Below are 57,671 nucleotides of genomic sequence, written 5' to 3'. Positions count from 1 at the left end.
TAAACTGCCAGCAAGATAAGAAACGGCATCACACCCAAGAACACTCTTCCCTGTCGAGAAGGGCGACGATTAATGAGCTTGGTCATAAAAACTCCATAGACAATGACCTAAAGGGAGATTACAGCTTCTGGTCAGCGGCCATTTGCATGTACTCAGAGGTAAATCTCAACTTGATATTGCTCTCGTCACCGTATACGCCAGCAGGGGTCTCTATACCAATGAATCCAGCATCAGGAGCGCCCTCACCAAGCAAGCCATGCTCAAACGAGAACTCACTCACTTTCTGCATGGTGGTGGCCAGTGCAGGGCTTTGAGTAAAGCTCACCGCATCACTGGCCGAATAAAACATATTGGTCGATGCAAGCTGCGCCTTATACCCGTCGAGATCCGTGCCAGAAGCTTGCGCCATAAAGGTTTTCGCTTCGTCGCCCTGAGACTGTGACTCCATGATGGCCATGATTTCATACCAAGCACCGGTAAGCGCTTTACCCAATGCAGGGTTGTCGTTTAGTGTCTCGGTATTCACCACCAAAAGGTCGATGATTTCGCCAGGGATATTTGAAGAGTCAAAGACAAAAGAGGTGTCTGGCTGAGCAGTAATTTCGCTAAGAAGAGGGTTCCAAGTAACAACAGAAGAAACGTCGTCTGTGCTAAATGCTGCGACTAAGTCAGCATCAGAGGTGTTGACCACGCGGACATCTCGCTCACTCAGTCCTACGCTCTCTAGCGCACGCGCCATAAGGTAGTGAGAAACACTAAGTTCCACTAAGTTAATCGACTGCCCTTTAAGGTCTTCGAGTGCATTGTCACCTTTGAGGACAATGCCGTCGTTACCGTTAGAGAAGTCGCCCACAACCAGTGCTGTAGAGTCAATACCACTGGCCGCAGGGATGGTTAATGCGTCCATATTGGTCATTACCGTGGCATCAAACTGGCCGGTGGTAAATTGGTTGATGGACTCGATATAGTCATTAACCTGAACGACGTCGATTTCAATACCGTATTTTTCCGCCCACTTATCGAGAATACCGGAGTGATCAGCGTAATCCCAAGGCATCCATCCAACGTAGATAGACCAAGCCAATGTGAATTTCTCTTTTTCTTGAGCGAGGGCAGAAGTAGAAAAGGTAGACGTAAGTAACGCCGCACCGACAAGTGATGTGATTAGACTTTTCTTAAATAGAGCTTTCATTGGAATCTCCTCCTGGAGTCACTGGGATATCGGAACAAGAGACATAACCAAGTGGCTTGGTTTAATCTCCCGGGCTTCTATCCCTCCGTGTGACCCCTTGCGAGGTTGACAACTCTCGACCCAGACACTGCGCAGCAGCCGGAACCCTAGATGTCTATTTCCAAATTGTGGTTAACCGTTCCTATACAGGACCACTTAACATTATGCTCTTGCGAATACATTGTGAATAATCCAAAGATTGTGCCATGATTACTAATCCTTAATTATCAATACCTTAGATAGGTTAAATAGCAGAGTTCACAATGCTATTGCGATCCTATTGGTGCAAACTCCCCAAAATGGTGCGCCATTTGGGCAACAAACCTCAAGGAAACATGAAGGCATAATTTGGCTGCTCGACTCGCCAACATTTGTACTACACAACAGCAAAACCTTGCGTATCGCACAACCAAATTTAGCTTAGGAAACACAGGATAGTTTTGCCTCAATTTACTAATGTGCCTAGCTTGATATAACACCCAAACCTACCTATAAATAGGTAGGTAGTCCTTTATCACGACACGGAGGGGATGAGTATGAGCATTCAAATAGCGTTCTTGCTGGTGTTCATTGCAGGTGGTTTGTCTGTGTGGATATTGATGCGAATGTCCAATCGGGTTGAAAAGGATCGAATGGCGGTGATCAAACACAAAATCAGCGCCATGAATGGGAAAGTAAAGAGAATTGATCAAATTGACAGAACTTACTGTCCATTCAGTTCGGAATACCAAGATCCCGACTTAACCTATAAGTTTTACAAGGTTAGCTACGATAAGCACAACCAATCGAAAGTGTGCTGGGTGACGCTATTGATGAGCCAGCGAAGCTATGGACCAAGTAGCGCAATTCAGACTGACTGGGTTTGGCGTGATTTAGCCTAATTTAGTGTCTGATTGTTGCCAAGCCTGTGGTTCAACACACAGTAAGCCCTTAATAGTTAAAGCCCACGTTCTCCCTTGTCATTTCAACAGGGTTACGTGGGCTTCATTGTTCTTATGAGTGAACTGTTCTTATTTGGGACCTGTTATTATTTGTGAACGGTTAAGGCATCAATAATTGGATCTTCAGAAGCACTCATCACATCAGGGTTCACACCGTAGTGGCGACTGGTAAATGTAAAATCATGACCTTTGGTGTCTATGTTGTTGATCGCGCTTTCACCGCAGTTAAACGAAACCGTGACCGTGCCATCGGTGTTTTTATCCCAAGAATGAGAGCTAATATGCCTAACTCCATCGATTAAATATTTATCTCCATCGTAGGCGGTAATCGAAGTGAAAAACTTATTCTCTGGATCATTGAACGTCGTTGTATAACAAACGTCTGACTTCAATTTTGGGCTGTTAGAGTATTTATTACCAACAAATGCTTCTGGGCTTGCACCACCCCAACCTGCCGCGTTTTCCAGATTCCACTGGTGCAGATCGGTGACCTGATCCGACGTTCTTGGGAAGGTATAGGTAAACTTCTCCATACCATTCACTTCTTGGGTGTATTTTTTCACCCAAGCTTCGACATCATCATAGTCGTAAGGTTGAACCTCGTAGTCCACCGCAAAATTAAACTCTTGAACGTTAACCAAATCCAACTGACTAGCCGCGTTATCAATGCCATTTTCGGTCCCAGAACGATAGATGATGAACGCATAATCAGATTCAACTGGAAGGTTATAGCGACCATCTTCAACCACATAATGTTGGCCATGACCTCGCTCAGTAACCACTTGCACCGCCATATAGTTATTGGTTTCAGGTATTGAAAATGTTATCTGTCCATCAACGGCTTTTACTATGGCTACGCCATACAGCGTGTCATCGTTCATTTGAACGGTTGGCGCTGCCTTTCCACGAGGAGGTAACCCCTGCATTTTTACAAATTGCTCAGTCGCACCATTTTTTGCCCAGTTGCGATAGTTACGAGCCGTTTCCGCATGAGTAAAATTCTCAGCCGTTACGTCAAGCGTGTCACTAGAAGTGTTTGCGAATACTGGAGCGGTAAATGCAGTACAAAGGATAAGGGATAACGTCGTCAGTTTGAAATTGGTCATACTATGTAGCCTCTATAATTTATAGTCTGTTACACGTTCCAATGTGTGTCGTTGTTGATGACGCTCGTTCAATGTCGCGAAGCTTTAGCGGCGTCTTTCAATATCTTCACTATAGAGAGAGTATATGCCATCATCCAGTGATAAAAGTAGATGAATGATATTCATCTAACGCATAACATAGACGAAACAGTTTAACCCTGGGCACGCAATATCTTAAAGAAAGGCCTATCCAATTCTTAACAATAAGCCTTTGCCAAAACTCGGACTGTACTTAAAAGAAGTATCTGATCCCCATGTATACATCGGAGTGCGACTGATTGGCGAGTGTATTACCCGCCACCTTTAAGTGTGAGTTGTCCAGTTCAATACGCGTGTTTATCCACCACTTTTTGTTATTGGTTAGCGGTGCGTTCAGGATCACTTTTGTCGTAATGGTCTCGGTGTCGATCGTTGTCCCGCTTAACTTGCGGTACTCTGGCCAAAGCATCAAAAATGCGCCATTTCCACCTACAGGAATAGATGCTGCGATAGATACGCTAAGACCATCCACATCGTCTTTGACGCCGCTAACATCCATTTGCCCATACACATAACTCGCAAGCGGGAACAGCATAAATCCGGGTGTGTATTGTTGGCTAACCGCGGCTACCCCACCTAGCGCGAGTAAGTCAGAATCGACCTGGTTGCTGCGAACGTTTATGTAATCAGCAGAGAGTCCAGCTCGTGGCATAAAACTGCTTCCGGTGTCTGCAACTTGGAAGTATTGGAAACGAGAAGAACCGTATTCCAACCCAAATTCATTATCTGCGTTGTCCCCTGTACTACCAAACTTTGCTTCTGCGAGAAGAGCAAATTGATGACCATTGTTATAGCCTCCCGACACCATAGCTACAGGCATAACATTACTGTTACCACTCACCATGAGCGCAGCTTGTGTATAGACCTTAGTAAGATCAGATGGATCGATGTCGTTGTCGGTTGCGTCAGCCAAACAAGGAAGTGACATAAGTGAAAGTGATACCAGTGGTATCAGGCGTTTAGAAATCATTGTACTGTCCGAGGTAAGAGGCATAGGGCCTCTTGAGGGTTATTTCATAGGATCGTTTGATGGAATACAAAGTGACAACACAGCAAGTGCTGTGTTGTCGATGTATCAAACACTTTGAGAGGTCTTTCGTGGGCTAGCCCGCGTGGTGGCGAGTTACATAGTTGGCCATGACACCCGTGCTTTGAGTAAATTGCTCAGTCACATCACCAAACAGCTCTGGGTTATCTGCATCAATGGCGTAATTTTTGCCATCGTTGAGCGCGTTAAAATCAACAAAGAAATGGGTGTAAGCATCGCCAAATTGATAGCGCACTTGCATCACTTTCTGATCCAGGTTGTAACCTACAGAGTAGATGGTTGCATAGCCACGCATGACACCTGCAGCATCCGCACGGTTTGCCGCATCCAGTGGGATTTTATAAGTAACACTGTCTATTTTTGCCAATCCGTTTGTATAACTAGATGGCTCGGTCAGTTGCGATTTCATGTATTTGTTCCACACAAATCTCTGCGCAGAGTTGATATTTCCCGGAACTGGGAATACACCATCAACCACATCGTCAGCGGTTGGCTGCGCTTGATCCCAATTGGTAAGGTGCTCTTGGAACGTCGGGCTGTTGGTCATGACATCGTATTGCTTACCATGGTAGATAGTCCAACCGTCATCGAGAAACTCAAGAATTGCAGAATCTCCGCTTTGATCTTGAATCGAGTAGTGACCGCGCATAAAGTGTCCATTATGCGAAAATTGTTGGATTTCAATGTCATGTATGTTCTCTAGCGCTTCTTCCACGCTAGCGAAATTATCAAGTAGGTAGGCCACGAATATCGCGTTTGACACTTGCGCTAGATCGCCACTTAAATCACCCGTCGACTCTTCATCTAAAAACAGACCATTAGCAGAAAAACCAACTTCATTAAACCCGTCAACGAGGCCCATGCCATAGAGTGTCATACCGATCGATGCGTATTTAGACGTCCAAGTTTTACCTAGTTCGCTACTGTGCCCTTTGTATTGTTGTCCAGCATGACGGACTTCGATGGTAGGTTGGTTTGCTTCCATCCAGTCCATCGTGCGACTCACAAAAACGCCGTGATTGTCGGTTTCCCACAGGATCCTAGAGCATGCTTCTGCCGTTGTTGCGAATGTCGCGGCGCTGGTTACAGCCATCAGCGCTACCATTAATTTACTTTTGCTGCTTTTCATTATGTCGCCTTATAAAGGTTTTAATTCTGAAAAGACTTTAAACAGTTATCTCCAACAACAAAAACCACATCTGTTGTATAATCTGCAACATACTTAGTCGAGTTTTGGAGTCTAGTACTATGCCAAGAGCCTCATTTGACCAATTAAGCGCATTCGTGTCGGTGGCCGAACACGGCTCGTTCAGTAAGGCTGCAAGGAAACTCAACAAAGACCGTTCAACCCTGCATCGGCAAGTCACCGATCTCGAAATAGATTGGGGTATTGAGTTATTTGAGAGAAATAAAAAAGCACCAAAATTAACTGAGCAAGGAGAGAGTTTGGTGCGCGCGGCCAAACTAATCATCTATCAAATGAACGCCCTTGAATCAGCAACCGACAGCTTGCATTTGGGCGATAAGACGCAAATCACAATCTGCCATGATTCGTCCATTTCAAGCTTAGCAATACAAAAAATGGACGCCGCGATCCGCTCCAACCATCCAATGACAGTCATTAACTGGCTATCACGTTCACGCAAAACGGCGTTAGAGTTGTTGGTAAAAGGACAAGCCGATTTTTGCATTACGCTCAACCAAGGGGCGCTCCATCCAGATAGCGGTGTCAGCTTTATTAACTTGGGTTATCCCGAGTTCAAGTACTACGCACACCAAAGCTCGCCGCTTGCCAGCGAGAAACAACTTTCGCTGCCAGAGCTACAGCTTCATAGGCAATTTTTGCTCGAAGATTTAGAACAAAGCCTGTTTGGTCAGCAAACTCTCATTTCATCTCAAACAAGCTCAGTGAGTGACCCTATGGCACTGATTAAGCTTCTAGAGTTAGAAGGGTTTAGCCTGTTGCCTACGTACCTGGTAGAACAAGATCACAAGCAGCTGGTGCCTCTGGACCTCGACTTTGCTTTGCAATCAGGCCGGTTAGGTTACGTGCTGCTTTACCCTTCAAGCGCTGTGAAAAAGACGTTGCAGCAGGACATCATTGATGTCGTGGGAGATTGGTTTCGTGAATCGTGCGCATAAAAGTGACGATCAATTTTGGTCCTATTTACTCTTATCGGTCTTGCTCCTAATCACCAGTAAATGAACATCGCACTAAGAGTAGTTAATCAATTAACAGCTTATTTTGAAAGAACAGTTGTCCTCGACATTTCTACGATATGTGGAACATCCCCAGAAAGCACCATATTTTCCATGACGCAGTTTCATTTCACTCCCACAGTTTTGACATACTGGTCGTTCATAAGCGCAATTAGAATCAATACAAACTTGAAAGCCCTCTTTAATCGAACGACTCATAGGACTCCCACACTTATCACACTGTGTCTCTTTGTTTTTGCACCTAGGAAACAAAGAACAAGACATAAAACGTCCATATTTTCCGCTTCGTGGTTGTAACGTTCCTACTTTACAGGAGCCGCAAATTATCTTCTCTGCCTCCAACTGAACCAATGACACATCAAACTCATCAACTTCTACCAGATATGAGTTGTTCATTAGCTCTAATATGAAATCGCTTGGATCAGTCATATCTACAAGTAGATAAGCTTTATGCCTCGCTCTAGTGATTGCCACATAAAACAACCTTCGCTCTTCTGCATGTTTAAATTCATCTCCTTGAGGTAACAAGGCTTCTATAAGAGGAGGGATTTGCTTCTCTGAAGGAAAACCATGTTTTCCAGACCCTAGGCCTAAAATTACTACGTAATCTGCTTCTTTACCCTTCGAAGCATGAAATGAAAGGTTTTCTAAATTTAGTGTTGGATAGCGTTGTCGTAACCACTTCAAATAATTGGCATCTGGCAGCTTATGCCAATACCTAGATAAAAGGTAGACCTTATTTTCACTAGTTTTTTTAGACGCTGCAACCAAGTTCGATATAGAGGTGAGCGCTTTATCCAGGGACGATATACCTTGTTCTTCATCACCTTGGCGAATAATACTTATAGCAGGATGAATTAGTTCTACTAACGAGCTAATCTCTTTTCTAAGTTGTACTGGATTTTGAGTAACAAACTTAGTTGCAACACTACCAATTGCACTATTGAAGCGAAAGGTCTTGTCCAACGTAGTTTTAGAAGTCGTACCAAAGTACTGTTCAAAATCAGTTGTTAAACGAACATCAGCTCCGCTAAAGCGATAGATCGCTTGCCAGTCATCACCCACACAGAATAAGGAGCTATTTTCAGCATTATCGCGTAAAGCTTTAACTAATCTTGCCCTTGGCTCAGATATATCCTGGAACTCATCAACAAGAATATATTTCCATGGTGACTTAAACTTACCAGACTGAACATAGTCTAACGATTTTGAAATCATATCGTTGAAGTCTATATAACCATGCTCTGCGAGATATTCTTGATAACGTTGATAAAGAGGCATTACAAGCTCTAAAGCTTTAGACGTCTGCTTAGGATCACTAGAATACTTGATAACATTTTTCACCCCAGCGTCATTCAAGTGGGCTGCTTTATACATATCCACCAAAGAGCCAAACAAACGAGCTAACTCTATTACCTGCCCCATTTGTTCAAGTTCATTTAGGACTATATCATCTGACTGTTGTGCTGCGTTTACCTGCCGTATCTGCAGCTCTTCCTCCAAGGCTAGCTCCATCACTCCTTTTCTATGTTGGTGGTAGAAGACTTCCACATAGCCTGTTCCATACTTTCTATGAGTATTTCTTTTCCATTCAATTCCACTGCGATATTTCTCACTGTCTATGTAAGGCGGCGCATTTCCATTTTCATCAATGCCATAGTGCTCAATGTAAATATCGTACTCTGGCAAGTAGAAATCTGGCTCGTATTGGCGATACTCATGCGTAGCTACATCTATTCGATATTTGGCTTCGTATTCATAGTTGATTCCTTTTCTGTAGAGCCAATTAGCAACAACCATTTCCCCAAAGCTTTTAACCTGCTCACCCTTCAACGTTCTAATGTCATTATCGTGCAAGTACTTAATGTACTCTCCTTGAGACTTAAATTTGAAAGGATCTTTTTCGACAAAATAGTACGAACTGAAATAGTCGAGTAACGCTTTTCTATAGCGCCTCTTATGCATTAGATTTGCAATTTCATTGTTCATCCATTGGGTCTTTGCCTTTAAGTCACCTTCGAGAGGTGAGAGTTGAGGAGCAGTACCTTCAACTTCCGTAATAATTTGCATACCTAAACTATGAAAAGTGCTGGCTTTGACGTTCTCAACATGGAGCTTGCTTTTGATACGCTCGTCCATCTCCAAAGCAGCAATGCGGCCGTATGCCAGCAAAAGAATGTCATCAGGTTTTGCTTGTCTACTTTTTAATAGATATCCTGTACGGCCAACCATAACACTGGTTTTTCCTGTACCAGCGCCTGCCAACAAAAGATTGTTATCGTTATCTGTAACGCACGCGATTCTTTGCTTATCGGTAAGCGGGTTTGACTCTACATTGTCAAAATACATCTGATACTTTTCTAGCTGAACGGAAATATACTCATCTCGAATTCGCTTAAGTTCAGGTTGATCCCATCGATTGATACTGCAGAGAGTTTCGGCTGTTTCGCGAGCCTTAGTTGAGAGGCCGTTAGCTTCCTCCCATCCGTGCCAGCGTTTAAATTCCTTACTTACAAAATCTGTAATCCTAACAATTGAAGAGTCTCTTAAATATCGAGTCGTACATTGGATCTCTATAGCTGACAAAAACGCATCAAGACGGCCAGCATTTTTATTTGCCCACAAAGGAAAAAGTTGATGTTTACGTTTGAATGAGTCGGTAAAACCAAGCATCGAGTAATGATGATGGTCACCTCCAATTTTGAATGCCAGATAACTTCCAGTAAGAGATACGCCCAGGGATGGTGGCGATTCAATTTGTTCCCACTTAAATAAGCTTTTTCCTGTAGAGCTCTCTACTTCAATACCTAACTCACTAATAACCAAATAATGATTACTTTTAAAAAAACGGGCTAAGAAATTTGTAGTGAGCGTCCACTTAGTCATGATGTGTAATCGCTAGATTGAGAAGTAATGTTGTACCTTAGTTTAGCTCAAGATGCTTGCCGGATTAATTGAGCAAGGATAACAATCAGTATTAGCGCAAAACTCAAATGAACAAAAACTGATTTATCAAGATATGCCTTTCTACCTACGATGCCATACTAGAGCACATAGGTTTGCTAAAAAAAGCAATGTTAGGCCAATCAAAGCCCAACATTGCGCGTCATTCTTAGCAGCTGCTTACACCACACTACTGGTCTTAGACAACTTAGCGTATATTGTGCCTCCTTCAAATCGCGCGCTTTCGCCTAGTTGCTGCGCAATGCGAACTACCTCATTCCACTTCACCATGCGCTCGCTACGAGTAAATGAGCCCACTTTTAGTTGCCCTGCGTCGGTTGCGACCGCAAGGTGAGATATAAAGGCATCTTCCGTTTCGCCTGAGCGAGCAGAAACAACTGGCAACCATCCTGCTTGCTGCGTAATTGCAATCGCCTCTAGTGTTTCAGTGACCGTGCCAATCTGGTTAAGTTTAATCAGCACACTATTAGCTAAGTTTTGGTCTATGCCCTGTTTAATACGAGCAATATTGGTGGTAAAGAGATCGTCACCGATGACTTGAATTCGGTCCCCTACTTGCTCAGTAAATCGTCGCCACATGTCAAAGTCTGTGTCGGCAAACGGATCTTCTATCGATAGCACTGGATAGGTCTCGCACCAATCCAACATCAATTGCAAAAACTGCTCAGAAGTGTAGCTTTTACCATCCAGAGGTAAATGATAGAGGCCGTCTCGATAGAGGTCACTGGCAGCAATATCCAGTGAAATTGAGACCTCTTTGCCAGGTTCATAACCCGCTGTGGTAATGGCTTCAACCACAAACTCAAAGATAGCTTGATGATTGTCAAACGTTGGCCAAAAGCCCCCTTCGTCAGCGGCGCCAGCCAACAGACCCCGCTCTTTAAGAAGAGCTTCGGCAGTGCGATAGATATTAAACGTCACTTCTAGGGTGTCTTGATAAGTTGTTGCGCCATTCACAATGATCAAGAAGTCTTGAATATCGGTGCGCCACTGCGCGTGTGCACCACCACCTACTAACTGAATCTCGGGTAACGGCAACAAAGTCCCTGAGCCTTGTGGTGCGAGCGACTTGTAAAGTGGTAGCTTGAGTGCCTTTGCTCGTGCATCAGCAACGGCAAGCGACACAGATAAAATAGCATTGGCACCTAATCTCGATTTATTGTCAGTGCCATCTAACGCGCACATTTGACTGTCGATGTCAGATTGCTTTTGTACAGATTTGCCAATAAGCGCTTGTTGCAGCTCGCCTTTTACGTGCTCAATCGCTTTAAATACCGATTGTCCCTTAAAGCGAGACAGGTCACCATCACGCATTTCTAAAGCTTCAAACTGGCCTGTAGAGGCGCCCGAAGGCACCATGCCCACACCATGCGTTCCATCGTCTAAGGTAACAACGGTTTCTAGTGTAGGCTGACCACGAGAGTCAAAAATTTGGTAGGCGTCTATCTGTTTAATGTACATCGTTTTTTACTCCTAAAATTAGCTGTTCCACAGAAGAGGCCGGATGGGCCAATTGCGATAATATCCATTGTCTAATCTGGGCCTTTTTATCTGCATTAAGGTATTCAACTGGCGATTTTCCATCGAGCCTTGCTAACAACATGTAAAGTGACAGGGTAACTATGTGTTGTGGTTCAAGTTGGGAATAATGGGATGATCCCAGTGCGTTTTGATAGGCATCGAAGAAGTGTTGCGCCAATGCGCAATAGTCTGACTGACCAAAATGGTGCGCTTTGAGCAGAAGATGATGGAGCATAAAGGCCACATCAAAAGCAGGATCGCCAAACCAAGCAACTTCGCAGTCCACTATTTTGATTGCCTTAGCGGACACCAAAATATTTTTGGGACTAAAGTCACCGTGTACTAGGCAGCGTTTATTGGTTGCTACTCGCTCTATCAATGCAGTGATCTGTGGAGCTAAACTTGGATGATTAGAAATTAACGATTCAAAATAGGGCTCAAGACGTAATTGGTAGAAATTTTCGTCCGAATCAAACAGCGCTTGGACATTGCTGTCGTCCCAACTCAAGGCGTGAATATCCCCTAATGCTTGCCCAATACGGCTTGCTACTTCAACCGAGCACTCTCCAACCATTAAACGCTTTTTCCAATCTTTGTACTCGGCAGGAAGATACTCCATAGTAAAAAGTTGCTCTTCTTCTAACGAGTTCAAAATTTTAGGAACATAGTTAGGCAGCCTATCCCCAACATAGGTCAAGTAGCGTTGCTCAAAGATATTGCGATTGGTATTTGCAAACCATTCTTGCTCTACATTCAGTTTGGCCAGCGCTCGCTTGGCAACAAAACGGCGCTGCTGGTCCTCTATCAGATAGATCTCGCAGCTTACCCCGCCCGTAAGCGGGGTTGCTGTCGCATGCTGTTTAGAGACCACATCGTGTTGCTGCAGTATGTCCAAAATCATGCGAATTCCTTAGCGCACTGCGGCAACAGATTGATGGCGTAAGTAACCTTCAAAGGTCGCTTTACTGTTTACTCCACCCCCACAGCCACTCTTATTACAGGCGCCATAATGCAGGCCATACTCAAACACGTTGTGAGCGTTGATCCAGCTGTTCCCTCCAACTAACTGATGCGCAAGCACTTTGGCTTTAGCAAGGTCTTGGGACCACACACTGTTAGCCAAACCATAGAGGTTGCGGTTAGCGCGCTCTATCACTTCCTGCTCGTCGTTAAACTTCAGCAAGAACGAGACCGGACCAAAGATTTCTTCAATGGCCCACGGGTTATCATCGGCACCGGCCAAAAGCGTTGGCGTGATGTAGTTGCCATCACTCAAGCTTTCGTCGCTAGGTCGCACACCTCCAGTGACAATAGTCGCACCATGAGCCTGAGCATCGCCAATGCATTCAAAAATCTTGGCTAACTGTTTTTCAGTACAGATGGGGCCCATCTGCGCGCTTTCAGTTAAACCGCGTCCCAATACAATCGATTCAAATGCCACTTTTGCTTTGGCAACAAATTCGTCGTAGATATCATCATGGATATACCATCGCGATGCGGTGCAACACACTTGTCCAGCATTGAGCGTTATTGCCCCTGTCAGTCCTTCTACAGCAGCGTCCACGTCTGCGTCGCTGCAAATAATGGCTGCGCCTTTACCGCCTAGTTCTAATTTTGCTGGCACTAGATTACGGCCACAGACTTCACCAATATGACGGCCTACCGCCGTTGACCCGGTAAATGACATCAGCTTAATGCGTGAGTCAGAAATTAGGGCTTCACCCGCAACAGAGCCGCTGCCTGGAAGAACATTGATTACGCCCTTAGGAAAACCCGCTTCTTCAGCTAACTTGGCCAAATATAGTGTCGATAACGGAGTCTCAGAGGCAGGTTTAATCACCACTGTATTACCCGCAGCAAGTGCAGGAGCAATCCCCCAAGCACACAAAGTGAACGGGAAGTTCCAAGGGAAAACAAACGCCGCTACACCATAAGGTTTTTTCACCGTGTGGCTGTCTGTGACTTTCAGTCCGAGTTCGACCTCGTACTGTGCCTCTACCGCAAGGGTGGCAAAATAGTCGTAGCTGTCGGCCGCAAAAGGCACATCAAAACCCGTTGCTTCGGCTTTAGGTTTACCGACATCAATAGATTCTAATTCGGCCAATATATCTTCATCACGACGAATCAAGCTCGCTAGTTTTTGCAGCAGGGCTTGTCGCTTAGCAGGAGCGGTTGCTCCCCACGACTTAAATGCCACTTCTGCATGGCTAACCGCATCATTCATATCTTGCGGCTGCGCCATTGCTATTTGTGTCACGGCTTGGTTTGTTGCCGGATCGACCACATCAATACTTTGACCCGATCGTAGCCACTCTCCGTTACTAAAAAACGCCAGTGGTTTGTTTTCAAGAAAAGCCAGGGTGTTTGGGTTTAGAGTCAGTTGTGTCATCTCTTTTGCTCCTAGTTATTATTCGCTACCGCTACAGCGGTAAATGAGAGGTCTAATATGGCGATATGCCGCATAACTGCCGCCTCTATAATTGTGTTGAGGGTTGTAGGGTGTTGAGTAGAGTCTGTTGCGAGTGCCAGTTCATCGGACGTCAGCTCGAACAAACTGTTAATGCATGGGAAGGTGACAGTTTGCTGCGCTTTAAGTGCGTAGCAGCTGGGTTTATCCATGTAAGTGCGTTGGCTTCGGCTATGCTCCAAACCTTGGCAACTAGAACCAATTGCTGCCTCCATCCCGAGCGCGTAGGTACGGTCAACGCCTCCTTGATAATCTGCCCACGGGGTAAAGTCTCGACCGCCGCAATGATTCCAATAGTTCATCGATTGAGCATTGACTTGATTAGGTAGAGAAGAGAGCGGAATCACCGACAAATACGCCAGATTCAAATAGGGATTAACACACAAGCTCCACATCAGTTCGGGGTTATCCGTGGTGCCTGACACGAAATCTGAGTGCCCTGTGTACCCATCCATCTGGTGTAAATTTTTATGTCTTGCAGACTTAGTCGGTGCGGCTGAAAAATCGGTAAATTCAAGGTTAGGCTCTAATTGAGTGGTTTGATCAAACTCGGTTCCTGCCGGCGCAACTTTGAAGTGATTGCAGTTGTTAAACACCAGACATCCACGTTCTAAAAAGGGCGCGCCCAAGGTCGTATGCCATGCAAGATTAATATCGACGACTTGATCATTTGGGTTATGGACCTGCAATACACAGTAATGCGCACTCTGGTCTGCATACAAATAATCCCATTTTTGGTATTGAAGTTGGCGATACTGCCCTTGCAGCTGCCAATGCGCGATGTTGGCCTTGTGATGGCTGTGTTGGTACTCAACGTCCACTTCATAACAGCGATTTAGTTGCCAGTTAGTATTGGCGCAATCTCCATGGGGTAATAGCTGATCATTGCCTGGGCCAAACGTTGGCGCACATGGGAATGTCCCTGCCGCTTGCCTCAATAATTCAATGCCCCAGTAACTGGATTGTTCGGGATCAGTACTATCCATGAACCCAGATTGAGACGCCTTAAAGTGAGGCTGCCAGTGAGTGTTAAGCCAAACTTCCCCGTCTTTATCGCGTAATCGCTTTGAATACTCGGGAGTCATGCCACCAAAGTTTTGAACAAACAACCGGGTCGATGAGTTGGTGATCCAAACTCCTGACTGCCCTAAATATGACGACTCTTGAACTGGCATAATGGCTCCTTGTGCTAAATTTTGGGTGCAGTAACCCCCAAAAAGTGTGTCACTTTCTGTCGTTGAAAAAACTTTTAGCTGTGAACTGCGTTAGCGGGCAGTCCACTGGTTTAAGCGCGTGGGTTGTGGGGAACCTATAGAGTGCTAAAGGCCGTTAAGCTGCTAACACCTAACACAAGCACCCCAACAACATTGGCACTGTCTAGCTCAGCATGTCCGTATATTTTTGGACCTCTTGCTCAATTTTGGGCAGCACACGTTGCATCGTCAGTGGTGGATAGGCCGACAATCCATCAACCTCAATCTCGTGCCCAAGTGTTTGCATATAGGTGGTATGTATGGCCGTGCCTACGTTGATTTTGGTAATTCCCATGGTGATGGAATGGCGAATATCGTCGGCGCTGATGCCCGTACCGCCATGTAAAACCAGTGGCGTACTAACAGCGTCATTAATTTGCGATAAGCGTTCAAAATGTATTTCTGGCTCGCCATCGTAATAACCGTGCGCGGTTCCTACGCCAACCGCGATCAGATCCGCACCTGATTGCTCTGCTAAGGCTTTAACATCACTCACCGCTGCAAGATAATCGCCGTCTGTAAATCCGCGACCTCGGATCTTGCCGATTTCAGCTTCAACCACTACACCTCTAGCGTGCGCATAATCAGCCACCTTTTTAGTGCCCTCAATGTTTTGCTCCAAACTTAACGCAGAGCCGTCATACATCACCGAGTCAAAACCGGCATCGACCGCCGCTAAACAGAGCTCTATATCATCACAGTGGTCGAGATGAAGATAAATTGGCACTGTGGCGTTTTTTCGCAGCCCTTGAGTCATCGATACAATAAGATCGAGACCTAAAGCATCCACCACGCTGGTATACGCCATCAAAAGCACCGGCACCTGCTGTTTTTCTGCAACCGCTACTATGGCTTTACCATCCCAGATATCATTGAAATTGAAACCAATAATGCATTTACTGTTTTGGTGATATTCTCTAAGTAGCTCAGACAACGGCTTCATAATTATTTCCTTGTAATTCAATTTGTTGGTAGTTTTTGATTGCGCCTGTGGAGCCGTATTGCTGAACCACTATCGCACCTGCTCGGTTGGCATTGTGTACAGCATCTTTAAAGGGTAACCCGCGTGCAATTGACGCTAGAAATCCACTGACAAACCCATCACCGGCACCCGTCGTGTCGACAACACCATCAATAGGTTGTGCGTGCACCCAAAAACCTATTTGGCCATCATGGGCGTAAGCGCCTTTTGCTCCCGCCTTAATCACAACCTGTGACACTCCAGCATCAACGAAGTATTGCGCGCACTCTTCGATGGTTGATTTTTCGGCGATCTGTTGGGCTTCGTTGAGTGTTGGTAGAAAGTAATCCAAGCTGGGTAACATAGGCCCAATGGTCTTTAACCACCGACCACTGTTATCCCACCCCACATCCAAACTGGTCTTAACGCCTTGCTCGCGAGCCTTGGCAAACAGTTTGGGTAGCCCCTTTTCTTCAAGGCTTGGCAGCAAAAAGAATCCGCTACAGTGAACAATGTCGTGATGTAAAATTGCACTCTGATCGAGATCGTTTAGCGCCAGACTGTCAACGGCCCCACCACGGTATAAAAAGACTCTCTCACCGTGCTTATCCACCAGAGCAATGGCAACACCGGTTGAGTCACCGTCTGTTTGGTTGACGTACTGGGTATCGACGCCTTCTCCCGCATAAGTGTTGATCAGCCAGTCGCCAAAAAGGTCGCTTCCTAATTTTGTGTGTAAACTCACCGGCACGCCCATAGCGCCGAGGTTAAGCGCGACATTAGCAGCGTCACCCCCCGGCTTGGTCGTCACCGTATCTAGCAGGGTCACATCTTGAGTAAAATGGAATGATTCAGTAGGACCGACAATCAGATCCGCAACAGCCATTCCTACGCATGCGATAGATTTCATAGCGCCCTCTACAATCGTCCAAAGCCGGCATGTTGACCCGCGTTGCACACTGGCAACTCTTCAACGCCTAACCAATAATTCAACACTTTTAAATCACTTAAAAAATGTCCGCGACCAACAATCCAATGGTGGTCAAGGCCTTGATCCAAGATAGTGCCTACCAGTTGTGCTGCCGTATGCTCGCGCGTCACAACTTCACCGTAGGTGCCTCTAAACTTCATGTCCGATTCCACAATATCGCCCTCAAAGGCTAATACATGGTCTATCGATGGAGCCTGATACTTAGCAATGGTTACCGGGCCTGGCTCAACCAAAAACTCAAACAACATGCCCCAGGCGGTGTCGCTGTCGTAGTTTTCTAAAATGCCGTGTTTACGAGACTCAAAACCGCTGCCTTGTTTTCTAAGACGAGTTGCTGCCGAGCCGTTGTGCCAAACGCCTAAACGTTCACCGTCGTCAGATAAGTACGATATGTCAGAGAGCATAGGGATAGCAGCACCCGAGGAAAGCTCGTTAAACAGCATCATGGTGATCATTGCGCCTGTGTCCGCCTCATCCGACACCACAATGCCCTGATCATTCATCAGCGCCATAGCGCCGTCACCGGCCACATTGAAGTGGTCAAATAGCTCTGGCCAGTTTTTAAAGCTGACACCGATGTACTCGCCCTCGCGCGCCACCGTCATCAGGGCGAGAGAGAGTCGAATGGTGTCGTGGACTTGTTTGTCAGGCACGTTATTGAACTTGCAATCAGGATCGTTCAATACCAGTCCGGCGACCTCAGCAACATCGTGCTCAGAGAAATCCGCCATACGTGAGGTGATGTCTACCAGATTGACTCGGTCAAACCCCAGCTCGAGCTTCTTCATAATTGCAATTTCGTTGATTTCACAGTCGTAAAAACCCGGTACGCGGCTAGCACCAGCAATCAATGCCTTGCGACCCCGAATGTTGCCCAAAGCGCGGCTTACACGTGCAAACCTCTGCACTTCTTCGGCTACGCGAGGCTGGTCTTCGTTGCAAAACAGCCACTGATATTTCACGTCCAATGAATTGAGTATGCCCAATACAAAGTTTTGTGAACACAGTCTGTTGGCCTGTAAATTCACACCATTACCCATAGGCTCAGGCATTGCTAAGCTAAATATTGGGGTTTGATGTTTCGCCAACCAAGAGCCAAGCTGAGAGCCCACTTCACCAGTGGTATACGCAGAGTGGCACAATACAATGCCATCTAATCCGCCGTGAGCGGCGTCATCTAGGAAAGCTTTAAGCTGCAAATGGTCTTGAAACGGCTCTGGAGCTACAACCAGTTGATACTCCTCACTTGGCAATGCGTCTTCAACAATTTGCGCAACCTTAGTGGTGGTCTCGCGCGCCAAATCCCAATTAAAATGGATTTCTATCGCGACAGAGACAAAGGCGATCCTTGATACGCGCTGTGCTTTCGGTGCAGGTATAAGTGAGGCGATAAACTCACTGGCGACGCCGGGTGAAAATTGCGCCTCTGCGGTTGGTGTTGTTGTCATTGTTAATCTCCATTTACTAACGCTTTAATGCACTATCTCTAATAACCAAATCGGTCCACTTAACGAGGGCTAAGTCACCCTCAAAATCTCATAACGAGTGAGGGCATCCCCTCTAAAAACAGTGAGCTACTTGCTCTTGTGACTGGTCAATTGGTCGAGGCCAACTGCCGTCAGTAGCACCATTCCTTTCACCACCCACTGCACATACTCGTCAATGTTGAGTAGGATCATGCCGTTTGACAGCACGCCCATGATCATCACACCTGCGATCACACCGGTAAGTCTTCCTGACCCACCCATAATCGACACACCACCAAGTACCACAGCGGTAATGATGTCCATCTCGTAGCCTGTACCGCCGCGTGGTTGGCCGCTGTTTACTCGCGCCATCAATACGATGCCGGCAAATGTGGATAAGAAGAATCCAATCAGGTAAACCTTGGTTTTAAGTCGCTCAACATTAACCCCAGATAAGCGCGACGCTTCTTCATTACCACCAGTGCCATAGAGGTGACGACCAAACGCGGTTTTGTTCAGCAATATGTATCCGAAGATGAACACAGCAACCATGAGAATGACGGGGAAAGGAATGCCAAACACCCAACCTTGACCGATAAATTTCACGGACTCTGGAAGGCCATAAATAGGCAGACCGTCGTTAAGTATGTAAGCAACGCCGCGAAGTGCGGTCATAAGACCTAAGGTGGCAATCAGTGGTGGAATGCGGATCTTGTTGATCATCAGTCCTGTAATAGCGCCAAAGAACAAGCCAATACCTAACGTACCAACAACCGCAATAATCGGAGGTACGCCAGCATTAAGCATCAGAGCACAGGCCATGCCGGCTACACCGATCATCGAGCCCACGGACAGGTCGATACCACCAGTAAGAATGATCATTGTCATCCCCACCGCGCATATGCCGATAATGGACACTTGTCTTAAAATATTGAGCAAGTTGACCTTGGTTAAAAAGCTGTCAGACAGCAGGCTAAACGCAATCACCAATACGATGAGAGCAATAAAAATCCAGTACTGAGACAGCAATGTAAGTAGATTTTTGCTGTTCCATTTTTCCACTGGCATCGATACTTGAGAGTTTTCCATAATCGATTCCTTTAAAATCCTGAAGCGTATTTGAGTACCGTCTCTTGGCTGTACTCATTAGGGAGGAGTTCTTTTGCGATAGCGCCTTCGTGGATCACCAACACGCGGTCAGACATGCCCAGTAGCTCTGGCATTTCTGAGCTGATCATGATGATGGAGACACCTTTCTCAGTGATTTGGCGCATTAAGTCGTAGATTTCAGACTTTGCACCCACATCAATACCGCGAGTAGGCTCATCAAAGATCAGAACCGAGCAATCATTTAGCAGCCATTTAGCTAGCACCACTTTTTGCTGATTCCCGCCAGATAGATTGCCAACCAACTGATCGATAGAAGGGGTTTTCACATTCAGTTTTTCGATAAACTGAGCGGTGGCTTCGCGCTCTTTATCGGGCTTAATGATCCCCTGCTCTGCAAATCGCGACAGACACGAATAACTCACATTGTCACTGATCGACATGCTTAGCAGCGCGCCTTGGGTTTTGCGATCTTCAGGGAGTAACCCAATACCGGCATTAATGGCATCGTGAGGGGTTTTGACTTGCAGCGTGGTGTTATCCAGCACGACTTCTCCCGAGGTCATGGGGTCTGCACCAAATATTAGGCGGGCAATCTCTGTTCTACCCGCGCCAACCAAACCAGCCAATCCCAGGATCTCTCCCTTACGCAGGTTAAAGCTAACGTCGTTGACCAGCGGAGACGATAGGTGCTTGACCTCCAATGCGACCTCACCAACTGGATGCAGTCTAGGTGGGTACTCATTGGTAATGGTGCGCCCTACCATTAAGCGAATTAGCTCATCCTCATCAACTTTGTCGATGTCGCAGGTGGTGATGTATTGGCCGTCGCGTAAAATCGTCACGCGATCACACAGGTCAAACACTTCATTGAGCCTGTGGGAGACATAAATTATGGTCACCCCCTGGCTTTGCAGGCGTCTAACCGCCTCATACATAAATTTGACTTCTTGGTTGGTCAGAGGCGCTGTCGGCTCATCCATGATCAGCAAACGGCAATCTTTAGAGACCGCTTTCGCCAGTTCGACTAACTGCTGAAAACCAATACTCAAGGACTTAACCTGAACCGTTGGATCGATATCAGCACCAAGGCTGTCGAGCAGTTCACTGGCCATTTGGTTCATGCGAGGCTTGTCCAGCAACATGCCTTTATAAACCTCGTTACCATAAAATATGTTCTCGGCAACGGTGAGCTCCGAAAACAGACTTAACTCTTGATAGATAGCGGAAATACCCAAATCAATAACCGCTCTAGGGTCACCACTTGGCAGTGATTGACCTTCAAATATGACTTCACCTTTGGTGGGGTTTATTGCCCCAGTAATGGTTTTAATTAGCGTGGATTTTCCGGCACCGTTTTCACCCATAATGGCGTGAACTTCACCGGCTTGCAGATCAAAGCTGACGCCAGCCAGTGCTTTAACACCGGGATACTCTTTCACTACGGATTTAAGACTCAAAATCGACATAAGTGCATCCTTTCAAAACTGGATTACGGGAGCCAGATCAGGCTCCCCATCGTGGCTCCGCTCTACTTAGCAAGCAGTGGGAACATTTCGATTTTCACCATTTCGTCAATTGGGCCGTCATCTTTTACTTTCAGTGCGACTTCGACAATCATCTCGCCAGTGACGTAAGGCGCGATATCAACAGTGCCTTTGTACATCGTGTTTTGAGCGATTTTCTTTTGAGCTTCTTCGGTCGCATCAAGTCCAAACAGTGCAAACTCTTCTTCGTTGACGCCCATACCTTTGAGCGCTTCAAATGCGCCAAGGATACCTGCGTCGTTCATGCCAACGAATACACGCACATTTGGGCGTGACTGCATAACAACTTCTGCAGCGCGAGCGCCGGTTTCTGGGGTGTAACCGCTCTGCTCAGCGGCAATCACTGCGTCCGGAGCAAAGTCCATGATGCCTTGTTTAATGCCGTTAGTGCGTTCAACCAATGCAGAGACTTCAGGCTGGCCTAATACGGCAACTTCTGCTTTACCGTCCATGTGATCGGTAATGTATTGACCTGCCAGCTTGCCGACTTCGTAGCCGTACTCAAACTCAATCAAACCGATTTGGGCGTCGGCACCTTCCATTGCTTGGTGTGCGTTGACCACTGGGATGCCGTTTTCATGAGCAAGCTTAATTAATGGCTCAACAGCAATGGCATCAATTGGGCTGATCACAATCGCGTCCATGCCTTGGGCCACGAAGTTTTCAACGGCGGCAATTTGGCTTGCCGGGTCCGATTTTGCATCGTGTATGGTTACTTTTACGTCCAACGCTTTTGCTCTGTCTTTCACACCATTAGTCACAGCAATAAAGTAAGGATTCGCTAAATCCATGGTGGTGTAACCAATCTTGGTGGTTTTTGCTTCAACGGCGGTTGCAACGACAGACGCTGCAAGTAGTGCGGTACCTAGTAGTAACTTTTTAATATTTTTCATGTTTACCTCAGTTCCATCCATTTGGTAATCAATCACAAGTCAATACAGCTCACTTTGGCTTTGATTTATTTGTGGGTACTGGTGTAGGGCCAGTAATCACTAGCCTACGTGATGAAAAGTCACTGCACTGGGCGTTTTTTGTTCGCTTCTGGTCCAAAATTAGCTTTGGGCTTGCACTATGATGGGGCTCACAAATTGGCTAGACCAATTATTGGAAACGGCCTTTTAAGGTCACAATAGAAGGGATATAGAGAGGTAAGGTCATGATTTAATTGCTATACTTTTCAGTAAATTAGCCTTTAGTCGCAGCTGTGACCCGATTCTAGTATTGGTCACCACCCGCTATACAAACTCGAATTTAATGTTAACAATATGATCTTCAGGTCATTTATTAAGCAGTATCGAAGCGTCGAATATCGTTTATATCGAAGTCGGAGTCGAAGGTTTGAGAGCAATTAAAGAAAATGTTCTATGTACTACCGAAACATTTACCGCGTACTTATTTGAGGGGGAGCAATTTAACCACTCTTATCATTTTCATTTTGAAATTGAGATCGTTCTAATAGTCAAAAGCCATGGCAGTTTGGTGGTCGGCGATCACATCTCGACCTATCAGGAAGGGGACGTCTATTTGTTCGGACCTAACCTCCCACATTCGTTTGTGTGTGGCACAGATACCCACCTTGCCAAGTCATTAGTGATCCAATTTGATAAGAATTGCTTTGGCGAGCTGTTTTTCTCGTTGCCTGAATTTAAAACCATTAATCTATTACTCGAAAAAGCCACCTTGGGTTTAAAGCTTCGCCAAGACGCCAATGATATTTCCAGCAGGATCAGTCAAACTTGCTCGACGCAAGGTGCGAACTCCATCATTAGCCTGTTAAAGTTATTGCATGAATTGAGCAGCAACGAGAACGTAGAAACGATATTAGATGACTTCCACCTACAGCAGCACAGTATTGAAACCCATCGGCTCAATGCCGCCATCAATTGGGTGGATGTGCACTTTAATAAGCCAATACAGCTAAGCCAAGTCTCCGAACTGGCCGCTCTTACTGAGCACGCTTTTTGTCGCGCGTTTAAACGTGCCACAGGTAAGACGTTTTTGCAGTATTTAAATGACAAGCGGGTGCACGAAGCAGCACAATTGTTGATCGAAACAAACCGGCAGATCACCGACATTGCCTATGACGTCGGTTTCACCAACATCAGTAGTTTTAATCGCTACTTTAAAAAGGTGAAACAGCACTCCCCGTCGGACTTTCGCAGAAGTTTTAATATACTAGAGCAAGATAGTTAACTGGATCAGCCACACCTACTGCCAAAGGATGTTTGGCCTAACAGGCAATCATTCAGTGACAACGTTTAAACCAAGTCCAGCGTAGTACGCGACCGACAATTAGATGACTGCAGAGTTTCTTTCGATCAACTTAGGGACAAACTCTAATTCCTCATCGGACACAGAGGGAGTCGCGTCTTCAAGCAGTTGTATCGATAAATTGGCGGCGAATTCGGCCATTTCTCTGATTGGGTAGCGAACGGTGGTCAATTTAGGGTACAGGTAACGCGCAAGCTCGATATCATCAAATCCCACAACGGACACTTGCTCGGGGATTTTGATCCCTTCACCATGCAGATAATCCAAAACACCCGACGCTAACGCATCGTTATAGGTCACAATGCTGCTCGGCAACTCGCCTTGCTCTGCAAGCTGTTTAATTGCTTTATATCCTGCCTCAGCAACTGGCTCACAGTGCACTACCCACTGTTCATTAAACTCGATACTGCGATCTTCTAGTGCTTTTTGATAACCCAAATAGCGATCTGTGGCATCCTGAATATCTTCGCTTGAACCTATGTAGGCAACGCCGTTGTGGCTATCTAACAAGCGCGAAACGGCAATATGCATTCCTTGGTGATTATTTAGAAACACGCATCGCTCTTTGATGGCATCAATGTAGCGATTGATCACTATCATGCCCGGTATTTCTCGGCTGTATTGAATGAGCTCTTCATCGGAAAGGCCTTTCGAATGGACAACCAAAGACTGACAGCGATGACTGAGAAGGTACTCAATCATGTTTTTCTCTTCTGTTGCATCGTGATAACCGTTACAGATAAGAAGGTGCAATCCCTTTTGACGGGCCACCTCTTCGATACCCTTAACCATTTCGCCAAAAAAGGGAACGCCAACATCCGACACTAACACACCAAACATTTTTGAGGTTTTGCTCACTAGCGCCTGCGCAACCGCGTTGCGGCGATACCCAAGTTGGCGTGCGGCATCGTGTACCGCTTTATAAGACTCTGGACTGATTTTTGAAGAGCCATTAAGCACTCTTGATACCGTCCCAACAGACACTTTGGCCACTCTTGCTACATCTTTGATTGTTGCCACTCGGTCCTCAATAACTTTATATGATTATAATTTCGTAAGATAAAGATAATAACCATTTGTATCGAGCAAGTCTTTGAGCGATGCCTTGATATTGACTTTCATCATACAATTACTGGGTGAATCCCATTGCGTGAAACGAAGCTGCTAGTGCACAATGCAGCAACCACGATAATTGCATTAAAATATACAAGCGCCAAGGCTCTGCTCTCGATTGTGGCTAAATAGGTTTTTTCACTGTTTGCTTGTATACATTGGGCGTCAGACCTGACATGCGTTTGAAGGCTCGCGAGAAATGAGCGAGATTGGCGTAACCGAGTTGGTTGGACACGTATGTTAGAGAATGCCCTTCCTCAATTAATTCGCAAGCGACCGAGAATACTAAGTTGTCTTTAATTTTTCGAAACGAGGTTTTTTCCTTCGTGAGTTTTCTTTGCAGTGTTCGCACAGAATAATCGAGTAACTCAGCGGCATATTCGATCGTTAAATCGCGCTCTCTTACGTAAGGTTTGAGTACTTCAAATACATTGTCGGTAAAACTAGTATGCCACTCCACCAAAGTGGGTTTTTCTCCCAATGCCGCAGAGCTCAGTGAGATCGACTTGGTCAGCAAATCGTTCGGGATCCTTACGCTGGTGTATCGATTTTCGACGAATATCCGACAATGACTTGGTACCATGTTCTTAATAATATCAACATCTTTACCTCTCAATGTAATGGTCTCTGGCTGCCAATTGCGATTGAGTAGCGCACTCATTAGCTGTTGAACATAACTAATGGTAAACGCTTCTGTCCATTGAACATAGGGGTTGTTTTTACCGATAGATTCAACGCAGAACCAACTCTGCCCATGCTCTTGCAAAAAGAAAACTGAGCTACTTGGCGTGTCAGCCGTAAAGATAGCGTTTATATCGTTAAGTGCATCGCCAATCGTTTCATACCGATTAAATTGATGCAAAATCACCGGCAGGATCCGTTGGCCAATCGCCATGCTCAATATTTCGATGAAGCTGTTAACGCCTAGCTGTGTCGACGCCAAAAAGATAAGACGTTTAATAGAGTCGGATGGAATAAACTCACTGTCAGAATTAAGTAGGTCCGCTGGCAAGCCTGCATCTTCCAAAAGCTGATGCAGATCCAATCCAAACTCTGTACACACCTGCACTAAGACTTTTGCATAGTTGGTATGTATTACTGGAATATCAAACTCACGTTTTCCCACGTAACACTCTCCTTGTGTCTACACCAATAGATTCTAGCCACCACTCAACGGGCGATTGCGTCTTAACTCACTTTACCACATTTGCTCACGCTCGCTATGCAACCATAGTTATTTTGCATACAGCAGGTTACCGAAATAAATGGCGTAAAATGGTAAGTATAGATGCTATGAATCATTCAAAATGGTTTCATTCGCTGAGGGGCAACAATCAACTTAGCAAACCGTTATCACTACTATTATGAAGAGAGACAACATGACTTCGAATATTCCGTTTCTAACTAAATCAATCATTGGTATCACTGCAGTCGTTATTGCAAATCAATACTGGTCTTGGTTTACGGTAGACAGCCTTAACACCGCAATTCTTGTCGGCGTTATCATGCAGGTTTGTTTGAGCTTCTTCATTTGGTTAGAAGGTTATGCAGCTAGCCAATGGCAGCAAAAAGGCTCGACCAAACTGCACAAAATTGGTCGTGGCGTAACTTCTTACATCTCATTGGTCGGTGGTAAATTTGTCACCATGGGGATCATTGGTGCCTTGTTTGGCTCTTCTGTGGTCATGACTGGCTACTTCAACGGTATCGTTGTGTTCTTTGGGCTGATCTTCCTTATTTTGGGTTTTGAGAAAGCCGTAGAAAAAACGTTTTACACCTCTGAACTCGAGACCGCGTAAGCACGGTCTGCTCAGTTTTCTACATCGCAAATTTTCAAAAATATTCTATCAAACTAACTGATCCAGTTTCGATTAAAACAAAGCATGGTTGTAATGTGGCGCAAAATGATAAGCCCGATTCATTCATCCAATGGATACTACAACCGTTCTACCAAACATCTTAAATTTAAAGGTAACTTAATGAAAAACATCGCACTTAAAGTCATTGGTCTTACAGCTCTTGCAGCATCATTAACAGGTTGTGTCGGTAGTAATGCTGTCACTGGCAAGGTTGTGAAGTTTAACATTGAAGTTGTTGATAACCGCTATGCTCGTGCAGGTGTAAACTTCCTGCTGGCTCCTGTATATGGTATCACCACAGCGGCTGACTATGTGTTGTTTAACTCACTAGAATTCTGGACTGGCAGTAACCCACTAAATGGCAATCCACACATTTTTGATTCAAAAGTAGACACCAAATATAAGATTAACGATGACCTAGATCCGAGCCTCACTGATGCGCCAATTGATGAGTTGTCTAGTCGCACCATTCAAACCGGTGAAATGCACAAAATTGATGACAACACTATCCAAATGGACATCGTATATAACAATGGTGACACTGCTATCCTTACTGGCGTGAAAGACGGCGAGCAAGTAAGTTATTACATGGATGGCGAGCTGGTATCACAAACCACGATCTCTGAACTAGAAACGGCGAGTAGCGCTCAATCTTAAACAATCAACGCTTCCGCGTTAATTAAAGATGCCAAACAAACACAAAGCCCACACAATGTGGGCTTTGTGGTATTCAAGTCAACCTTACTTTATGCGAAACCGTTAATTGACCAGAGTTTTGATGTATGCCGTTAATTCAGCATCTTGTGAATGTGTAAAGAAGTAGTCCTGAAAATGGCGACTACCGACAGCTGTTTTGACAAGCTGTTGATCTATCGCTTTAAGCGACTCAACCACATTTTTAGCGACCGCTACTTTTACCTCACCCAAAATTTTTGCGTTAGCTTGCTGCGGCTCTGCGCGCTCAATGGGGTAGCCTTCACCTCGTGCACCAGTAAAAGCTTTCTCGAACATATAACGTACATTCAGCTCCCCTGCCCAGCCAAACCCTTTGGCAAACGCGAGCGCCAGCGCATTACCATTGTTGATTTGGTTAAACAAAAAAGCGTCTGACGGCTCTAAACAATAGCCACAAATTACCCCTGGGTGAGCATTACAAGACATCATCGCGCCTTGCCCTGTTCCACAACCGGTCACCACAAAATCGGCCGCCTTAGAGTTAAGCAGAACGCTGGCCATAATACCTAGGTGTACATACGTCAGCGCATGATCGTTTTCATCTTTCATGCCAACGTTGACCACATCGTGGCCTAATCCACCCGCGACGCTAGTGAGTTCAGACTCAACCATCGGGGCCTTACTTGCTTGACTGTTTTCCATCATTAACGCGATTTTCATACTGGGTTCCTATGAATTATGGTGTTGCAGACTAAAATATTTGTCTTATTTTAGTACACAATATTTGTGTGCAACAGATGAACACTCAAGAGTGTGATTTAGCGACTGTTTTTCTGCCCTTTTTTTGCTTGCGGGAAGTCTATTTTTTAACTAACAATTCAGTTTTCTAAGCAGTAATGCTAACGAGAGCATTTGTCTATAACTCGGCAGCTACAGTCTTGAAGTGGCGATGAGTTGCAGAGATCATGCAATTTAGTGCTTAAGACCGCTATAACGTTTTATGATTCATGCACCTTTCGCTTTACTTCTCAAAAGCATAATTAGCCCATTCTCGCGGGGACAGCATCACACTCTTATTACCTGTAACTACCCAAACGGTAAGTTTTTCCTTAAACTATGCGAAAACCACAGGTGGTATAATATGACAAATAAACACACTCTCGCAGCCCAAGAGCTGCTAAGTCGCCGCATTGCTGGCACCAAAGCCCCACGCTTAGAAGCGTCAATCCGTCCAGAATCTTTAGACGACGCGTTGGCCATCCAATCAGCGATGGTTGACATCCACCCAAGTACCGTTGCTGGCTGGAAATGCTTACAACCTCTAGCGAAAAACAAATTTGTTGTCGCGCCAATCTTTGCTGCCGACGTTCAATCAGGCGATACGTGTGAGCTTTTTGCTGACAACGGCGTTGTGCGTATCGAACCTGAAATCGCATTCGTATTGGCAAAAGACCTGCCAGCGAAAGAAGGCGGATACACTGACAGCGAAATTGATGCGGCGATTGGCTCGTGCCACATGGCGCTCGAGCTTATCCAGTCACGTTTTGCTGAGGACAGCGACGCTGAGTTTTTCGAAAGACTGGCTGATGGTCTAGTCAACCAAGGTCTGTTTATTGGCCCAGAAATCGACCGAGAAGCAGCGTTTAATGCAAGTAACATTGCCATTACCGCAACTCATGGTGAGAAGGTTCAAACCTTCGACGGCACGCACCCTAACACAATGCCATTGCGCCCTATTTACTGGCTCATTAACGAAATGACTCAACGTGGTGTCACCTTTAAAGAAGGTGAAGCGATGATCACTGGCTCTTACTGCGGTATCGTCGAATTCGAATTTGATCAACCTACCACCGTTAACTATCAAGGAATCGGTGAATACACGGTTACATTTTCGGCGAAATAATCATTCGTAGACAATAAACCATCACCATAAGGTGATGGTTTATTGCTACCCAATGTATGGACAAGGTTTGAATGCTGCTGTCTCAACCTTACGTTAAAAAGAACTTTTCTCTTGCGTGGCCGTTAGCCCTTAACGGTCTATTAATGCAATCAATGTTGCTTATTGATACCTTTATGGTCTCGCCACTTGGGGAAATCCCATTGGCTGCTATGGGTATTTCTGGCACCATCCTAGCCGTCATGCTGGCCATACAGATGGCGCTAGCCAACGGTAGCCAATTGGTACTAAGTCGTGCCGTCGGCTCGCAATCTCAAACAACCCTATCCAAAGCCTTTTGGGCAGGGCTTCTCATTAACTGTTCGGTCGCTACCCTATTTTGGACTTTACTGACACTTTTTGACCAACCGTTAATCAATGCGCTCACCGACGACTCACAGTTGCAAATAGAGATTGGTCACTACCTTGGGATCTCTAAATATCTGGTCGTATTAACCGCTATCACCCAGGTAATGATAGCGCTGCTCAATGGATTAGGAAAAAGCAAAATACCGTTTAAAGGCTTTTTGATTGAGCTGCCCCTAAACGCTGGCTTATCTTACTGCTTTATTTACGGTTTTAGTCTAACCAACAACCTATCAATGGAAGGACTAGGGGTTCAAGGCGCCGCAATTGGCAGCGTATTAGGCATATCTGCACGTTTGCTCTATTTAGCCATGTCCATTAAGCGCAGTCCCGATGTTTCGCTGTCTCGAATCGTTCTTAATAGCGCGATGCTCAATAACATTAAGCAGCATTTTCATGAAATATTTCCGGTAGCCGCTAATGTCACCATATTGATGTTGGGCGCCAACATGTATCAGTTGATGTACACCCAACTCGACATCTATGCGTATGTTGCGATTACCTTGGTGGCTCCTTGGCTTCGCTCTGGTACCCAGTTTGTGGGCTCTTGGTCTCAGTCATCGGCCATTACCATAAGCCAAGCGATTGGGTCTAAAAACCTCACCGACCTCAGCAAAAACGTCAACATCAGCATCGATATCGCTGTGGGGATCTCTATTGTTGTCGCCGGTTTATTTGCCGTGATGAGTCTAGTCATTGCCAACGTGTACCCGCATCTAGAAGAGTCCACCTACATCGCGCTTGCCGCTATTGCTCCGCTGTATATTATTTTGCCCATCGCTCGTGGCTACAATACGGTCCATGGCAATATTTTGCGTGCACTCGGCAAAACAAAAGACGTCTTTCGCATTAACTTTATTGGGCAGTGGGTGATTTCGATTCCACTGTGTGCAGTGTTGGTACTGGTTTTTGATTGTTCGGTGTTTTGGGCGTTTGCGGTACAACCGTTTGAAGAGATCATCCGCGCGCTGCCGCTTCGTCATTTGGCACGAAAAACCTTAGCGACCTTTGACCAACAAGCCGCAGAGAAACTCATGTATGAGTAAACTCATTTAACGCGTTGATCTTACTGTGACTTTATTAGTTTTTTCTTTGATTAGAGGCGTGCATGTCGCGCTGGCTAGCTTTACACTGTAAAGACTAGCAATCGCCTCTAAAGATAAGGCTAATCCATGAATATAGACGCAATTTATACCACCCTTGGCGTTCTCTTTATTGTGGTATTCCTATATTCAGTTTTGGCCGAAAAACTGGAAGACACCATCATTTCTGGCCCGATGGTCTTCATTACTATAGGGTGGGTATTAGGCACCAGTGGTCTGGGGCTGATTGGCTCTGGCACCACTCCGACCGACTTACGTTTTCTTGTCGACATTACCTTAGCCTTAGTCTTGTTTTCTGATGCCGCACACTCAAATCTAAAAGTCGTTAAAACCCAGATCTTATACCCATCAAGAATGCTGCTGATCGGTCTACCAAGCGCCATAGTGTTAGGCAGCATCGTGGCGGCTTTGTTATTTAACCAATTAACGCTTATCGAAGCGGCAATACTAGGCACTATGCTCGCGGCCACCGATGCCGCGCTAGGAAAAGCCGTGGTGAGCAATCCAAAGGTCCCCGCCCCCGTAAGAGAAGGGTTAAACATTGAAAGTGGGCTCAACGATGGTTTATGCGTTCCCATTTTGCTGATTCTGCTAACCCTTTCCAACCCTGCATCAGAGGGCGTCACCTTAGGACATGGCCTATACCTAGTGGCAGAAGAGGTAGGCATTGGCCTTGTCGTTGGTCTCAGCTTTGCGTTTATTGGCGCCAAGCTACTTGAAGCCAGCGCAGCAAGACAGTGGTTAAGCGAAGTTTGGGTGCAAGTCACGGTGATGGCGATTGCGTTATCGAGTTTTTATGTCGCTCAAACCTTCCACGGCAGCGGATACATCGCCGCTTTTTCAGGGGGCTTGCTGTTTGGTTATTTGCTATCAAAAAAGACTCACCAATTGGTTCTAGCCACCGAAGGTATGGCCGAGCTATTCGCCATGTTCACTTGGATCTTATTTGGCGCTACCCTACTAGGCACACTGTTTGAGCACATGTCTTGGCAAGTCGTGGCTTATGCCGTGGCCAGTCTCACCGTGATTCGCATGCTTCCAACCTACTGTGCGTTTATCGGTACTCGCGTACCGACAAGAGAGCGTCTATTTATGGGATGGTTTGGTCCCCGAGGGCTCGCCAGCCTTGCTTTTGCTGTATTGGTGATTGATGCGCAAGTTGAACACTCTAGTTTCATCGCGTTAGTAGTGAGTACAACGGTACTATTTAGCTTAGTTGCCCATGGAATTTCGGCTAAACCACTCGCCGAAAAGTTGGGTCATATCGAACGCAAGAGTTAAGAAAGGCGTCAGAAGACAATTTAGATTGATCAGATACGTTCCGAATTAAAGCTTACCAAAGCGATATGAACACTAGTGTCTGAACATTTCTGAGGCGCATCACAACGCTGAAAGAAGCGACAAGACCTTAAATGAGATTTGCAACGCCTAAACCTGATCAAGCACAGTTAAGAAGTGTGATTCGTCGTATTCGCACTGGCTATATTAGAAAGAACCGTAGAGATGAACCCAATTTCTTCAATTCTTGTTAAGTTTGGTTTGGGCTCTCCTTGTGGTTATACACTTTCGTATAAACCATCTCCGAGGCTGAATAATAAGTGTTAATTTGGTGCTATGGCTCTCCGTTAATTAGAAGGTGAGATAGCCATAATGAGGGCGATCAACTTCGCAGATTTAAGAACCAAAAAGTCATTGGCTACGGCTCAGAACTCTTCCTTATACAGGCCTAATATTGAGTTAAGTGCACCGAAGATCACCCTAAATGCACAGATATTCATGGATTATTCACAATTTCAGGCCAACATTGTTCATTTCAAGTTTTAGTTAGCTTCAACAATAATCCATAAATTTCTTATGGATAAAAGCTCGCTTCCCACCCATGAAATATCATGCTGCTCTAAACTATGCGACCATTATAGATGGTTCGCTATGTTGCTCAGGGATGATATGAAAAATCTGCATTATACCTTTCGATTACACATGCTATTGCTTGCTGTGTTTGCCATCGTTATCTCAATCGCTATACCGCTTATATTTATAGCCAATCCCTTACTTAGCACTCAATTAAAACTGTTGCTCATTGGATGTGAAGTTGTTGTTATCCTAGGTATTACATTCCGGATTTACCTAAGCATCGTTTCTCGATTACGAATCATCAACCGTCAATTAGCACGAATGGCAGAAGGCGATCTCAGCCACTCACTCAATACTCCTCAGCTACTAGACAATCAAGGTAACGATGAGCTGACAACTTGCATCAAGAATACTGAGAGACTAAGAAAATCGAACAAAGAAATGATCTCAGATTTAGTGTCAGTCCTTGAAAAATACACCAAGAATTCTGCTCAATTACATCAAACTGGGAGTCACTGTCTCACTCATATTGAGTCTCAACAAAGCCAACTCGACCAACTTGCGTCAGCGATGACGCAAATGTCAGCAACTGTAGTTCAAATTGCCTCCAATGCCTCGGTTGCTGCTGATGCAGCTCAGCATGTCACCAAAAGCGCACAATCGAGTAGCGCGGCTATGCAAAATATGGCGCACGGTACCGAAAGCGACTCTAAGCACATTCACTCCTCGCAACAACATATCGAAGAACTCAACAGCGGAGTATGTCAGATCAACGAAATGACCAATATCATCGAAGGGATATCAGAGCAAACCAATCTACTTGCGTTAAACGCTGCAATCGAAGCTGCACGAGCTGGGGAACAAGGGCGAGGTTTCTCCGTCGTTGCAGATGAAGTTCGAAATCTTGCGAGCCGTACTCAGGAATCGACACAGAAGATTCAGATTACCATTGAAGCACTAAATACAAACGCAAGAAACACTCACGATGCAATGCAAGTAATAGGCAGCAATGTTGAAGTTGCTGTCAACGCCATTAATGGTCGTCTAACAGAAGCGTGTCAGATCACTGAAGACATTGCCCAAGCATCGGATATGGTTACTCAAATTGCGACAGCAGCAGAAGAGCAAAGCTGTGTCGCTGAAGAGATCAATACCAACGTGTTATCTATTAACGATTCGTTGTCAGACATATCTCACGCTCTTGTAAAATTGACCAATCAATCTGAGAGTCTATCTGTAGATACTCAACATGTTTCGTCGAAACTCCTTCATTTTAAGCTAGGCGAAAGTGTTGCATAAAACTCGATTGAATCAGCTTTTAGCCATGAAATAATTATGTGTCTCGCGCTACCGCAAGCCCACATTTGGACAAAAGCTAGGTAGATCTCTTGAGATAATTTTGTGCCATTGAGCTACCTCTGAGAATGCGAAAGGCTAGATTATGGTTCTCTTGACCACCCTCTGATCTCTGCGATTTCATTCTCACTAATATTTAGTGATTGTAGAAATTTAAGGTGGCCAAGCGGTTCCATTTGTTCAAAGCGCTTATGCCAATTAATCATATCCTGATCATTCATGCCTGATTCTCTAAGGATTTCTACCCATCGCTCTTTCGTTAACAGCCCTCGATTAAGAAGTTCAGGTTCTTTGAGTAAAGTCATAATGGAGTGTTGTTGCTGACGAATCTTTTGAATCTCCATATCTAGAGCAGCAAACTGTTGTCACAATACCAACTCTCGATTCTCGTCTTGAGACTTCTGCATCAAGTTCTTAATTTCACCGACTGGAATGCCATATGAGCGATAGGCAAAAATAGCTCTGAATCTTTCAAGTTCTCGCTCAGATGCTCTTTACTAATAGTTGATACTTGATGTATGGAATCCACAGCCCCTCTTTCACCCTTAACTTGAACGAGGTACACAATGGGGTTCAGTTGGATTAGCCGTAGTCCCGCCGACTCGTCTCTGGGCATAAATGAATCAGGAACCTTGAGAAAGTGAACTAAGATCAATACAGGCACTATGTTGCTTGATAAATAAGAGTATGCTGGCTTAGAGCTAACAACATACTTACCAAAATTAAGCTTACTACGCATTTATCAAATATGCTTTTAAAACCATGGCCAATGTCTGTACACTTATACAGTATCCTTTTGGAAAGAGTGAGCTCAGCTATGCGTGTCGATTATCAAAAACGGCTAACACCGGTTATTCGTTTTCTGGAAAAGAACTTTAACCAGCCTCTGAACTTGCTCGAGGTCGCGGCATTGGCCAACCTATCCCCTTACCACTTTCATCGTATCTTTAAGGCGGTGCAAGGTGAAACGCTGGCTGATTTTCTCAGGCGCTTGAGACTGCAATCAGCTGCCGATGACCTATTTATGTCGAAACAACCGATAATAAACATTGCACTTGAATATGGTTTCTCTTCTTCGCAAAGCCTAGCCAAAGCGTTTCAACAACACTACGGCGTAACTCCGAGCGCGTTTCGCGACTGCGAAGACTACAAGCAGTTTTCTGAGTTATCCCGAAACAGCAAGATTGGACACACGCTTCGCAAGATTGGAAACGCCAACAACATTAACGATTCATATACTGGCTCTGAACTAACAACGTGGAGCAACAAGATGGAAACACAAAATTTTACCGCAACAAAATTGGCTTTTGTACGAGTAACAGGTCCTTATGGCGTCGGTTATGAAGAGCCAAGCGGTCGACTTTATCAGTGGGTGGGAATGAAAGGCCTAGCAGGAAATACCTGTATCTTTATCTATCACGACAACCCAGAAATCACGCCCAATGAGAAATGTCGTACCGACATCTGTTTGATGGTTCCAGATGACACAGAAATTATCGATGGTATCGAACTGCAAGACTTCCCTGGTGGCATGTACGCTGTAATGCGCCAAATGATTACAGAGAAACCTCAGTACTCGGTAGCATGGGATAGTTTAATGAGCAAAGTGATTGAGTCTGGCTTAGAAAATGACGATCGACCTTGCTTTGAGCTTTACCATAGCTTCGACCCGCAAACCCAACATGCTGATGTAAGTTTCTGTACTGCTATTAAATAATCAAAAGAGCTTGCAAGTTGCAGGCTCTATTGTGTGTTGAATGAAGAGCTAAATTGCCTAATCCACCGACGAAGCGTTTGGAAATAGTGACTGACCTATATCCAAAACACTTTTGTGCAAAAGCTTGTTACAAGCTTTAAGCGATTTTCATTCTCCGGATAACTTCTCGTATTCCAATAATGACGAACGCTGCCTCTCAATGATAGGCAGCGTTTGAAAAGCTTTGAACAAATTGGATGAACTTAGAAGCCAGGTAGTCGTTTGACATAGCAGCAAAAGTTTATTATTTTCAGAAACCTAAACGAATCGTTAATTACTAAAAGGAGGCCATCATGACTTATTTCATAAAATGGAATTTTCGTATTTTTGCCTCAGCGGATAGAATCCGCCGCTCAGCGTAACTAACTGATTTAGCAACCATCGCTAGATCTGCGCTCAACGGTACTTGTAACTAACGTATTCGTGTCCCTCGTCGGCCGCGAAACATTGCGGCTAGTGCTGGGAGCATACCATTCAACAATCTACTCCTTGATACTAGCCTCCATCTCTAAATGGAGACATACGCTACCGTGTATGTAGTTTAGTTAATGACGTCTCAATCATTTTCAAAGCAAATTTTAACAATTGCGATCCCAGTATCGTTAAAGCTATTTCTTGATATGGCAATGATCCTTATCGATCTTTTCATGATAGGCCAACTAGGTAGTGCCGAGCTAACAGCTGTTGGTATGGGATTAGTGCTACTCGCTGGCTCAATCGGTGTTTTAGATAACCTATTTGCCACCGGTGGAGGCATACTTGTCGCTCGCCTTACTGGGGCAAGACGAGAACAATGTGCTGCTAATGTCCTCGGTGCAATGTTTATCATCGCTTTACCCTTATACCTTATCGGTACATTAGCGATACCGTTTGTCGCTGACTTGTATTTGCTGTTCCACACAACGGCTGAAGTCGCTGTACTTGGCGATTTGTACTTTGGTACGTTAGTAGCGGGATCGATTTTTATCTATCTTGATGTTTTACTGTTTACCTATTTTGTTTCAACGGGTAATAACCAACTGCCGATGAAAATCAAAATGGCGAGTTTAGGGCTGAACGTTGTTTTCAATTACTTGTTCATCTTTGGTAACGCTGGCGTACCCGCTATGGGAATTCAAGGGGCAGCATTAGGAACGATTGTTGCTACGGCCTTTAGTGTCGCTCTCTATCTCGTTGTGATAAAGCAGTCTTTTACGCACGCAATACAACTAAGGAATGCTCTCACACATATGAAGGATATCCTTAAACTTGGGGTTCCTTCTGTTGTCGAAAACTTCACATTCCAGATAAGTTGGCTGTTTATCATCTCTATCATTAACAGCTATGCCGCCTCAGTCGCAGCAGGCTTTCAAATTGGCTACCGAGTTGAGAGCATCGCTTTCTTACCTGGACTTGGGACGGCCGCCGCGGCTGCTACTCTCGTGAGTCGATTTGTTGGCGCAAACAGATCAAGAGATATTGATAGTGTTACCTCTGTCACTGCAACGCTGACGTGTCTATTTATGGGAGGCATAGGCGGACTGATGGCTATCATCCCAGAATCGTTCGCCTGCCTCTTTACCAATGAGCTCAGCGTCATCAATGACGCCTCGACTTATATACGGATTATCGGTCTAGCTCAATTTCCATTAGGTCTACAGTTCGTCTATACCGCGTCACTAAGAGGTCTTGGTGACGTCGCCAAAACAGCTATTATTAAGATCGTATTACTATGGTTAAATATTGTCATTCCGAGCTTAGTGATCGCTCATCTCGGATTAGATGTCGTCTGGCTATTCACTGTGATAGCACTCGCCAATGTCATTGATGCAGTGGTATTTATAACTAGGTTTAAACGCTTACGAGCCCGGTCGAGGATGACAACAATGTACAGTGCCATTGGCTAAGAATCATTGGGGAGCATATATTCTAAAAAGTGCTCCCCATTTTTAATAATGGTTCATCGCGTTAAAGAAGTGGATTCAAGGCGGATAAGTCACAACGGGTCAGATCTACGTTACGCTGAACTACCCGCCAGCACGAAGCTGGACAAAAACGATTTAAAGCAAGAAAGTAAATTGATGACTTTAAAGCGGGAGCTCTTTACTGAAATTATCCCGCTAACTAAAGACTATTTGGTCACTCAAATAGCAATTGCTGACCGTTCCAGCGCGTATTCCCGAAACAAAACTACAAGCCTCTACAGCCAACGTCTAACTTCTCGCTGATACTTTTTGTACTCGTTACCAAATATATCTTGGAGCGCTCTCTCTTCGGGTATTATTTGGAAAACCGTCATATAGCAAAAAAATATAGGGACGACTAGGAGAGATTGGATATCTCCCAATAGAATTCCAAAGGCTAAAAGAAACAGTAAAAAGCCAAGATACATTGGATTTCTTGAGTATTGAAATACTCCAGAACGTACCAAAATAGCGGAAGACTTTGGAAACATAGGGTTCACTGTAGTTTGATGACGCTTGAACTCCCACACCCCTAACAGACTAACGACGGCAGCCGTAAGGCTTATTGCCCCCCAAAGCGCAAAACGAATGGTAAAGGCTCCTTCTGTTAAAGTCCCGCTACTTGTCATGAGCATAAAAAGAAAGCAGACAAATACTTGTATCAATGGGGGAACTTTAAGCTCCAAGAAGTTCATGAATTTTTCCTTAGTATAATACTAAAAAGTTAACTCTATACGGCGTTCTTGAACCATTTTCAATATAACTCTGTTGCAATTAGGTAGATAGTTCGCCATTTAGGTGATTGTTTATATAGAATGCGATTCCAATACAACAAACTATAAGCCTTGGATATTACTCTAAGGTCAAGAGAAATTTTATTATTTTGTCGTTTGTTTCTTTTAACGGGTAGAGAGGTTGCATAAGTAGAGAGGTTGCATAAAGAGTGACATGTAAATTGTGCTTCGCGCAAGTTACGTAATGGACTTAAATCTCGGAAAGGGGCATAAACGTCTTAGCGCTCATGCCCTGCCAGATCCGAGCTAGCAAAAACCGATCAGACTTTATTGTCTTCCGACAAAAGGCCTCTATTAATTGAAGCCCTCAGTTAATTCATTGAGTTAAAAACCACTGCCGATGCTGATGTAAAAAGCACTCTCTTCTTTACTTTTTGCAATGTCAGCACCAATGTGGAGTCCGTAGCGGCGGGCTATCTGATATCGAAAACCCGCGCCATAGCCGCTGGCTAACTCATCGTGATTCTGCTCGCCGTCATCCAGTGCTCGACCGATCCCATAGAACCCAGAGACTTTCCATCGCGAGTCTATGTCGTAGGTTAGTTGGGTTTGTACTACCTGAACTTCATCGCCCTGATAGCGATAGGCCGAGATACCTCGAAGTTCGACATAAGGTTTAAGCGTTGGCTGAACCACAACATCATCACTATTAAACTTTTGGTAATTCCCTGCAAAACCGAGGGTCCAGTGATCGGCAACTGGAATATACACTTCGCCTTCAAGGTTAAAGTTAGTGTAATCATGGTCACTGCCTAATGCTTCGTCATAGACCATATACTCCGCGTTAACTTTGTACCCTGCCGAAGGATAAAAGTAGTTATTGCGCGTGTCGTAATCTAACAGTAAGCCTAAGCCTGAGGTCACTGTCTCAGTGCCTATTGTTTGCTCAAGCAAATAATTAATGAGGCTACTTTCGGTCTCTATGGTCGAGATGGAGGCCGTTTGCTTTACCCCTAGCATTAGTGGAGTCGACCCAACTCTAAATTGAAGTTGCTGCATCATGACGGCACCTTCCGTCTTGGTCCCAAAAGCCAATGTTTTATCAATGGGTTCAAATCCACCAAAACCTGGCAGTGTTAAACTCTTATAAATGTCTAAATTGGCAACGCCGACACCCGCGCCGCCCATGTATCGGATTTTATCTTTTAGCCAAGAGTGCTGATGTCCGGCAAACGCAAACCAAGTACCATTTTCGGTCCCTGCGGCGCCGGCCACTGTAATTGCAGCGGGCATCAAACGCGCACCACCATCGACTGCCTTCAGCGCGGCTTCTTTACGAATTTTTTTCTCCTCGTCTGTCTCATGCAAAAACAGACCAGCAATACCACCACCATAACCAACGGCGGGCTCGGTGATCAGTATAGGAATGGGCAAAAAGCCCGTCGCGTTTTCGGCGATGTGATGACCCATGTCAAATCGCCCATCGACTTCGTCATAAAACGATGCAAGTGCAGTATTTGAGTAGACAAACGGTGACAACCCGGCAATAAGTGCCAGCGCTTTAATATTCATTGAAAACCTATAGTGTAATGTGGAAGTAACGCGATCTCGCATCCTTGCAATCAAAGCCCCAACTGCGCTCCTGCGGTCTTGGGTCGTGGAGATCTATAACGGCATGCTTTGATGCCACAATTGATTAGAAAAAGATTTTTGGTAGCCGTAGTTGTACATTGCCTTCATGTGCTCAGCATCAAACATCTGTTTGGTCTTTTTGTACTCTGACAGATCACTCTCGAGGTAGGTAAACTGCATGTCGATGTCATCAATGGCGCTGAAATACTGCATTCGATAGATGTCTCCTCGAGCTTGCAATAGAGTGAGGTTTGACAGACTTTTACTCAGCAATTCGATGCCGTTGTCTTTCACTGGATGAAAAGGTTGTGACAACACGCCGTTACGGATAACGTCAAGTTGAGGTGACTTCGTTAACCCTAGCGCGTGTGAGAGTTGTTGATATTCGAACTGTGAAGGATTGAAAAATACCTGGGCAGATAATCCACCATCTACGTGCAACTCTTCTCGCAGTTCTTGCCCTTCAACAACGTCAATAAATTGAGGAGGAAAAACACCTGGTATCGATGCGCTGGACGCTAACACTTGATGGAATAACGCGACTTTGTTGTCTAACGAACTGTTAGCAATGGCACCGAGGTTCCAGATCATTAACTCTCCAGAATCGAAATGGGTGGAACCAATAAAAAGCCTCTTCCCCTCTCGATGTCGCTGGGCAACCTCGTCAATCATCGCTTCTGGATACGCTTGAGCAAGAAAGTCCAACATGTTTTCACCACTCGACATTGCGTCTTTGAATAACGTATTCATCACGTTTTTTTTGCCCAGTATTGCTTCATCACTCAACTGCAACATCACGTCATGAAGCCTATCGAGTTCAGAGTCACCAACATAGACAAAGGGTGCAATCAGTGCTCCAACGCTAATCCCTGTAACGATGGTATAGTCAGGAAGCTTTCCTTGATCATTAAGGCCAACAACCACTCCAGCACCAAATGCGCCTTTGGCTCCGCCACCAGATAGCGCAAGAATCGAAAGGCGATCGCCTTTGACGACTAATGGGCTTTGCTGCAAGGTGTGATCAAACAGAAAATCCGGTTGGTCTGATGCCCAAAAACGCAAGGGCTCACCGATGTAATCTTCTGCTCCAGCAATCACTGCATCTTGATAGCTGTCTTGCGTCGTTCGATGATCTAATGGGTGAGAAGAGCTGCATGCCGTAACAGTAACGGCGATCAGTAGCAGCAATACGATATTGCGTAGTTTCATTTACCTGCACCTTAGGATTCATCACACCTACCCACTGCATCAACCCGTGGTGTGTGATTGTCGATATTGCGCTCATGGTAATCGCCTATTCAATGAGCGGTGAATCTCTTTTGTAGGATCGTATCCACGGCCTGAGCGAGAGACCATGCAACTCCATCCAAATTTATCCCTGTAGGGTATCGTCCTACATAAGCGATTAACGATGTCCTCAACACCACAGTATTCTGCTCGCCATTAGCTGAACACGAGTTATTCATAACCACATTGGCGGTTCTTTGAGAGTGATTCGTGAGATTGACAAACGAACATGGGGTGTTCGTTTAAACAGACTATGTCGCTCTCTTATAGGTTTAGGGGAACGATGAGTAGGAACACAATGCCACTCTTTATTTCTAGTAGAACCAAGAACAAACTCGCACCACTTTGCGCGCTGAATGCTGTACTCGTTCTCGCAACAGCCGCTAGTTTGCCTGCCTTTGCAGACCAGCAAGCTGTCACGACAGGACAATCTATTTTTGCTCAATATGGAATCGATGAAGACTTACCTAAACTGGGTGTAAGTTCATTGGTTCAGGGTGAGCACCTTGTGGAGCATATTCACCGCGAGCTTTCCATTGGTGACAAACTTCATCAATCCAATGTGTACTTGGTTAAAGATACGGATGCTAAAGGCAACATTGATCTGCGCATTAAATATAACAAGAGTGATCTTGATGAAGACGAAGATGTCATCTCACAAATCGAAAACAGCACGCGCTTGCAATATCGACTTCGCCACTGGGCTCAAAGTTACGATCCTAATAGTGTAAAAGCCCATGATAAAGGCGATGGTTTGGTTGAAGTTACCTTTAATTATTCTAAGTACGGTTTGCCTCAAGACATTGCATACTTCCGATTCTTAAGTGTGAAAGTAGACGTCGTTGACGGTCAACCTCAAGTAATGACCATCACCAACAATAAGCCTTTTAAGTTTGATGGAGTGAATGTCGAATCCTATCGTCAAGACATTGAATTTCGTTCTTTAAACAGCGGCAAATTGATCATCAGCGAGAAGCTTGTCGAAATAAAAGGTCGCAAGGGTAAAAAGCCTCTTACCCTCACCGAAACCGTCAAGCCGGTCGCGTTTTATGACGATGAAACAGGTGTAGATATACTTGACCAAGAGTTACTAACGGAAGTCTCTGACCCTCGCTACAGAGAAGAAAAAGTAGAAGTCGATCGCGTATTCCCATTAATGGGTGACATGGTGAGACAACAAGGTATCGACTTACCTTTGCCTTTTGGTGTGTCTATTGCCTACCGTAACCAAGACATGAATGTCCCTACCAACGACTTTGTTATTGGTGGAATTCGTCTCAATGAGTTTTTCGACCCAACAGACACCTTTGCTACCGTGAGTGCAGAGTCTATATCACTGCGTGGTGACGTAAACATCTTACCTTTTTGGAATATGTTTGGTTACGTTGGCAAGGTGAATGTCGACGCGAACGTCGATGCCTCTTACACCGGAAAGCTAGGGCAAGACATCAAGGATACCCTGAACGAAAAAGCGCCCGGTTTAGGCTTGGGCGATAAATTTTGTGAAGGCGTGTCAATAGTGTGTGATGCTGGCCGACTCGGTGTACCGCTACACCTTGAATACGATCTAGTGGGCGTGGGTACCACTCTATCTGTAGGCTACAAAGAGTTTTTCGCCTCTGTAACAGGCACGTACTCACTCACTCGCCTTGAAGGCGCTGACGATTGGGGTGATGGTGTTATCACGGTTCAACCAATGCTCGGCTATCAACTGGTTGATTATCGTGCGCAGCTGATCGCCGGTGTTGAATATCAAGGGCTAAAAAACCGCATGCAAGGCCGCGTAATTACCGACAGCGTTGAGTTTGACTATGACGTGGGTGTCGATTTAGACAGCTGGGCGTACCTTGCTGGTTTTAATAAGCAGATTGGCAAGCACTACAACTTAACCTTTTTATATAACAAAGGTGAAACCCGTGAAGCAGTCACGCTTAACCTAGGGTACCGATTCTAATTTGCTTCTCCGCCGCTGAGCTACCCCACTCAGTGGCGGGTGTAGGGATTGATCCGTCATAAGCGATTTACCGATTTCCTACGCTGCAGATACTCTTATCGCATCAAGTTTACAAACCAAACACGCCAAATTAGAGAAGTGCTTTGTACATGGAGTGGCCTGTTTGATTAACGCATGAGTTCATTGGTAAAAAACCAATTACAACCGGATATCAACATGACTTTATTTACACGCACTCTTACCGCTTTAGCAATTGTTGCCACCATTTCTGGATGCAATACTGAAGTTGATCCTACCGTACCATTGCCAAGCTACCCTGATCCCATTAAGCCTGGGCCCAGTGTTGAGTTTTCAACACAAATCGCGGGATTGAACGTAACGGGCATGATCGATTCTGTGGTGATCAGTGACCTTGAAGGAAATCAAAAGTTAGCCAGCGTTGAGTCCTTTAAAGGTATTCAATACGCTGAACAGGCTCGTTTTGAACACAGCACACTAGTTGACGATTACGCAGATGGCGTTGATGCCACACAGTTTGGTGACTCTTGTCCCCAGCAGGAAGAAATGACGACTCAGCAAACAAGTGAAGACTGTTTGTATCTGAATATATGGCGTCCCCAAGGCACTCTAGAACATGAAGAACTACCTGTGTATGTGTTCATTCATGGCGGCGACTTTGAATATGGCTCTGGCTCAGAACCTCTGATCCAAGGTGATACTGTGGTCGCACAAGGTGATGATGACGGTAAAGGTTTCGTTTATGTAAGTTTTAACTATCGTTTGGGTCTACTAGGCAGCTATAGAGGTAAAGGCGACGATATTTCTACTAATGGCAATTTTGGTTTAGGTGACCAAATGCGCGCTCTTGAGTGGGTTAACAAGCACATCGGGCAATTTGGCGGCAATGCCAATAACATTACTGTTGTTGGGCAAGGCTCTGGAGCAATGTCCGTCGGTATTCTACAAGGAGAAATGGAGCGTGAATCTAACAGTCGCGATTACCACTTTTCGAATGCGATTATGCAGAGTAACCCTTATGGGTATGAGTATAAAGATGATACCGCTGCAGAAAACTTTAGAAGTTCCATCTGTTCCGCATTTGATATGAGTGTACCCGTAGTTGGTGGCTGTAACCCATTAAAAAATATCGATAAAGTATTAAAAAGCACAGATTCGACAGACTTAGACACACTACTCGAAGGTCAAGCGTCCTTGCTTTCTCCTGTGAACACTCTAGTTCGATGGCTTACCGACAACATCAGCATAGGTGACGACTCCGTAACGTCTACTCCAATGCACCATCTTATGCCATTTGCACCTTATATTGAAATTGAAGAGGGCCAAGACGAAAATGAGACAAGTAACAATGTGCTGTTTACCGAGCAACCTTTACAAAAAGGCTTCACTGTACCAACAGCACTAGGCAATAACGCCAATGAATCCAACACCTTTGGCATGCTACCCAGCCTGACATTCTTAATTCCCGTGATTATCTGTGAAGTCGAGCCTAGCTTATGCGGCGAGGAGGAAGAATCATTTACAAGTAGCGATTTAGACCAGTTTGCAGATGCTTTAGCTCAGTGGAGTACTCCAGAGAACATTACCGCATTAGAGCATCAGATTGCTGCAATGAACAAAGAAGAGATCACAAGCAAATCTATTGAGCTACCTGAATCTGCCTATGAAGCGATCACCACCCTATTCTTTGGTCGGTCCAACGCAACGGGCAGCGAGCGCCTATTGAGGCTTGCTGATTACTACCCAGAATCCGAAAGCGATTTGGGCGGTGCTCTTGCCAACATGAGCATGTTTAAAATGATGCTAAACGACATGTTGTTCACTGGCCCTGCTCGCAAAGTGACACAAGATGCGACTGAAGACGCGATACTCTACTACTTCGACGTAAAACCAAGCTTCAATGTATGGGGTTCACCAGCAGGTAATGGCAGCATAATTAAAGAAGTCGCGTGTATCCTAGGCTCGTGCAATGGTTCTGAACTGCCATTTGTGTTCAACAAGGCTTACAGACTCGATGGTTCACCTATGAATCCATCAAGCAAAGAAGCAGCACTCATGAATCGCATGTCTCGCCTGTGGTTTAGTCCAGAGCTATTTAAAGACACACAATACTATCGCTCTAACGGAAACGATAATGTGCTGGTCATTGATATTAACGATGGGTTTATCCCTCAGTCCGATTGGGATAAGACCACCAACCCAGGTGTGGATCCTGTTCTGCGCAATGGCCGTCTTACGGGTCTGGACTCTATAGGCTTGCTCCTAGGCTACATCCATTAGTTTCTAGTTCTTGAGCATGAAGCTTTAAAGGCCAGCTTTCTCGCCTTTGTAACACTTATTTAGCAAGGTCTATCTCCAAAATGAATCTTTTTAGAGCCTTATCTTTGTTGGGGTTTGCGCTGCTCGTTTCTGGCTGCGCCCAACAATTTCCAGATGTCGAAAAGGAATTTGAACAAAACTGGGTACCAACACAATATTCGGGTCATGCCTATCTTTTGCCAACCGCAAAAGACGCATTTGCACAACGTGTATCACTGATCCGCCAAGCCAACTCATCCATAGACATGACATACTTCTCATGGGAGTCAGACACTCTTGGGTTGGTACTGTTTAACGAAGTAAAAGCCGCAGCTGATCGAGGCGTGCGCGTTCGACTTACTCTAGATGACTTATTAGTGTTTAACGACAAATGGCTAGCTGAACTTAATACTCACCCTAACATCGATATAAAACTGTTTAACCCCTTCCATTCAAGAAAGCTTGGATGGTTGGGACGGGCAGCGGAGTTTACCTCTCACCAGCAACAACTCGACAATCGACTTCACGAGAAATATTTCAATGTTGACCAAAACAGAATGATTCTCGGTGGGCGTAATGTTGGTGATGCCTATTTTGGATACCACAAACAGGCCAATTTTTTTGACATGGATACCTTGTTTAAGGGTGACATCATCACCGCTTTCGCTGCGCACTTTAATCATATGTGGGACAGCAGTTATGTTGTCGACATAAGTGAACTCATAGAAGCCAACCCTGATAAACCGTATAAACACTTTGAGCGCTTACTAGAAGAACAAACCCATAAAAACAGCGCTGTCATAGAAAATATCGAGCGCAGCGTTGATGCATTGCCATTACCCCAATTTGTCGACGTTAGTGTACGTCCGGTGTTTGATTCTCTCGAGAAAGTCGAGACCAACAAACCCTACTTTCGAACTCGAGCAGAGCGCGCCATTGAAAGTGAACTCAACCATGCCAAAACGGCGGTGATCTCTACACCTTACCTACTGCCAACGGATGGGCACTTTAGGGTGATAGATCAACTGGTGAACAATGATGCTCAGGTGACGTTAATCACTAACTCATCTGCCTCAAATGATTCAGGCTTTGTACCGGCATACTACGAAAAATACCGAAAAGCACTGCTCGGTAAGGGCGTTCATATGTTGGAGTACAAGGACGACGCCTTTAATGACGACCATTATTATCACGCCAATACTTACTATCACAATAAGACACTGGTATTGGATAATCGCGTCACCTTTATTGGCTCTTCCAATTTTGATCCACGCTCCGATTTCTTGAACGTTGAATTTGGCGTGTTTGTCGAAAGCCCTGAGTTTGCCGAGCAGGTGATCAACTACCTTACCCATCAACAACAGAAGAAGTTTTGGCAGGTAACGCTGACTGACAATGATGAAATCATTTGGACATCTGGAGGCAAGGTGCACACTGGGAACCCCAACTATGGTCGTTGGCATGAGATCCCCAATGGACTTTTTAGACTGCTTAACGGTGAATTTGAGCTATAGTTTCGCTAGCGGTTAGAGCCTACTACAAGCTGGCTCTAATCGCTTCGATAGAATCATGAAGTGCGGCTCTTATGGATTTTTTCACCTCACGATTTTGTTTAGAGTGAGGACACCATAGTGCAATACCAAACTTGAAGCCCTCTCGCATTTCATCAATGTCTAACGGCTCAATATTTTGTGTTACGTATTCAGATTTGGTGATCAATTTAGGTAGAAATGCCCATCCAAAGTCCTCACTCACAAGTTTGATCACCATTGCCAGCTGATCAATTTCTTCATGAATAGAGCTAAGGACGATTTTTTCGCCAAGGTCTTCTTCTACAAAAACTCGTAGTACAAATTGCCTTTCTCTGCTCAATTGAGACACCACCTTATCTTTAGGGATTTCGGTGTACTTACCCCCTTTTTTAACAAAAGGTAAAAACTCAATATGGCCCAAAAACGATGAATCAAAGCTGTGTATCGCGCGGCTTTCATGAATGTTCGTTAGACCGAAATCTATCGACCCATCTAATATTCCTTGCTTAATCTCCGCTTTATTTCTGACGATGAAATTCACTCTCATCAATGGAAAATCTTTCATCAACCTGTCACGGATATCAAATAACACTTGGTGTGGTAAAAAGCTTGGGTAGGCAATAGTCACGTTTTCCATACCGCCATAAGACAAGCTAAGTGCAACCTTATCAAAAGTGCGAGCTTGCTCTATAGCTTGTTTGGCATAGTGATACAGAAATACACCATCTTCTGTTGGCTCAACTCTGCGCCCTATACGCTCAAACAATGTAACGGCCAATTGGTCCTCAAGGTTGGTGACAACCTGCCCGATTGTTGTCCGGTGCTTGTTGAGCTTTACCGCGGCTTTGCTGAATGACAGCTCGTCGAAAACGGTGACAAATGCAAGCAGCTGTTCATAACTAAAATTCATCTGTACCTCGTGCCGATAATTTCTGATTGTTGATTAAACAGACAGTCTTTAAGAGTGCCATTGACATTTAGTGTACCTTTTATTGAGCGCCAAGAAACGAGAAAAACCAATCAGAGGGAGTCTGATTGGTTTAAGGTTCGTTCTATGTATTTTACGCGAGACGTTTAGGAATAAAGTTATGGGTGGGTTCCACCATCTCATATTGAGCGTTAATTATTTCTAGCTCTCTTGCGTTGCTTTCGTGCGTCACTTCCAACACACCATACACCGCATTGGCCGCATGCTTAAACGCTTCTACCGGCGAAAGCTGGTTGATTAAGCTGGCAGTAAATACCGCAGTTGTTAACTCCCCAGCGCCTGATGGCGGTTTAGCAAACTCTAAATACGGCCGCTGCAACACATAACACCCTTTTCGAGTCGCCAGCAGAGTAGTAAATTGCCCATCAGACAATGTATGCACATGCTTCACCAAAACCAACTTGGGGCCGTAATCTAGCACCTTTTTGCAGGCAGTAATGACATCGTAGAGGGAGTTGATTTTCATCCCCACACATTGTGCTAACTCATACTGAGACGGAACAAACACATCCGCTATGGTTAGAAGCTTAAAAGAACCCTCTTTTGCTCGTGCTTTAAGATCATCACACTGTCCTTCAGTGTCGAGCATTTCGGGTTCATAGACATACATTGCATTCGGATTAAGCAGCTTCACTTTATTGACTGTTTCCGCCACTGCATGACATTGATCGGTCGTACTTAAGTAGCCAGAGATGACCGCATCAAATTGACTAAGCTGTTCAATATTGTCCAACCCATGAATAAGTTGCCGTATGTTGTCAGCGCTAATAGGGCTACACGCTACCCCTTGCTCATAATGACTGCCGTTGGAGTAATGCGCTGTATAAATTGGGGAAACATCAATCCCCATTCTTTGCATTGGAAACACCATGCTACTGTTTCCTGCATGCCCGTACACCACATGACTCTGGATGGAAAGTACGCTTTTCATATCGACCTCAGTGTTCTACTCATTTGTGATGCATTCATCGATCACTTTGAAACGAATAATAACGACCCAGGTCAGATTGTTTGAATACCAATTGAATGACCGCATCATTCAAACGATGGTCTATGCGTTACAATGCTGATGCGTCTGCCTCCAGCACTTCACCACGCCTATCTCTGCCCCTCGAACAGACCTAACCCGACTATCTATTTAAACAGATGCTCAGTTTGACGGATCTCATCATCCAAATGGGATTAACAAGGTCGCAAGTCATTCATTTATAGTTCTGCAAATAAACACTCTAGGATTCCACTATGTACACAATGCCTCACGAGATGGTTTGGGGAGAAGTTTACTTTCCTCCACTGTTGTTAGTTGTAGCGCTTGCTTACTTGGCCACAGTAACCGTCGGTATACTTGTCACTAAGTTTGGACTTCACAAATACGTTGGTTTTCCTGCCATCGCTGAAATCAGTTTAATCATCATCTTGGTTGGCATCATTGGCCAATTCATCACTATAGTTTGAGGCAAGGCATTATGATCAAACGCTATTTCATCACCCTTTTCCTTGTCGTTGCGGCCATTTCGGTGATTTACACTCATCAGAGAGTCAACGTTAACTCTCCATGGACGAGAGACGGACAAGTTAGCGCTGAGATAATATCCATTGCGCCGCGCGTAACCGGACCAGTAACCAAAATTCACGTATCTGACAATTCTCATGTGAAAGCGGGTGATTTACTGTTTGAGATTGACCCGAGTCTATACGTCACCACCCGCAACAAGATGCAAGCTTCACTTAACCAAGCAAAGGCACTATTAGACAAAGCCAAAAATGAAGCCACTCGTGCGTTTAATTTGGAGCAACGTACCTCTGGCGCGCTGGCCGAACTAACGCTGAATAATCTGCGCAATGCAGTCGACACAGCTCAAGCCAATGTCGATCTCGCACAAGCGAGTTTGGACGAAGCCACGCTCAATGTTGAGTTCACCAAAGTGTATGCACCAACAGATGGATTTGTAACCAATTTAAACCTTCGTCGCGGCTCTCAAGTGGTTGCCAACTCGCCAGTTTTTGCCCTCATCGACGAGCACAGCTTTTGGATTGAAGGGTATTTCAAAGAGACAGACCTCGTTAATGTCGCGCCTAATGACATCGCCCTTGTCACCTTATTGTCCCAGCAGGGTATTGTTCTTGAGGGCGAAGTCGAAAGCATAGGGTACGGAATTGCTAAACAAGACGGCAGCACGGGCAATAACTTACTCCCTAACGTTAATCCAACTTTTCAGTGGATCCGCCTTGCACAACGTATCCCAATTAAGGTGAAACTTAACAGCAAGCCTGCGGATATACAGCTGCGGGTTGGCATGAGCGCGTCAATAAAAATCATTAAGCAGCCCACCTAACAAAGCGAGAGATCAGCATGTTGAACTCTTCCACAAAAGAAGCGATAAAAGTCGCGCTATCCATTATTGTGGCCTTGTGTCTGGCCATTTGGTTTCAATGGGAAAAGCCTTATTGGGCGGCTATTGCTGTGGGTGTAATGGCACTTAACGAAACGTTCGCCCATGCAATCAACAAAGGCTATAACCGACTTATAGGGACGTTGTTGGGCACTGTCTTCGCGTTTATTCTTATCAGTATGTTTTCTCAAAACCCAACCCTGTTTTTAAGCATTTTCACCCTACTGCTCGCATTCAGTATTTTTATGTCGTCTGATGAACAGTATGGCTATATATTTTCAATGGCATTTACGGTGTGCGCGATTGTCTCCTGCATGGGGCAGTTTGATGGTGAAACAACGTTCTACTTCGCTATTTTGCGCTTTCAAGAAACCATGTTGGGTGTGGTCACCTATTCGGTCATATTTCAACTGCTTTGGCCGGTTAACACCGAAAAAGGGTTTTCGCAAAAATTCACCGAAGCGGTAGAAGAACTCATCGCTTCCATTCACAAACCACAGCTTACCGAAGAGGGTGTGCACGAAAGCATTGCGAACATAGAGATGCTGCGAAAGATCCTCAATATGCCTCTCACTGGAAGTTATGTATTACGCCACCATCGTAAACATTGGATACAAAGAATCGCCGAAATGCGAGCTATCTATGGAGCGTTACAGCAGCGCCTTGAGTCTTCCGAAGTCAACTGGACCGCGCTACTCGACTCCTTAGAACAGTTCGACAGCAAACACCCTCAACTATCACTGTTGTCTGAAGGTGTCGGTATAGTTGCAAATGATCCTAGTACGTCGTGGCACCAAGAAAAACGAACCTTTATCCAACACCTGCATCAAGACTATAAGCGAGTCATGCAAGGGGTCTGTATGTTTTTGGCCTCAATTGTTATTTGGATTTATCTGCCCGTTCCAGGAGGGGCTATTTTTCCGATGCTCGCGGGAATTTTGGCCAGTCAACTGCCGACATTACCACCAACAACGATTAGAGATGCCGCAATGGGCGTGCTAGGCACAGGCTCAGTTGTATTACTTGAGTACGTGTTTATCATGCCGTACTTTACAGAGCTGTGGCAGTTAGCTTTGTTCTACTTTGTAAACACGCTAGTGATTTGGGAGCTGTTCTCGAGTCCGCCACTGATGATACATAGAATCTTGGGCATAAATCTGCTGGTAGTTTTAACTTCTGGCGCTTTAAATCTCACACCCGTGTATAGCATTGAAATGCCTCTGTTTATGATGGTGAATATTTTGATGATGCTAATGATTGCTAAGATATTCACCGACATTTTTAATCCTGCACCTCACCGCTAATCTCAACCTCTGTGCAGCCAATTGACGCAATAAAAAAAGCGAACCTATAAAATAGGGCTCGCTTTATAATTCTGTAGACATTGCAGGATAAATAGCCCGCTATAGGCAACTAGGCTACTTGCCTGTCTGATGAAAAATTTGCTCTGTCTCAAGCGAGGTCATTGTGCGAATTTGACGCCACATGTAATAAAAAATGCCCATCATCATTAGTGTGCTTGGAATGGCGATTACAGGGTAACTGTATAGCGTTAACTTACCCAACTCTTCATTGAAGGCCGCAGTCCCAGCAGGACTTGTAACGATATAAGTTGCCAAGATGTAGTTCATCACCGATGAAAAGCCAAACGTACTTGCAAACAAGTAGTTAGAGTTCATTAAGCTGCGTTCAAATGCTTGCTTTGTCCCGTTTAATTTAAGTTTCTCTTCGATCAATGCGATGTTCAAGATGGTGTCATTAAAAATAAATCGCTGAACCAGAGGCTTGCTTGTAAACGTTGAGGCAAGAACGGCAACGCCAATAATGCCTGGAATTAATGCTTCTTTAAGCGCTAACCATTTGGTATCGAGTTCGAGTAAGCCGATCCCGCCAGTCAGAAGTACACTGACAAAACCCAGTACCGCAATGAAATTCACTTTTTTGTTGCGAACCAACTCCAAACCACCATAAGCGACAGGAAATGCCAACGCCACGATCAGTGAAAGCACAATACCTAAGTGCTCTTCCCCGCTCAGTTTCATTAAGATTAAAGAAGGGATCAAAACGTTAAAGATGATTTCAAAAAGTGGATTTGAAGTTTTAGTGGTGTTATCTGTCATGGTTACGTGCAGTGAATGCGATACATTAATTTATTAGTGGGTGATTGTTCCTTGCTTGGTCACGGTTGTAAAGTAAATAAACCGCGCCATCTGTCTCAAACAGTTGCAAGCGTCACGATAAAGGAAAAATTCACTTTGCTCGCGACTCCCCTCGTCCCGCTTATTTCTGCTTTGCACTTGTAGCAGTTTGATACAACTCTGAGCAATTTATTGACGTACTGCCGACTTTACCTGCATTTGATAGTGATAACGTCTAAGAGTGCACTGACGCTGGTAACCGCTGTTAGAGCGTCACAAAGACGATGTTAATTATCGAAATTGATTCGATACTATAGGAATATTATTGAGACTTAAATCACACTAATAGAGCAAATGGGCTTTCATACATTGTAATTACTTCCTACGACCCCATCTCTTAAATGCACCTATTTTGTCTTAACGCACCTTTTTACGTTACCGTTTTTGAGTCAATATGAAATAGGAGAGCGAATGAGCTTATTCTTACGTGCTGCAGCCCTATCTTTACTAGTGCTAACGCGGGTACCGGCATTTGCCGCGCTACCAAGTGCTCCAAACGCCGACAATGCTCGAACAAACAGTCAAGGTCAGGTATGTGCCACACGATTCAAGCGCAGCTTGAGCGGACTTTATGGTATCCCTAACCACAACGTTACCCCACTTCAACCTTATACCGATTTCGACATGCTTTACAGCAAAGCACATCAGGCCCAAGCTGAGCTCGAAACATTATGTAAAAGTACCGCATTACTCACTTCGTCCAACGCGTATTTTGCAGGAGCGAAATCCTCAGAACGAGCGAAACAAAAGGTCCAATACGAATTAGATGGTAAAGCAGAACGCATCACCGATCTGGCTAGAGCCACCATTGTCGCGAACGACATCCCTAGTCTGGTTAATGTATTCGAAGTCTTAGAGCGTGAAGCGACCATCGTAAAAGTCAAAAATCGTTTTAAGAAACCAACCGCTTCTGGTTATCGCGATTTGAATGTGCTGGTGCAACTGCCCAAAACCAACATCATTGCTGAAGTACAGCTTCATTTAAAGGACATTGCAGAGGTTAAAAATGGACCAGAGCACGATATTTATGAGCAGGTTCAGCGTATAGAGCGCCTAGCGGCGAGTGAAAACAGAAGCTATAACGATATGGAGCTAGCCCAATTAAAACGATTTCGCAGTATCTCCAAAAATCTCTATCAAAATGCGTGGGTACCTTATGTAACCACCAACATTGAAGCCGCCTAAGCGCATACCTATGAGCTAATATGGCGAATAGATGACGCTTGAAACTAGATGCTTCAGTGACCAATACCAATAAGCAGTAACCAATGAGCAGTAAAAAGGCGCGATGAATCATCATCGCGCCTTTTTCATAAATATCGTTCAGGTATATGACTTTGGCTACTCCAAAGTATTAACGAGAGTAACGTCTAATTGGATTCATTCAAACGCAGTTTTTTAGCCAGTGGCTCAATGGCGCCGCCTTGAATAAACACCGAGATCAAAACGACAAAAAATACCATATTGACGATAGTCATCGAATGAGGAACTCCGGCTGCAGCGGGTATTAACGCAAAGACTATCGGGGTTGCACCTTTTAAACCAATCGCAGAAACAAACAGTCGCTTTCTCCAACTGGCGCTTGGGAACAATAAATAGCACAGCTGCACTGCGAGAGGCCGCGCGACAAATACCAACAATAATGCAGGGACCAGCGATGACCAAAACACGCTATATAACTGTTGCGGGAAAATTTGCAGACCAAGCACAATAAACATCAGAGCTTGAGCAAGCCAAGAAACGCTGTTGAAAAAGTGCTTACTGACCTCACGGCCTCGCTTCACACCGTTGCCGACAACCACGCCAAAGACATAAGAGGCGAGTAAAATGTTGCCACCTAAAAACTCAGCGCCGTAGGTCGCTAAGATAAATCCGCACAATAGAAATACTGGGATCAGCCCGTACTCTTCTAATTTAATATGGTTAAGCAGCCATACGCTAAGCCAGCCCACACCTCCAGCAATAAGCAGCGCAACAGATATTTGCACGACTAGATCGATGCCGATATCCATAGCGGCCATACTGGTACCACTTGTTAGTGCCACTTGAGTGAGTAGCACCACCAGTATCAATGCTACTGGGTCATTGGTTGCCGATTCAAACTCTAAAATTGTGTCGGTTTGCTCTTTGAGTTTTAATTTTTTGGATTGCAGTATGGAAAACACCGCAGCGGCGTCCGTCGACGAAACAATGGCGGCAAAGAGCAAACAATATAGTAGTGGATAACCCATAAGAGTCGACACTAGCACCGCTAAAATACCTGTGGTGAGGAGCACTCCTAGCGTCGACAACACGCCACCTTCTTTGAACGCGACGCGGACGTTACTCATGGGCGTATTAAGTCCACCGACAAAAACAATAATGTTTAGCGCAATAGTGCCCACTAACGATGTCAGGGCGAGGTCGTCATAGACGAAATTAAACTCACCATTACCAATTGATAAACCCACACCCATAAAAATAAGCAGCGATGGGATGCCCAACGTGCGCGATGGGTGGTGCAATAAAATACCGACACCGACTAGCGCGGCAATTCCTATCAGTACCAATTGGTATGACATCTAATCTCCTTTATTTCGTGAAGTTCTAACTGACACCGTTAATTGTACATCCTCCGCCGACACAGAGGATGAAATTCGTGTCAATTCTTTCTGTTTCAATTCCCTAAGGTGCAGATTTTGCGGACATTAGACTCTAAAGTTGAAGCTCCATCTTATAGTCGTCCATAACATAGCCAGCGCCAATATCAGCGACAATCTCTTCGATCACCTTAAAGCCAATGCGCTTGTAAGCCGCGATGGAGTGTTCGTTGTATTTATTCACAGTGAGGAAAATGGTGTCTAGCTGATGAGCGTGAGCTAATTGTTTAATGAAGTCCACCGCACGTCCACCTATGCCGGCCCCCCGCTGACTAGACAACACATAAATTTTACTCAAGAACAATTGATTAGCTTGTAGCTTAATGCCTATATATCCTATGGATTGCTCGTTGAGCTTAATGAGATAGTAATGATTATTGTCGTCTTGTATTTCTTGTTGAACGGTTGCCTGAGAATGGATGTTAGCCAGCATATAACTGACTTGCTTAGCACCAATGATGGGGGTGTAGTGCTCGGTCCAGATGATATTAGCGAGTTCGACAACAGTGTCGACTTGACTTGGCTCCGAGACTCTTTCGAAAATAATGTCCATATTCCCTCTTGAAACACTACCCATAGAGACACTGTTGAGAGATACCTTAAGAGATAGCGTTATTTACCTAACGATTGAGTCCTTAGGATAATCGATTTTATCGTATTCGGCACTACCCTCTGAACAGGTGGTGAATCTAAACACTTCTAGCGCCTAATTTTAAACAAAAAAAAGCGTCCGAAGACGCTATAAACTTGGGCAGTTTTGTAAAAAGTGCCACGCATGGACGTAGCACAAAAAACCGTTATACCTGCTCTGTCGCCTTTAGCTTCAGACGCATGGCGTGTAATACAGGTTCGGTGTAACCACTTGGTTGCGCACATCCTTCAAACACAAGTTCGCAGGCTGCGCTAAACGCAATACTTTGCTCAAAGTTAGGCGACATGGCTCGATAGTTAGGATCCCCAGCGTTTTGCCCATCCACCACTTTGGCCATACGTTGCATGCTGGCCATCACCTGCTCTTTGCTGCAGATCCCGTGATGGATCCAATTTGCTAAATGTTGACTAGAAATACGCAATGTTGCTCTGTCTTCCATTAAGCCTACATCGTTGATGTCAGGCACTTTAGAACATCCCACTCCCTGGTCAATCCAACGAACAACGTACCCCAAAATCCCTTGAGCGTTATTATCGAGCTCATTTTGGATTTCACTGTCGGTGAGTGTTTGGTCCCCTAGCAGAGGTATGGTTAGGATGTCATCGACATTGGCACGAAGCCTTTGGCTCAGCTCTTTTTGGCGACTTGGTACGCTCACTTGGTGGTAATGCAATGCATGTAGCGTCGCAGCCGTCGGCGAAGGTACCCATGCCGTATTGGCACCCGCTTGAGGGTGAGCAATTTTGGCTTGCATCATCTTCGCCATATTGTCGGGCTCTGGCCACATACCTTTACCAATTTGCGCTTTGCCTTGAAGGCCACACGCAAGCCCCAAATCCACGTTTTGATCTTCATAAGCGCCGATCCATGTCATGGTTTTCAATTGCGCTTTTGGTGCGAAAGGACCGGCTTCCATACTGGTATGAATTTCATCTCCGGTTCTGTCTAAAAATCCAGTGTTGATGAAGACAACTCGTTCTTTGGCTGCGCGAATACACTCTTTAAGATTGACCGATGTGCGGCGCTCTTCATCCATGATCCCCACTTTGATGGTGTTGCGAGGAAGACCTAAGGCATCTTCCACTCGGCAAAACAGCTCCGTAGTAAAGGCAACCTCTTCTGGACCGTGCATTTTGGGTTTTACAATATTGATGCTCGCGGCCGTCGAGTTCTGGTACGGACTGTTACCCTTCAAATCATGCATAGCAATTAAAGAAGTGATCATTGCATCCATTATACCTTCAGGGACTTCATCGCCGTTACCGTCGACTATTGCAGGGTTAGTCATTAGATGCCCTACATTACGAATAAACAGCATACTGCGACCTTTCAAAGCGAGTTCACCGCCCTGAACGCTGGTGTATTGCCTATCTGGGTTGAGCGAACGGGTTAGCGTTTTTCCGTTTTTCTCAAGACGTTCTTGCAGATCCCCTTTCATTAAGCCCAGCCAGTTTTTATAGGCTAAGGCTTTATCTTCACCATCTACTGCAGCGACCGAATCTTCGCAATCCATAATAGTGGTAAGCGCGGCTTCCATTAGGACATCTTTGATCCCAGCGCGGTCTACTCGGCCTATTGGAGTATTAGGGTCAATCTGAATTTCGATGTGTAAATTATTGTGCTTAAGCAATATAGCGCTAGGAGAATCTGGCTCGCCCTGATAGCCCACAAATTGCTCACTATCTATCAATACGACTTCTTCATCATTTTCTAATGTCGCCGTAAGAGCGCGTCCTGCTTTTACGCCGCCAATGCTGTATCCCACAACCTCTTTATGTGATGCCCCATTAAGTGGCGCAGCTTCGTCGAGAAATGCCCTTGCGTACGCGACCACTTTCTCACCGCGAACAGGGTTAAATACTGAGCCTTTCTCTGCACCTTGTTCTTCGCTGATCACGTCGGTGCCGTATAGAGCGTCATATAGGCTGCCCCAACGAGCATTTGCCGCGTTTAGCGCAAAGCGAGCATTCATTATGGGAACGACAAGCTGTGGACCCGCTTGGGTAGCAATTTCAGGCTCAACGTTCTCAGTCGATACTGAAAAGTCGCCCCCTTCTGGCACTAAATAGCCAATATCGGTTAGAAATTGTTTATAGGCCGCGGTATCGAGCGCTTCGCCTTGATGGCCCTTATGCCACTCATCGATTTGCTGTTGCAGCTGATCTCGCTTGTTTAGCAGTGCGCGGTTTTTGGGCGCAAGGTCGGATAAA

General features: G+C 45.1%; 46 protein-coding genes, 1 pseudogene and 1 riboswitch (2 of these 48 running past the window's edge). Of the genes and pseudogenes, 18 read left to right on the top strand and 29 right to left on the bottom strand.

Going from position 1 to position 57,671, the window contains the following annotated elements:
• On the bottom strand, nucleotides 1-86 hold the beginning of the coding sequence (locus tag JQC93_RS02920; RefSeq protein WP_084882344.1) for an ABC transporter permease. 745 nt of this gene lie to the left of the window's left edge; only the first 86 of its 831 coding nucleotides appear in the window; it begins with the start codon at nucleotides 84-86; the stop codon falls past the left edge of the window.
• Between the two features lie 32 nt (nucleotides 87-118).
• Nucleotides 119-1,192 (bottom strand): putative urea ABC transporter substrate-binding protein, encoded by a 1,074-nt coding sequence (locus JQC93_RS02915; RefSeq protein WP_205156956.1) that lies wholly within the window; start codon nucleotides 1,190-1,192, stop codon nucleotides 119-121.
• Between the two features lie 64 nt (nucleotides 1,193-1,256).
• A riboswitch (guanidine-I (ykkC/yxkD leader) is annotated at nucleotides 1,257-1,353 on the bottom strand.
• Between the two features lie 414 nt (nucleotides 1,354-1,767).
• On the opposite strand from JQC93_RS02915, the gene JQC93_RS02910 reads away from it, so the two are divergent.
• The gene (locus JQC93_RS02910) at nucleotides 1,768-2,112 is read left to right on the top strand and encodes a hypothetical protein (RefSeq protein WP_205156955.1); all 345 of its coding nucleotides are present in this window, start codon (nucleotides 1,768-1,770) and stop codon (nucleotides 2,110-2,112) included.
• 146 nt (nucleotides 2,113-2,258) lie between these two features.
• Here the strand turns inward: JQC93_RS02910 and JQC93_RS02905 are convergent, their stop codons facing one another.
• From JQC93_RS02905 to JQC93_RS02895, 3 genes are all read right to left on the bottom strand, one after another.
• Nucleotides 2,259-3,278: a hypothetical protein gene (locus JQC93_RS02905; RefSeq protein WP_205156954.1), complete on the bottom strand. Its 1,020-nt coding sequence runs from the start codon at nucleotides 3,276-3,278 to the stop codon at nucleotides 2,259-2,261.
• 271 nt (nucleotides 3,279-3,549) lie between these two features.
• Nucleotides 3,550-4,326, bottom strand: a complete 777-nt coding sequence (locus JQC93_RS02900; protein ID WP_205156953.1) for a hypothetical protein — start codon at nucleotides 4,324-4,326, stop codon at nucleotides 3,550-3,552.
• Nucleotides 4,327-4,459: 133 nt separating this feature from the next.
• A complete protein-coding gene (locus tag JQC93_RS02895) occupies nucleotides 4,460-5,533 on the bottom strand; it encodes a linear amide C-N hydrolase (protein WP_205156952.1) in 1,074 nt (357 codons plus the stop codon).
• 119 nt (nucleotides 5,534-5,652) lie between these two features.
• Here JQC93_RS02895 and JQC93_RS02890 point away from each other — a divergent pair, with 119 nt between their 5' ends.
• Nucleotides 5,653-6,546 carry a LysR family transcriptional regulator gene (locus JQC93_RS02890; protein ID WP_205156951.1) on the top strand — a complete coding sequence of 298 codons (894 nt, stop codon included), beginning with the start codon at nucleotides 5,653-5,655 and terminating at the stop codon, nucleotides 6,544-6,546.
• Nucleotides 6,547-6,636: 90 nt separating this feature from the next.
• On the opposite strand, the gene JQC93_RS02885 is transcribed toward JQC93_RS02890, so the two are convergent.
• The 11 genes from JQC93_RS02885 to JQC93_RS02835 form a co-directional block, all read right to left on the bottom strand.
• The gene (locus JQC93_RS02885; RefSeq protein WP_205156950.1) at nucleotides 6,637-9,510 is read right to left on the bottom strand and encodes a UvrD-helicase domain-containing protein; all 2,874 of its coding nucleotides are present in this window, start codon (nucleotides 9,508-9,510) and stop codon (nucleotides 6,637-6,639) included.
• 237 nt (nucleotides 9,511-9,747) lie between these two features.
• Nucleotides 9,748-11,049, bottom strand: coding sequence for a phosphopyruvate hydratase (gene eno / locus JQC93_RS02880; RefSeq protein WP_205156949.1), 1,302 nt, complete (start codon nucleotides 11,047-11,049; stop codon nucleotides 9,748-9,750).
• On the bottom strand, nucleotides 11,039-12,010 hold the full coding sequence (locus JQC93_RS02875) for a phosphotransferase family protein (protein WP_205156948.1): 972 nt from the start codon (nucleotides 12,008-12,010) through the stop codon (nucleotides 11,039-11,041). Before JQC93_RS02875 ends, eno begins: the two co-directional genes overlap by 11 nt.
• A 9-nt stretch (nucleotides 12,011-12,019) precedes the next feature.
• The gene (locus tag JQC93_RS02870) at nucleotides 12,020-13,498 is read right to left on the bottom strand and encodes an aldehyde dehydrogenase family protein (RefSeq protein WP_205156947.1); all 1,479 of its coding nucleotides are present in this window, start codon (nucleotides 13,496-13,498) and stop codon (nucleotides 12,020-12,022) included.
• A gap of 11 nt (nucleotides 13,499-13,509) precedes the next feature.
• The gene (locus tag JQC93_RS02865) at nucleotides 13,510-14,751 is read right to left on the bottom strand and encodes a hypothetical protein (protein ID WP_205156946.1); all 1,242 of its coding nucleotides are present in this window, start codon (nucleotides 14,749-14,751) and stop codon (nucleotides 13,510-13,512) included.
• Nucleotides 14,752-14,953: 202 nt separating this feature from the next.
• Nucleotides 14,954-15,772: a class II fructose-bisphosphate aldolase gene (locus JQC93_RS02860; protein WP_205156945.1), complete on the bottom strand. Its 819-nt coding sequence runs from the start codon at nucleotides 15,770-15,772 to the stop codon at nucleotides 14,954-14,956.
• On the bottom strand, nucleotides 15,756-16,700 hold the full coding sequence (locus JQC93_RS02855) for a carbohydrate kinase family protein (protein WP_205156944.1): 945 nt from the start codon (nucleotides 16,698-16,700) through the stop codon (nucleotides 15,756-15,758). Before JQC93_RS02855 ends, JQC93_RS02860 begins: the two co-directional genes overlap by 17 nt.
• A gap of 8 nt (nucleotides 16,701-16,708) precedes the next feature.
• On the bottom strand, nucleotides 16,709-18,229 hold the full coding sequence (locus JQC93_RS02850; protein ID WP_205156943.1) for an L-fucose/L-arabinose isomerase family protein: 1,521 nt from the start codon (nucleotides 18,227-18,229) through the stop codon (nucleotides 16,709-16,711).
• Between the two features lie 126 nt (nucleotides 18,230-18,355).
• A complete protein-coding gene (locus tag JQC93_RS02845) occupies nucleotides 18,356-19,336 on the bottom strand; it encodes an ABC transporter permease (RefSeq protein ID WP_205156942.1) in 981 nt (326 codons plus the stop codon).
• An 11-nt stretch (nucleotides 19,337-19,347) separates the two neighbouring features.
• On the bottom strand, nucleotides 19,348-20,823 hold the full coding sequence (locus JQC93_RS02840; protein WP_205156941.1) for a sugar ABC transporter ATP-binding protein: 1,476 nt from the start codon (nucleotides 20,821-20,823) through the stop codon (nucleotides 19,348-19,350).
• A gap of 62 nt (nucleotides 20,824-20,885) precedes the next feature.
• Nucleotides 20,886-21,794 carry a sugar ABC transporter substrate-binding protein gene (locus tag JQC93_RS02835; RefSeq protein ID WP_205156940.1) on the bottom strand — a complete coding sequence of 303 codons (909 nt, stop codon included), beginning with the start codon at nucleotides 21,792-21,794 and terminating at the stop codon, nucleotides 20,886-20,888.
• A gap of 445 nt (nucleotides 21,795-22,239) precedes the next feature.
• Here JQC93_RS02835 and JQC93_RS02830 point away from each other — a divergent pair, with 445 nt between their 5' ends.
• Nucleotides 22,240-23,094, top strand: a complete 855-nt coding sequence (locus JQC93_RS02830; RefSeq protein WP_205156939.1) for an AraC family transcriptional regulator — start codon at nucleotides 22,240-22,242, stop codon at nucleotides 23,092-23,094.
• Nucleotides 23,095-23,193: 99 nt separating this feature from the next.
• On the opposite strand, the gene JQC93_RS02825 is transcribed toward JQC93_RS02830, so the two are convergent.
• Both JQC93_RS02825 and JQC93_RS02820 read right to left on the bottom strand, forming a co-directional pair.
• Nucleotides 23,194-24,192 (bottom strand): LacI family DNA-binding transcriptional regulator, encoded by a 999-nt coding sequence (locus tag JQC93_RS02825; protein WP_205156938.1) that lies wholly within the window; start codon nucleotides 24,190-24,192, stop codon nucleotides 23,194-23,196.
• A gap of 217 nt (nucleotides 24,193-24,409) precedes the next feature.
• Nucleotides 24,410-25,411 carry an AraC family transcriptional regulator gene (locus tag JQC93_RS02820; RefSeq protein WP_205156937.1) on the bottom strand — a complete coding sequence of 334 codons (1,002 nt, stop codon included), beginning with the start codon at nucleotides 25,409-25,411 and terminating at the stop codon, nucleotides 24,410-24,412.
• A 253-nt stretch (nucleotides 25,412-25,664) separates the two neighbouring features.
• On the opposite strand from JQC93_RS02820, the gene JQC93_RS02815 reads away from it, so the two are divergent.
• Both JQC93_RS02815 and JQC93_RS02810 read left to right on the top strand, forming a co-directional pair.
• Nucleotides 25,665-26,084, top strand: coding sequence for a hypothetical protein (locus JQC93_RS02815; protein ID WP_205156936.1), 420 nt, complete (start codon nucleotides 25,665-25,667; stop codon nucleotides 26,082-26,084).
• Between the two features lie 180 nt (nucleotides 26,085-26,264).
• On the top strand, nucleotides 26,265-26,801 hold the full coding sequence (locus JQC93_RS02810) for a DUF3332 domain-containing protein (protein ID WP_205156935.1): 537 nt from the start codon (nucleotides 26,265-26,267) through the stop codon (nucleotides 26,799-26,801).
• Nucleotides 26,802-26,903: 102 nt separating this feature from the next.
• On the opposite strand, the gene JQC93_RS02805 is transcribed toward JQC93_RS02810, so the two are convergent.
• Entirely contained in the window at nucleotides 26,904-27,539 is a 636-nt protein-coding gene (locus JQC93_RS02805) for an RpiB/LacA/LacB family sugar-phosphate isomerase (RefSeq protein ID WP_205156934.1), read from the bottom strand.
• Between the two features lie 421 nt (nucleotides 27,540-27,960).
• Between JQC93_RS02805 and JQC93_RS02800 the strand changes: the two genes are divergently transcribed.
• The 4 genes from JQC93_RS02800 to JQC93_RS02785 all read left to right on the top strand — a co-directional run bounded on the left by JQC93_RS02800 (nucleotide 27,961) and on the right by JQC93_RS02785 (nucleotide 33,380).
• Complete coding sequence (locus JQC93_RS02800; RefSeq protein ID WP_205156933.1) at nucleotides 27,961-28,722, top strand: hydratase; 762 nt, start codon at nucleotides 27,961-27,963, stop codon at nucleotides 28,720-28,722.
• Nucleotides 28,723-28,793: 71 nt separating this feature from the next.
• Nucleotides 28,794-30,170, top strand: coding sequence for an MATE family efflux transporter (locus tag JQC93_RS02795; protein WP_205156932.1), 1,377 nt, complete (start codon nucleotides 28,794-28,796; stop codon nucleotides 30,168-30,170).
• Nucleotides 30,171-30,296: 126 nt separating this feature from the next.
• Nucleotides 30,297-31,508 carry a cation:proton antiporter gene (locus JQC93_RS02790; RefSeq protein WP_205156931.1) on the top strand — a complete coding sequence of 404 codons (1,212 nt, stop codon included), beginning with the start codon at nucleotides 30,297-30,299 and terminating at the stop codon, nucleotides 31,506-31,508.
• 666 nt (nucleotides 31,509-32,174) lie between these two features.
• Nucleotides 32,175-33,380, top strand: a complete 1,206-nt coding sequence (locus tag JQC93_RS02785; protein ID WP_205156930.1) for a methyl-accepting chemotaxis protein — start codon at nucleotides 32,175-32,177, stop codon at nucleotides 33,378-33,380.
• A 140-nt stretch (nucleotides 33,381-33,520) separates the two neighbouring features.
• Here the strand turns inward: JQC93_RS02785 and JQC93_RS02780 are convergent.
• Nucleotides 33,521-33,922 (bottom strand): annotated as a pseudogene (locus JQC93_RS02780) (MerR family transcriptional regulator); the annotation flags it as partial.
• 332 nt (nucleotides 33,923-34,254) lie between these two features.
• Here JQC93_RS02780 and JQC93_RS02775 point away from each other — a divergent pair.
• Nucleotides 34,255-35,154: an AraC family transcriptional regulator gene (locus tag JQC93_RS02775; RefSeq protein ID WP_205156929.1), complete on the top strand. Its 900-nt coding sequence runs from the start codon at nucleotides 34,255-34,257 to the stop codon at nucleotides 35,152-35,154.
• A gap of 587 nt (nucleotides 35,155-35,741) precedes the next feature.
• On the top strand, nucleotides 35,742-37,079 hold the full coding sequence (locus JQC93_RS02770; RefSeq protein ID WP_205156928.1) for an MATE family efflux transporter: 1,338 nt from the start codon (nucleotides 35,742-35,744) through the stop codon (nucleotides 37,077-37,079).
• Between the two features lie 293 nt (nucleotides 37,080-37,372).
• Here JQC93_RS02770 and JQC93_RS02765 read toward each other — a convergent pair whose 3' ends face one another.
• From JQC93_RS02765 to JQC93_RS02755, 3 genes are all read right to left on the bottom strand, one after another.
• The gene (locus JQC93_RS02765) at nucleotides 37,373-37,831 is read right to left on the bottom strand and encodes a methyltransferase family protein (RefSeq protein ID WP_205156927.1); all 459 of its coding nucleotides are present in this window, start codon (nucleotides 37,829-37,831) and stop codon (nucleotides 37,373-37,375) included.
• A gap of 423 nt (nucleotides 37,832-38,254) precedes the next feature.
• Entirely contained in the window at nucleotides 38,255-39,442 is a 1,188-nt protein-coding gene (locus tag JQC93_RS02760; RefSeq protein ID WP_236009254.1) for a BamA/TamA family outer membrane protein, read from the bottom strand.
• 93 nt (nucleotides 39,443-39,535) lie between these two features.
• Nucleotides 39,536-40,711 (bottom strand): patatin-like phospholipase family protein, encoded by a 1,176-nt coding sequence (locus tag JQC93_RS02755; protein WP_205156926.1) that lies wholly within the window; start codon nucleotides 40,709-40,711, stop codon nucleotides 39,536-39,538.
• A 376-nt stretch (nucleotides 40,712-41,087) separates the two neighbouring features.
• Here JQC93_RS02755 and JQC93_RS02750 point away from each other — a divergent pair, with 376 nt between their 5' ends.
• The 3 genes from JQC93_RS02750 to JQC93_RS02740 all read left to right on the top strand — a co-directional run bounded on the left by JQC93_RS02750 (nucleotide 41,088) and on the right by JQC93_RS02740 (nucleotide 46,573).
• Entirely contained in the window at nucleotides 41,088-42,743 is a 1,656-nt protein-coding gene (locus JQC93_RS02750) for a hypothetical protein (RefSeq protein WP_205156925.1), read from the top strand.
• Between the two features lie 216 nt (nucleotides 42,744-42,959).
• Nucleotides 42,960-45,041, top strand: coding sequence for a carboxylesterase family protein (locus tag JQC93_RS02745; protein WP_205156924.1), 2,082 nt, complete (start codon nucleotides 42,960-42,962; stop codon nucleotides 45,039-45,041).
• Nucleotides 45,042-45,121: 80 nt separating this feature from the next.
• Nucleotides 45,122-46,573, top strand: a complete 1,452-nt coding sequence (locus JQC93_RS02740; protein ID WP_205156923.1) for a phospholipase D-like domain-containing protein — start codon at nucleotides 45,122-45,124, stop codon at nucleotides 46,571-46,573.
• A gap of 22 nt (nucleotides 46,574-46,595) precedes the next feature.
• Here the strand turns inward: JQC93_RS02740 and JQC93_RS02735 are convergent, their stop codons facing one another.
• Nucleotides 46,596-47,501 (bottom strand): LysR family transcriptional regulator, encoded by a 906-nt coding sequence (locus JQC93_RS02735; RefSeq protein WP_205156922.1) that lies wholly within the window; start codon nucleotides 47,499-47,501, stop codon nucleotides 46,596-46,598.
• Nucleotides 47,502-47,652: 151 nt separating this feature from the next.
• A complete protein-coding gene (gene pdxY, locus JQC93_RS02730; protein WP_205156921.1) occupies nucleotides 47,653-48,510 on the bottom strand; it encodes a pyridoxal kinase in 858 nt (285 codons plus the stop codon).
• Between the two features lie 311 nt (nucleotides 48,511-48,821).
• Here pdxY and JQC93_RS02725 point away from each other — a divergent pair, with 311 nt between their 5' ends.
• Genes JQC93_RS02725 through JQC93_RS02715 form a run of 3 tightly spaced genes read left to right on the top strand, consistent with a single transcriptional unit; the run spans nucleotide 48,822 to nucleotide 51,276 of the window.
• The gene (locus tag JQC93_RS02725; RefSeq protein WP_205156920.1) at nucleotides 48,822-49,034 is read left to right on the top strand and encodes a DUF1656 domain-containing protein; all 213 of its coding nucleotides are present in this window, start codon (nucleotides 48,822-48,824) and stop codon (nucleotides 49,032-49,034) included.
• Between the two features lie 11 nt (nucleotides 49,035-49,045).
• Entirely contained in the window at nucleotides 49,046-49,915 is an 870-nt protein-coding gene (locus tag JQC93_RS02720) for an HlyD family secretion protein (protein ID WP_205156919.1), read from the top strand.
• 17 nt (nucleotides 49,916-49,932) lie between these two features.
• The gene (locus JQC93_RS02715; RefSeq protein ID WP_205156918.1) at nucleotides 49,933-51,276 is read left to right on the top strand and encodes an FUSC family protein; all 1,344 of its coding nucleotides are present in this window, start codon (nucleotides 49,933-49,935) and stop codon (nucleotides 51,274-51,276) included.
• 114 nt (nucleotides 51,277-51,390) lie between these two features.
• Here JQC93_RS02715 and JQC93_RS02710 read toward each other — a convergent pair whose 3' ends face one another.
• Nucleotides 51,391-52,092, bottom strand: a complete 702-nt coding sequence (locus tag JQC93_RS02710; RefSeq protein WP_205156917.1) for a VC0807 family protein — start codon at nucleotides 52,090-52,092, stop codon at nucleotides 51,391-51,393.
• Nucleotides 52,093-52,581: 489 nt separating this feature from the next.
• On the opposite strand from JQC93_RS02710, the gene JQC93_RS02705 reads away from it, so the two are divergent.
• Nucleotides 52,582-53,355 (top strand): RelA/SpoT domain-containing protein, encoded by a 774-nt coding sequence (locus JQC93_RS02705; protein WP_205156916.1) that lies wholly within the window; start codon nucleotides 52,582-52,584, stop codon nucleotides 53,353-53,355.
• 185 nt (nucleotides 53,356-53,540) lie between these two features.
• Here JQC93_RS02705 and JQC93_RS02700 read toward each other — a convergent pair whose 3' ends face one another.
• From JQC93_RS02700 to JQC93_RS02690, 3 genes are all read right to left on the bottom strand, one after another.
• Nucleotides 53,541-54,731, bottom strand: coding sequence for a potassium/proton antiporter (locus JQC93_RS02700; protein WP_205156915.1), 1,191 nt, complete (start codon nucleotides 54,729-54,731; stop codon nucleotides 53,541-53,543).
• Between the two features lie 133 nt (nucleotides 54,732-54,864).
• Nucleotides 54,865-55,362 carry a GNAT family N-acetyltransferase gene (locus JQC93_RS02695; protein ID WP_205156914.1) on the bottom strand — a complete coding sequence of 166 codons (498 nt, stop codon included), beginning with the start codon at nucleotides 55,360-55,362 and terminating at the stop codon, nucleotides 54,865-54,867.
• Between the two features lie 244 nt (nucleotides 55,363-55,606).
• Nucleotides 55,607-57,671, bottom strand: the 3' portion of a protein-coding gene (locus tag JQC93_RS02690) for a malate synthase G (RefSeq protein WP_205156913.1). Its footprint extends 125 nt past the window's final position; only the last 2,065 of its 2,190 coding nucleotides appear in the window; its start codon lies off the right edge, out of view; the stop codon is at nucleotides 55,607-55,609.

The organism is Vibrio ulleungensis, assembly GCF_016900875.1.
Lineage (GTDB): Bacteria > Pseudomonadota > Gammaproteobacteria > Enterobacterales > Vibrionaceae > Vibrio > Vibrio ulleungensis.
Note: the sequence above shows the minus strand (reverse complement) of the source record. Positions and strands in the feature narration are given on the sequence as shown.

Bases quoted from the DNA above. Each gene is read 5' to 3' on its own strand.
- JQC93_RS02915 (WP_205156956.1), bottom strand. From the start codon at position 1,192: ATGAAAGCTCTATTTAAGAAAAGTCTAATCACATCACTTGTCGGTGCG.
- JQC93_RS02910 (WP_205156955.1), top strand. From the start codon at position 1,768: ATGAGCATTCAAATAGCGTTCTTGCTGGTGTTCATTGCAGGTGGTTTG.
- JQC93_RS02905 (WP_205156954.1), bottom strand. From the start codon at position 3,278: ATGACCAATTTCAAACTGACGACGTTATCCCTTATCCTTTGTACTGCA.
- JQC93_RS02900 (WP_205156953.1), bottom strand. From the start codon at position 4,326: ATGATTTCTAAACGCCTGATACCACTGGTATCACTTTCACTTATGTCA.
- JQC93_RS02895 (WP_205156952.1), bottom strand. From the start codon at position 5,533: ATGAAAAGCAGCAAAAGTAAATTAATGGTAGCGCTGATGGCTGTAACC.
- JQC93_RS02890 (WP_205156951.1), top strand. From the start codon at position 5,653: ATGCCAAGAGCCTCATTTGACCAATTAAGCGCATTCGTGTCGGTGGCC.
- JQC93_RS02885 (WP_205156950.1), bottom strand. From the start codon at position 9,510: ATGACTAAGTGGACGCTCACTACAAATTTCTTAGCCCGTTTTTTTAAA.
- eno (WP_205156949.1), bottom strand. From the start codon at position 11,049: ATGTACATTAAACAGATAGACGCCTACCAAATTTTTGACTCTCGTGGT.
- JQC93_RS02875 (WP_205156948.1), bottom strand. From the start codon at position 12,010: ATGATTTTGGACATACTGCAGCAACACGATGTGGTCTCTAAACAGCAT.
- JQC93_RS02870 (WP_205156947.1), bottom strand. From the start codon at position 13,498: ATGACACAACTGACTCTAAACCCAAACACCCTGGCTTTTCTTGAAAAC.
- JQC93_RS02865 (WP_205156946.1), bottom strand. From the start codon at position 14,751: ATGCCAGTTCAAGAGTCGTCATATTTAGGGCAGTCAGGAGTTTGGATC.
- JQC93_RS02860 (WP_205156945.1), bottom strand. From the start codon at position 15,772: ATGAAGCCGTTGTCTGAGCTACTTAGAGAATATCACCAAAACAGTAAA.
- JQC93_RS02855 (WP_205156944.1), bottom strand. From the start codon at position 16,700: ATGAAATCTATCGCATGCGTAGGAATGGCTGTTGCGGATCTGATTGTC.
- JQC93_RS02850 (WP_205156943.1), bottom strand. From the start codon at position 18,229: ATGACAACAACACCAACCGCAGAGGCGCAATTTTCACCCGGCGTCGCC.
- JQC93_RS02845 (WP_205156942.1), bottom strand. From the start codon at position 19,336: ATGGAAAACTCTCAAGTATCGATGCCAGTGGAAAAATGGAACAGCAAA.
- JQC93_RS02840 (WP_205156941.1), bottom strand. From the start codon at position 20,823: ATGTCGATTTTGAGTCTTAAATCCGTAGTGAAAGAGTATCCCGGTGTT.
- JQC93_RS02835 (WP_205156940.1), bottom strand. From the start codon at position 21,794: ATGAAAAATATTAAAAAGTTACTACTAGGTACCGCACTACTTGCAGCG.
- JQC93_RS02815 (WP_205156936.1), top strand. From the start codon at position 25,665: ATGACTTCGAATATTCCGTTTCTAACTAAATCAATCATTGGTATCACT.
- JQC93_RS02810 (WP_205156935.1), top strand. From the start codon at position 26,265: ATGAAAAACATCGCACTTAAAGTCATTGGTCTTACAGCTCTTGCAGCA.
- JQC93_RS02805 (WP_205156934.1), bottom strand. From the start codon at position 27,539: ATGAAAATCGCGTTAATGATGGAAAACAGTCAAGCAAGTAAGGCCCCG.
- JQC93_RS02800 (WP_205156933.1), top strand. From the start codon at position 27,961: ATGACAAATAAACACACTCTCGCAGCCCAAGAGCTGCTAAGTCGCCGC.
- JQC93_RS02795 (WP_205156932.1), top strand. From the start codon at position 28,794: ATGCTGCTGTCTCAACCTTACGTTAAAAAGAACTTTTCTCTTGCGTGG.
- JQC93_RS02790 (WP_205156931.1), top strand. From the start codon at position 30,297: ATGAATATAGACGCAATTTATACCACCCTTGGCGTTCTCTTTATTGTG.
- JQC93_RS02785 (WP_205156930.1), top strand. From the start codon at position 32,175: ATGAAAAATCTGCATTATACCTTTCGATTACACATGCTATTGCTTGCT.
- JQC93_RS02775 (WP_205156929.1), top strand. From the start codon at position 34,255: ATGCGTGTCGATTATCAAAAACGGCTAACACCGGTTATTCGTTTTCTG.
- JQC93_RS02770 (WP_205156928.1), top strand. From the start codon at position 35,742: ATGACGTCTCAATCATTTTCAAAGCAAATTTTAACAATTGCGATCCCA.
- JQC93_RS02765 (WP_205156927.1), bottom strand. From the start codon at position 37,831: ATGAACTTCTTGGAGCTTAAAGTTCCCCCATTGATACAAGTATTTGTC.
- JQC93_RS02760 (WP_236009254.1), bottom strand. From the start codon at position 39,442: ATGAATATTAAAGCGCTGGCACTTATTGCCGGGTTGTCACCGTTTGTC.
- JQC93_RS02755 (WP_205156926.1), bottom strand. From the start codon at position 40,711: ATGAAACTACGCAATATCGTATTGCTGCTACTGATCGCCGTTACTGTT.
- JQC93_RS02750 (WP_205156925.1), top strand. From the start codon at position 41,088: ATGCCACTCTTTATTTCTAGTAGAACCAAGAACAAACTCGCACCACTT.
- JQC93_RS02745 (WP_205156924.1), top strand. From the start codon at position 42,960: ATGACTTTATTTACACGCACTCTTACCGCTTTAGCAATTGTTGCCACC.
- JQC93_RS02740 (WP_205156923.1), top strand. From the start codon at position 45,122: ATGAATCTTTTTAGAGCCTTATCTTTGTTGGGGTTTGCGCTGCTCGTT.
- JQC93_RS02735 (WP_205156922.1), bottom strand. From the start codon at position 47,501: ATGAATTTTAGTTATGAACAGCTGCTTGCATTTGTCACCGTTTTCGAC.
- pdxY (WP_205156921.1), bottom strand. From the start codon at position 48,510: ATGAAAAGCGTACTTTCCATCCAGAGTCATGTGGTGTACGGGCATGCA.
- JQC93_RS02725 (WP_205156920.1), top strand. From the start codon at position 48,822: ATGTACACAATGCCTCACGAGATGGTTTGGGGAGAAGTTTACTTTCCT.
- JQC93_RS02720 (WP_205156919.1), top strand. From the start codon at position 49,046: ATGATCAAACGCTATTTCATCACCCTTTTCCTTGTCGTTGCGGCCATT.
- JQC93_RS02715 (WP_205156918.1), top strand. From the start codon at position 49,933: ATGTTGAACTCTTCCACAAAAGAAGCGATAAAAGTCGCGCTATCCATT.
- JQC93_RS02710 (WP_205156917.1), bottom strand. From the start codon at position 52,092: ATGACAGATAACACCACTAAAACTTCAAATCCACTTTTTGAAATCATC.
- JQC93_RS02705 (WP_205156916.1), top strand. From the start codon at position 52,582: ATGAGCTTATTCTTACGTGCTGCAGCCCTATCTTTACTAGTGCTAACG.
- JQC93_RS02700 (WP_205156915.1), bottom strand. From the start codon at position 54,731: ATGTCATACCAATTGGTACTGATAGGAATTGCCGCGCTAGTCGGTGTC.
- JQC93_RS02695 (WP_205156914.1), bottom strand. From the start codon at position 55,362: ATGGACATTATTTTCGAAAGAGTCTCGGAGCCAAGTCAAGTCGACACT.